We start from the raw sequence: 48099 nt of genomic DNA on the forward strand, positions 1-48099 counted from the left end.
TTTTCCCAAGTTATCAAATATATAATGTTTTATCCCCCCTATAAAATATTCTTCTACAGAGTAATCGTTTTTTTCATAAGATGTAAACGAATCACTATATCTATTATAAAAAATTGAAATCATTCTCTCCCCATTTAAATAATATGCGCGTATCTCAATTCTTTCAGGTTCTTGAAGTTTATTTACCATAATGCCATCTAAAATAAACCCCTCTGGTATCCAACTTGGTACAATATTAGCTGTTATTCCATACTCCTTTAATGCTTCCTCAAGATTTTCATATTCGCAGCTTTCAGGAAGTGTATATTCATTTTTAAATGTATTAGCATTATCCTTCATCAAAAATATGTCGTCCGACCAGGAACTAATCATCTGAAACACATTCTCGAAACCAAGCGCAGGGGGCAATGCGATACACACCACCACAGCCGCTACTATGACAACGCGTCGAAAAAAGTGGCGTTTTGGCCTTCTTTGGGGCCGGTACTCTGTCTGAGAGGGGGCTGGTTCTGATGGGGCTGTTCCGGGGTTCTCTGCGGGGTAGAGGGACAGGTCCTCCCCCTCCGGGGTATTATAGTACTGCTGAAACTCCTCCCATGCCTGCTCGGGGTCGGGGAGAAGCCCTGTCGGATGTCTCTCTTCTCTCTCTAAGACCACCTCCACAATTGCGTCTATATAAGCTTTGTCCTCGGGCGTTTCTGCGGGCGCCGGCGCAGCGGCCAGCAGCTCCATCAGCTTTTGGGTGCTCAGGCGGCTTAGATAGGCGTAGTTCTGATTTTTGCTCGGGCTTGCCATTCGATTGCGCCCCCTTCAATAATTTATATGTAGACAGCATCCTGTTTTTGGACAGGTCTCAAAAAAATCGCTCCGGGTGCTCCTCTATGGCGCGGCGGAGCTTTTTCTGCGTCCGCTCCACGCGCTTGTAACAGGCCCATAGGGAAATGCCAGCCGCCTTCGCCGCATCCACATAGGTCCAACCATCCAGGGTCACTCTTCGGAACAGGGTAAAATCCTCCTCGGAGACGACATCCAGACACAACTGCACCAATTCGCGGTCGCTGTCGTCCCATTCTGACGGTTCGCTCTCCGGCAGAAGCACTTCCAGCGGAAGAAAGGTCCGTTTCTGGCGGGCCTGCTCCCGCAGCATGTTCTTCGCCACCAGCCCCGCCGTTTTCCGCAGCCATCCGGCGGGATTTGGGCTGCTCATCATCTCCTCCGGCTTTTGGCACGCAATCCGCGCCGCTTCCTGAATGGCAACCTGTGCCGAGGGCATGTCCTTTAATATGGGGTAGAGCTCGAGGAGCATCCGCTTAAAATTCGCGTGGTAGAGTTCCTCCAGGAATTTCCCCTGTTCCTCATTCATGTATCATTCCCCCCTCGCCTGTTCTCTCTCTTTATTTTATCACAGGTGCTCCGGCTTTTCTTCCCTGCATTTTACCGGCTGTCTGGCAGGCCCTGAAAAAACTCCTCATAAGAAACGCCGTAAATCTGCTTCAAAGCGATCAGGACGCTGACCCGGATACTGTAGCGGCCCAGTTCCATCTGGGAGATGATTTCCCGGCTGACAGGGAGGCCCATGACCTGGAGCTTTACCGCGACCTGCTCCTGGGACAGTCCGGCCTGCTTGCGCAGGCGATGCAGGTTTTTGCCAATTGAGATATCCTGCTTAATTTTCTCTGACATGAAGACCTCCTTAAAATCAAGCCTGGAACCTATGGATTCCGTTTGATTTTACCTTGGTATTTGCGCCAGATACGGAATGTATTCATTCCAAACGGCTGTCAAAGAAAAAAAGTATCCTATTCCGTGGATATTGTCGACTTCCTTGGAAATTAACCCCACAAAAAAGCAGATTCCTCTCCCATCTTTCAATCATTTGTCCAATTTTCCTCTTTTGCGTACATATAGTTTTTGGAAAGCCTATCGGAGGTCAAGCAGCGGATGCGCTCCATCCACCAGAGGGTCGCTTGCGGCTCGGTCCACACCAGTCATGGACGCTCCCTTACATCTACTTTTTGAAAAAAGGAGTCTGTCCTATGACAAATTTCACCCTGTCACCTACTTTTGACGCGGCAAATGCCTCTCAAAAGGCAGAGCTGCTCCTGCGCCGGCTGGGCGTGCGCAGAAACCTGGTCGGATTTGACTACACCGTATACATGTCTGTGCAGGTGGCGGCCAATCCCAGCTCCCTCCAGTTGATCACCAAGCGTCTCTACCGGGAAACCGCCAAGCAGTTCCATACCACCTCAATCGCGGTGGAGCGCGCTGTCCGCACCGTAATCGGGGACTGCTGGAAACTTGAGGACCACAGCCTTCTGAATACCCTGGCCGGACGGCACCTGACCCGCAGTCCCTCCAACAGCGTATTCATTGACCTGGTGGCCGGATACCTCCGGTATCCGCTGAGCTGACTGTACCACTGGTGTTGATGTCGGCCGCACGTCCGGCACTCCGGGCCTCCCTCCGAGAAGCTGGCTTTTCCCGCTCTGACACCGCAGTGAGGGTGGCGTCTCCGTCCGGGCCGTCCCGGCCCCCGGAGACATCCCCCTCCGCGCTTGCAATAGCCGCGGCGCGATACATAGGAGCGGGAGATGCCGCACTGGGCCGCGATCTCCCGCTGGGTCAGGGGCGGGCGGGCATTCAGGCCATACCGGAGGGTGATGATCATGGCCTCCCGCTCGTCCAGGCATCGCTTGACGCACCGGCGCACCTTGGCGCAGGAGTCACGGGCATCCAGCTCCTCCAGCATATTGTCGTCCACGCTGATGGTGTCCATCAGCGACAGGGAGTTGCCGTCCCCATCCCCGTCAATGGAATCCGACAGGGAGACCTCCCCCTGCAGCTTCCGCTGGGCGCGGAAGTGCATCAGGATCTCGTTTTCGATACAGCGGGAGGCATAGGTGGCCAAGCGCACGTTCTTGTCCGGCTTGAAGGTACTGATCCCCTTGATCAGTCCGATGGTGCCGATGGAGATCAGATCGTCCTGATCCCCGTTGGGTGTATAGTACTTTTTCATGATGTGCGCCACCAGGCGCAGGTTGTGCTCGATGAGGATGTTCCGGGCCTCCAGATCACCCTGCGCCATCCGCTCCAGGTACATCCGCTCCTCCTCCGCTTTCAGCGGACGGGGGAAGGAGCCGCTTCCCCCGCCGGAGAGGCGCAGGGTGAAGAACAGGCTGTTGAGCATCAGCAAAATCCACGCAGTGAACATTTGTCACACCTCCATAGTTCCACTCTATTCCGCCCGCGTCTGTCCCTATGTCAACGATCCTGTTCCATGCGGGCTTCCCCTGCGGAACGTGAACGAAATTGACGGTTTTTCCCCCATTGCTTTTAGTGAAACTGCTAAATTTTTAAAAATCGCTCCCTCTATATTTACGAACCGCTGCCAGAAGGCTATAATTTATCGTGGTCGGAAATGAGCAAAATTTTTCGAAAATTTGACCGCGGAGTCAGATTTGGGGGAGCATTTTGGATATTGCGAATATAGTCGCCATGTTTGGCGCCATCGCCACGTTCCTGTTTGGTATGTCCACCATGACGGACGGCCTGGAGAAGCTCTCCAGCGGCCGGCTGGAGCATATCCTGGAGCGTCTTACCAGCAACGTATTCAAGGGGGTCCTTCTGGGGGCCGTCGTCACCGGGCTGATCCAGAGCTCCGCCGCCACCACCGTCATGTGCGTCGGTTTCGTCAACGCGGGCATCATGAAGCTGGAGCAGACGGTGGGCATCATCATGGGCGCCAATATCGGCACCACCGTCACCGCGCAGTTGCTGCGCCTGGGTGATATCGACGCGGACAACATCGTGATGATGTTCCTGCAGCCCTCCTTCCTGGGGCCCATTCTGGCGGTTGTGGGCATCATCTTCTACATGTTCATCAAGGGCGGGCACAAGCGCATTGTGGGCCAGATCGTGCTGGGCCTGGGCCTGCTGTTCATCGGCATGAACACCATGTCCTCCGCCGTGGAGCCGCTGAAGAATCTTCCGGAGTTCCAGTCGGTGTTTACCGCCTTCTCCAATCCCCTTCTGGGCGTAGCCGTGGGAGCGGCGGTCACCGCCCTGCTCCAGAGCTCCTCCGCCTCTATGGGCATACTCCAGGCCATCAGCACCACCGGCGTGGTTTCCTTCAACATCGCCATGCCGCTGATTATGGGCCAGAACATCGGCACCTGCATCACCGCGCTCATCTCGTCGGTGGGCGCTTCCAAAAATGCCAAGCGGACCGCCATGATTCACCTCTTTTTCAACATCATCGGCTCGGTCTTTTTTCTGGTGGTTCTGTACGCGGGCAACGCCCTGTTTCGCTTTCCGTTCTGGGAAAACACCATGGACATGGGCTCTATCGCCAACCTCCACCTGGCGTTCAACATCGCCTGTACTGCCCTGCTTCTTCCCTTCCACCGCCAGCTCGTCAAGCTGGTCAAGGCGGTGGTGCCCGGCGACGCGGAGGAGCGGGAGCTGTCCGTGCTGGACGACCGTTTCCTGTCCTCCCCCTCCCTGGCGCTGGAGCGGGCCCACGATGCGGTGGTGCAGATGAGCGAGTTCGCCCGGGACAACTACCGGCTGGCTGTGGAGCTCATCTGGAAATTTGACGCCAAGAAGCTGGAGCGGCTCAACGAAACCGAGGTGGCGCTGGACAAGCTGGAGGGTCTGCTGGACAACTATCTGGTCAAGCTCACCGACCGGGCGCTGACCGCCGAGGAGAGCACCCGGGTGTCCGAGCTGCTGCACACCCTGTCCGACTTTGAGCGCATCGGCGATTACGCTGTCAACGTCTCGGAGAGCGCGGTCGTCCTCCACGACCGGAACATTACCTTCTCCCCCCAGGCCCGGGCCGAGCTTGAGAGGCTCACCGCGGCGGTGGGAGAGACGCTGGACAAGACGGTAGCCTGCTACCAGAGCCGCCAGCGCACCCTGGCTGTCCAGGTGGAGCCGCTGGAGGAGGTTGTAGATCTGATCGCCGCCACCCTGAAAAACCGCCATGTGGAGCGCCTTAAGGCCGGTGAGTGCACCATCGAGCTGGGCACCCAGTTCCTGGAGCTGCTGATCAATCTGGAGCGCATGTCCGACCACTGTTCCAACGTGGCTCTGCACATCCTGCGCCAGACCTCCTCGCCCGACGACAAGGTGCGCATCGACTCCCACGCCTATATGCACGAGCTACATCACGGCGGTTTCAACCAGGAGTTTGACGACCTCTTTCAGGAGTACCGGACAAAATACTTCCAGCCCATTGCCGGGGACCCGGAGCGCGTTTGATAAAAAAGTACCCCCTGCCGCATGCGGCAGGGGGTACTTTTTGCTATTCATAAGCATAGCAAAGTTGGCCATGCGCCGCTTACCGCGGCACGGCCATGCGATTACGGGACGGCCCGCATGCGCAAACACTTCATGCACCTGAGCTTTTGCATTTTTTCGTGGTGCGCCCTGTTGGAGTGTTATACGCCTTCACCGGTCACGTCGCAGAACTCCGGCTCCTCCCCCAGCGCGAACTGGAGGGGGCGGTCTCCCTTCAGCAGGCGTGAGAGCTCCACATAGCGCACCCGGCTGTTCCGGTAAGTGAGCCAGTAGAAGCGCATGGACTCGGCGCAGAGAACGGAGGAATACACCGTGTAGTCATAGGGCACCACGCCCCGGTCGTGGGGGGTGATCTCCCCCGGCCCGGTGAGCTCCACCGCACCCAAAGGAAAGGCGGCGCTGTGGAGCAGGCGGAACAGAAGGGACACCCCCTCCGCTTCGTCCCCGCCCTTGACCGCGTGCTCCCGGAGGAAGGCCAGCCGCACGAAGCGGGAGGGGGACGACCAGTCCCCGGGCAGGCCGGCCGCCCCGCTGCCGGAAAAGCAGGGCTCCAGCCGTTCCCCGCCCCAGGCCAGCTCTCCGTAATCCAGGGGCCGGAGCTGGGGATAGTTCAACAGATTGGTACGGTGCCACGGGTAGCCGGGGCTGTTGGTCATCACCCCAACCGTGTTCCGGTAGATGTGCAGCCCGTCCCGGTCGGACTCCACCACGATGCTCTCCCCGGTGCGGTCGGAAAACATCCAGTGGATGGGCGGCACGGTCCCCAGCATGGGGATGGCCACCAGCGACACCCGCTCCTCCAGTGCGCGGGCCACCTCCTCCACCGAGGCGCAGGTGGCCAGGCACCAGGTCACCAGGAAGGGCGGCTGGAGGGGCAGGGTGCCGGGCCGCGCCTCCGGGGCAAAGTGGGCAAACGTGCGGTAGTAGAGCTGGCCGCCCATCAGTCCCTTCTCGTTGAGGCCCTCATACAGGGCCGGGGTGGAACGCAGCACCAGGGAGCCGATGCCCACCGCAGCGTAGGCCGCCGTACAGCGGGTGGACGGCTCCAGATTGCCCTCCAGCTCGGTACCGCAGGCGTAGAACACCTGTCCCCGTGGTACAAAGGTCACCTTGCTGTCCGCCGCAATGCGGTTGAAATCGAAGTTACGCCCCCACAGGTGCCCGCCGTCCGCCGTCTCCCACGCCACCGCGCTGCACCCGGCGGACAGGTCGCCCAACAGCGCCCGCGCCCGGCTCTCGTTAGAATCCATCTGTTACGCCTCCTTCTGGAACCTATGTGCTTATGGTATACGGTCTGTCACTGATTATACACCTTTTTCCCCTTTCCCGCCACCAGCAAAAGGAGCACCCCGGCAGCCAGAAGCAGCCCTTGGACGGCCCAGGCCGCCGCCGGGAGGGAGAAAGCCGGGTCCAGCATCCCCAGAGTCAGGGGATAGGACGTGCACAGGCCGCCGTTCCACAGCCCCAGGGCCTCCGGCAGAGGCAGGGCCGCCAGGGCAAAGGGGAGGAGCATCCACACATAGAGCAGCCAGGGCCGCAGGCGGCCCAGCAGCCAGCCGCTGCCCAGGGCGAACACCAGAGGGGGCGCCAGGATCACCAGGGCGGGCAGGGCCAGGGAGCCCCAGTCCGTCCAGCCGAACAGGCGGGCATAGAGCAGGGCGGCCAGGGCCAGCGCCGCCAGGCAGAGCAGAGCCACCCCCACCAGGGCGGCAGCGCAGCGGGCCAGGGCGTACCGCCGGGGGTCGGCGGGGGTGGGGGGGGGGGGTGAGCACCGCCGCCCGCCGCTCCCGGGCCGACGTGAAAAAGGTGAGGAAAAACAGGGCCCCCACCCACACAAGGGGCAGCAGCCGCCCCAGGTAGGCCCCGAAGCTCCAGGGCGAAAAAGGGGCCGTATGGGCCACGCCGGGGAGGGCTACGGCGTAGAACACCTGTCCGGCATAGAACAGCAGCACCGCCAGCAGGCCGATGAAAAACTTGTTGCACAGCAGCCGCCGGCACTCGCAGCGAAATATCTTAATCAAGGGTCAAGTCCTCCTCCGTCAGCCCGCAGGCGTCCAAAAATTCCTGGTAGGTCAGATAGGGGTACATGGGATCCAGCTCCCGGTTGAAGAGGCCGTGCAGGATCTCATCCATGGCCGCCTCGCCCCCCACCAGCTCCTCCGCTTTCAAAATCTTCAGCGGCATCTCGCTGTACCGGCGCATGCCGGACAGGGAGTTGGAGATGGCCAGCCGCTCCGCCTCGGGCAGGGCCTCCAGGTACTCCGGGTGGCGGACGTAGAAGTTGAGGTAGTAGTCCTCCACCTCCGCACGCCACTGGTTCACATAGTGCTCCCTGGCGTAGTCCTCGCCGTAGAGCTCCTTCGCGATGCGGTAGGTGGTGTAGCACGTCAGGCCCTCCGCCGACCAGGGGTCGGCGGTGTCAAACATGTTGCCCAAGCCCCACCACTGGTGGACCAGCTCGTGGATCATCACCTCGGCGGCCCCGCCGCCCTTGTCTGCGTCGCCCAGGTTGTGGGCGGTGAAGTCGGCCTCGTCCAGCAGGCTGGCCCCGTCCCCGGCGTAGCCGCCGCCGGCCACCCGGCTCTGGATCAGCTTGAGGCGCTCCCCATCCCCGAAGGCAAGAGAACCGTAGTGCCCGGCGCAGTAGTCCATCACCGCCAGGACGGCCTCCGCCGCGCCGGCGGCCTCCATGACGGCCTGGTGCTTGCGGCCGTAGTAGAAGTCGATGGTGAGCCCCCTGGCCTGGATCTCCTCACGAACGTAGTCGCCGGCGTAGAGGATGCCGCCGGCGCTGTTGGTCTCATAGCGCCAGGTTTTGGTGCCGTCCCCATGTTCGGCCACCACCTCCGCCTCGCTGGCGCCGAAGGGGATGGCCATCATGGCGGCGGGCAGGGTGATCTCAATTGTGGCGGGATAGCCGTCTTCGCCTGGCATCACGTTCATCAGGCGGGGAGAGAGGGCCGCGTTCTCCAGACAGAGGTATTCGCCGCTGAGCTCCTTGCTCCCTTGCATGGTGGGCATGCTCTCCTGGGGGAAGCCGCCGTACTCCAGGGTCAGCTCCACCTGCTCCTCGGCCGGGATGGCGACCTCCAGTTTGGCCTCGTTGTACTCCTGGTAATCGCTCACCGAGAAGGGGACCTCCACCCCGTTGGCCCGGACGTTGGAGATGGTGTAGCCGGGGGTGACGCCGAGGGCCACCGTCTGCTCCTGCCCCGTGGTATTCTGGAGCTGGTAGGAGGCCGTACCCTCCACCGTGCCCCGCCTTGTGTCCGGCGTGACCTGGACGGAGCGGCGCAGGCAGGCCACCCCCTCCAGCGGTTCCATCGTCAGGAAGGTCATGGCGCTGAGATCCGGGTTGCTGTGGTCGATGAAGGGCTGAGCGGCACAGCTCCAGCCGCAGCAGAGCAGCAGGGCCGCGGCCAGCAGGGGGCGGTATACCCGCCGGGCCGTGCGGGCCAGAGAGCCCAGGGGGCCCCGGCCGTACCGCCGGATGCACAGGTAGGACAGGGCCCACAGCCCCGCCAGGCCCAGCAGCCAGGTCAGGCGCATGTAGGCGGCGGAGCGGAGGATGCGGAAGTTGGAGAAATCGTCGGACAGGGCCCAGACGCAGGGGTTGAGCCAGCAGAGCTGCCAGTTGTCCCGCCAGATGGTGAGGCTCAGGGCCGCCAGAGCGGCCACCAGCACCAGGGACAGGTCAAAGCGGCGGGTGAACTGCCACGCTGCCCCGGCCAGCAGGATACACAGGGGGAGTGCCAGGCCCATGAGAATGAGGTAGGCCAGCAGATAATCCCCGCCGTCAAAGACGGCGCCCACGGTATGGGCCGTCCAGGGCAGCCAGGTCAGAAGGGTGAGGGCCAGGGTCAGCGCCGCCGTCCCTAGCAGGGCCATCAGCCTTGCCAGGGCAGCGGTCAGGGGAGACACCGCCGCGTCGCAGAGCACCTCCACCCGGCAGCGGGAGGTACGGGCGCAGTCGCAGAGGGTGAGCAGGGCAAAGAACAGCCCGCCCAGCACGCCCCCGGCCAGGGCGGGATTGGCCACATAGAGGGACTGCATCGTGTCGGCCGAGGCGGACCGGTACACCGTCAGCCCCGCCAGGGGGGACAGGACGGTGAGGGCGGCGGCCAGCCAGGTGAGCCGGCCCCGCAGCAGCCGCGCCAGCTCCCGCACCGAGAGAATCCAGACGTTCATGCCTCGCCCTCCCCGGAGATGAGATAGAGGTAGGCGTCCTCCAGGGTGGGCTCGGCGGGCCGGACATAGGGGGGCAGCGTCTCCGCCACCGCCCGGCAGGCCACGCCCCGGGCGGTGTTCACCCGGGCGGTGATGTGCAGGCCGTCCTCCCGGCCCCCCGCCCGCGCCTCAAAGGTGCCCACGTGGCCCTCTGCCGCCCGGATAAGCTCCTCCGGCGTGCCGTCGAAGCGCAGCCGCCCCTGGTGGAGCACCAGCAGGCGGGAGCACACCGACTGCACATCCTCGATGATGTGGGTGGACAGGAGCACCAGCCGGTCCTGGGCCAGCCGGGAAAACAGGTTGCGGAAGTGAATGCGCTCCTCCGGGTCCAGGCCCACCGTGGGCTCGTCAAAGATCAAAAACGCCGGGTCGCCCAGCAGGGCCTGGGCAATGCCCACCCGCTGGCGCTGGCCGCCGGAGAGGGTGCGGATTCTGGCCCGCCGCTTCTCCCCCAGATGGACAGCCTCGATCACCGCCCGAATGCTCTCCCGGCCGCTCCGCAGCCCCTTCAGCGCCCCCATGTAGTCCAGAAACTGCTCCACCGTCAGCTCGTCAAACAGACCGAAGTCCTGGGGCAGATAGCCCAGGCGGGCCTTGTAGGCCCGCTCGCATTTGGTCAGAGGCTCGCCGTCCGCCCGTATGGCGCCGCCGGTGGGCAGCAGGCCCGCCACCAGCAGCTTCATCAGGGTGGATTTGCCCGCGCCGTTGGGGCCCAGCAGGCCGATCAGGCTGGGGCTGTCCAGGGAGGCGCTCACCCCCTGGAGGGCCTTCTTGCCGTTGGGATAGGTCATGTTCAGTTCTTGCAGGGTAATTTGCATGGCTCGGCATCCTTTCTTGTTTGGGTTCGTCCCAAGGATACCGGTCCCCTGTGGAGGAGGAAGGGAGAATTTATGTGTTTTCTGTGGAGAGGCGCGGAAGGAGGGCGGTGAAGCACACCCCGTCGGCGCTGTTCTCGATGCGGCACGTCCCGCCGTGGCGCTCCACGATCATGCGCACCAGATAGAGCCCCAGGCCGCTGCCGCCGGTGGCCCGGCTGCGGGAGGGCTCGGCCCGGTAAAAGGCCTCAAACAGGTGGGGCAGGGCCTCGGCCGGGATGCGGGCCCCGGTGTTTTCCACCGTCAGCACCACCTGAGCCCCCCGGCCCGCCGCAGTCACCCGGATCTCCGCCCCCTCCGGCGAGTAGAGGGCGGCGTTGGAGAGCAGGTTTTCCACCGCACGGCCCAGCAGGGCGCGCTCCCCCTCCACCAGAAGTCCCGGCTCCAGCGCCTCCATCGCGGTCATCCCCCGCTGCTCCAGCAGCTCGGCGTCCTGGGCCAGCTTCTCCGCCGTCAGGGCGGACAGCTCCACCACCTCCCGGCGGGAGGCGCCGTCCGACTCCATGCGGGACACGGCCAGCAGCTCCCCCACCAGCGCCTCCATCCGCCCCGCCACCTGGAGGGAGCGGGCCAGATACTTCTCCCGGTCCCGGTACACCCCCACGCCGTCCAGCATGCCGCTCAGTTGCCCCTTCAGGATGGTGACGGGGGTCTTCAGCTCGTGGGAGGCGGCGGAGAAGAAGGCCAGCCGCTGGCGCTCCAGCTCCCTGGCCCGCTCCATGTCGCCCCGCAGGGCCGCGTTGGCCTCCTCCAGCTCGGCCAGGGCGGCGGAGAGGCGCTCCGCCATCTCATCCAGGCTGCGGCCTAGAGCGCCGATCTCGTCCCGCCGGGTCTCGCCGCACTTCCACTGGAAGTCCAGCTCCGCCATCCGCCCCGCGATGGAGCTGATGCGGACGATGGGCCTGGCCAGATAGCGGGAGTACCCTACCGCGCACAGCAGGGAAAAGGCCAACAGGGCCAAGGCCAGGCAGGGCGCCGCCCGGTTGAGGGCCTCCACCGCCTGGTTGGCCAGGCGCATGGGAGGGACAACCAGCAGTTGATAGGTTTCCGCCCGGTCGGCAAAGGTCACCTCCGCGATCAGGGCGTCGCTGAGGGCCGTGGTCACATAGTGCCCGGCCCGTTCCCTCTGTGCCGGGCCGCCATCGGCGCCATAGGTATAGGTGGACACCGAATCAGACTCCTGCACGGCCGTGGTGACGGACACATAGAGGGAGCCCGTGTCCACACTCTCCCCGTCGGGGCTCGCCAGGGATACCGCCGCTCCGCTCTCCCGGACAAATACATCCAGGATGGGCCCGGCGTCGGCCAGCTTAGTTAGGGCCAGCCGGTCGGTGAGCTCGCTCACCTGCACCTGGAGCCGGTCGCCGACCACGGACACATAGGTGATGGGGGTGGCCCAGGCGATCAGTCCGAAGGTGAGTCCCCCCGCCCCCAGCAGCAGCAGCAGGGTGAGCAGGAAGATACGGGCCGTCAGGCTCTCACGGATGTTCCTTCGGCACACGGTAGCCCACCCCCCTCACAGTCTCAATGTAGTCCACCCCCAGCTTTTTGCGGAGGTTCTTGATGTGGCTGTCCACCACCCGCTCGTCCCCGAAAAAGTCGTAGCCCCACAGCTTGGCCAGCAGAATTTCCCGGGTAAACACCCGCCCGGGGCTGGACAGGAGCTCCCGCAGCAGCTCAAACTCCCGGGCGGTGAGCTGCTCCAGCACCCGGCCGTCCAGGCGCACCTCCACCGCGTCGGGGTCCAGGGTCAGCCCCCGGTAGCGCAGGCAGCGTCCGGGCGCGCCGCCCCCCGCCCGCCGCAGCACCGCCGCCAGCTTCCGCAGCAGGATGGGCATGGAGAAGGGCTTGGTGATGTAGTCGTCGATCTCCAGATCAAAGCCCCGGAGCTGCTCGGCCTCTCCGTCCAGGGCGGTGAGCAGGACAATGGGCACCCGGGACTGGCGGCGGATGAGCTCGCACACCCCGAAGCCGTCCAGCTTGGGCAGCATCACGTCCAGCAGGACCAGGTCGAACGCCTCCTGCTGAAAGCGGCTCACCGCCTCAATGCCGTCCCCCGCCGTTGCCGTCTCATAGCCCGCGTCGCCCAGGTAGGCCTCCAGCAGCTCCTGGATGTCCTGCTCGTCCTCCACAATCAAAATGCGTTTCACTGCGAATCACTCCCGAAACGGATGATAGCACATAATTGTGAATTTTATGTGGAGAAGGTCTCCCGTGCAGCCGCCAGAAAATACCGCCGTCCCCCTTTTCTTTTCAGGGGAATGATACGGCCCCTTCCTGCTTTTCAAGCATAGCGCAGAAAGGCCCTGGTTCCGCACGTAAGCAGATGCCCCCCCGGCAGTCCAGGCTGCCGGGGGGGCCCTCTCCCCTATTGTTTGGAAATACTTACGGCCGTTGGCGTGGAGTCCTCCTTGCCCAGCTCTCCGGTATAGGTGACGGATACGCAGTCTCCCTCCTCCAGTGCGCCTGTGTCCACTCCCGCTCCGAATTCAAAGGCCTGGTACTCCCCCTCGTCCGTCAGGAGCGCCAAAAAGTCGCCGTTCCGGTTCACAACTCCCTCCACCGTGCCGCCCGCAGCGCCCTCCCTGTCCGTGCCGCAGGCCGTCAGTATGGCCAGCAGGAGCAGCACCGATATCAGTCTCAGGTATCTCTGTCTCATGTTCCTCCGCCTTTCTCATTGGAATTTTTCGGGCAGCGTCTGTCCCGCCATAGCATAGCAGGCCGCAATCCGCTCCCAGTCCAGCCCCGCTTCATTCCCGTCCAGAAAGCCCGTCAGGCCCCGGAGCATGGTGTCCTGTACCTCGGCGGACGCGCCGGCCAGGTGTTCCTCCAGGAAAGCAAGGATAGTCTCCACCTCCACAGTAGTTTGAAGAAGATCATTGTACCCGTCCAGCAGAACCGCACTCTGGTAAGCCTCCTCCGTCTCATAGCAGACCGGCACGTTGTTGCCGGTGCGCCGCTCCACGATCAGGCCCGCCGCCCCCCGGTCACCGGCGGCCCGCTCGGCCTTCTCCCGGGTGTCATACTGGCCCAGCTCCACAAAAAGCCGACCTGCGTCGTCCCGCAGCAGGCGCGCCCCCTCCTCCGGCGCGGCCATGGCCCTGAGGGCCTCCGGGCTGTCCGCCGACAGGGTACGCAGTGAGTAGATGGTGTCCAGCCGGTTCTCTGCGGGAGTCAGGCGGATCACAATACTGCCCGGCTCCTGGTACTCCCGGAGCTGCACATCTGCGTCGCTCTCCAGCTCCAGTTGGACCACGGCGGCGCTGTCCACCCACCCCTCGGCGGTGTAAACAGACTTGATGTACTGGCTGGTGTCCTGGGCGCGGGAGAGCTCCGACAGGATCTCCACCCGCTCCGTCCCGGGCAGGGTCAGCGTGACCGTCTTGGGAAAAGAGGCGAATTCGGCGTGGTAGCGCCCGGCGCTGGACTGCTCGTAGCGGAGGGTCAGCCACTCCGTATCGCCCTCCCGCTCCATGGTCAGGGCCGCCCGGCCACCTGCGGCAGTCTGTCCGCCGTCCACGCTGGGCGCATTGACCCGGAACACCTGCACCAGCCTGCCCAGAATCGGCAGCTCCTCCATGGCGGCCGCGAAGGCCGGCGAGGCGTTCACCCCTCCGGCAAACAGGCCCAGCACCAGTGCCAGGCACAGGGCCGACCGGACGGCCCCCCGCCGCACCCGCGCCCGCCGGGCCACCGTGCGCCGCCCACGCTCCAGGCCGGTGTGAATGGCGGTATCCAGCCCCTGCGGCAGGTTTCCTTCGGATGTCTGTATCATATCTGTGTCGTCCTTTCCTTCAATTGATTCATCCCCCGGTAGTAATCGGATTTCACGGTACTCTCCGGCTTGCGGAGCACCTGGGCGATCTCCCGGAAGGTCATATCCTCGTAAAATTTCAGGAGAATGACGGTTCGGCTTCGGTCATCCAGCCGCCCCAGCTCCTCCCTCAGCCAGAGGGAGTCTGCCCACCGCTCCTCACCGTCCTCAGCCGGGAGCGCGTCCCACGCCTCCCGCACAGCCCCCTGCGGCGGCCGCCGGCGGAGGAAGGACAGCGCCGTATTGGTCAGTATTCGGTAAAACCAGGGGTAAAAGCGTTCGGGGTCCCGAAGCCTCCACTTGGCGGTGTACGCCTTGCAGACGGCCTCCTGAACCACCTCCAGGGCGTCGTCCTCATTTCGTGTATACCCAAAGGCCACCCGGTAAAAGGATGCCTTTTTCTGCTCAATCCGTTCCACAAATTCCGAGTCGGAGATGGAAGGATGCGAGAATTGCAGCTGCACGTGTTTTGCTCACTCCTTTCTGCCTAATAAGACGCGGAAAGCCAGCCCTTAGTCGGCCCCACAGGAAATTTTCTCTAAAATTTTATCGTCCCTGGCCCCTCTATGTAAAGAGCCTGCCCCCTGTTTGAAAAGGGGGCAGGCTCTGTTTGATCACCGGAATATTGGGATGCTTCGTCCAGGAACTGGCCTAACTGCGTCACAGGCTCCTGACCGACCTTACGGATGGATATTGGGGTAGCGTGGAGACATCGTTCCCCCGGATGGATGATACGCCGGAACTTCATGTTGAAAACCGGCCGCCTGTTATAAAATTTGAGAAACAAAAACGGGAGGCCAGCCCCTGCGGGCCGGTCCCCCGTTCTGTTCTGCTCAGTATCCCTCGGCGTGCTCGCCCTTCACCAGCTTGACGATCCGGGACGTGCCCAGGCGGTCCGCGCCCAGGGCCATGAAGTCCTCGGCGTCCTGGAGGCTGGAGATGCCGCCCGCGGCCTTGATCTTCACGCCGGGGCCGATGTGGGCCTTGAACAGGGCCACATCCTCCCGGGTGGCGCCGCCGGTAGAGAAGCCGGTGGAGGTCTTGATGTAGTCCGCGCCGGACTCGGTCACCAGCTCGCACAGCTTGATCTTCTCCGCCTCGGTGAGCAGGCAGGTTTCCACGATCACCTTGAGGATGCGGCCCTGGCAGGAGGCTTTGATGGCCTTGATCTCGGCCAGCACCTCATCCCACCGCTGATCCTTCACCCAGCCGATGTTGATCACCATGTCGATCTCGTCGGCGCCGTTGCGGATGGCGTCCTCGGTCTCAAAGACCTTGACGGCGGTGGTAGAGTAGCCGTTGGGGAAACCGATGACAGTGCAGATCTTGAGCTCGTTGCCCACGTAGTCCGCCGCCTGCTTCACAAAGGAGGCGGGAATGCACACGGAGGCGCAGCCGTACTTCAGCCCGTCGTCGCAGACCTCCTTGATCTGGGCCCAGGTAGACTCCTGTTTGAGCAGAGTGTGGTCGCAGTGGGCCAGGATGTTCTTCACGTCCATTAGATTACTCCCTTTCTACGCGTTGTGCAGTTATTTTACCTCCACCAGCTCGTAGGAGCGGGTGCCGATGCCGATTTTCTCACAGTGGGCCAGGCACACCCGCCAGTCGGTGTCCGGCATACTGTTGATGAAGTGGTCGTGCTTGTCGCAGAAGCCCTCCCTGTGCATCTGCTCGTCCAGGTGGGAGCCAGGGATGGGGGGCTGTTTCCCGCAGGCGTCGGCGCAGGCCTGGTCCAGCGCCACCGGGTCAAAGGAGGCGAACATGCCCACGTCGGGCACGATGGGCAGGTCGTTCTCCCCGTGGCAGTCGCAGTAGGGGGACACGTCGATGACAAGGCTGATATGAAACTGGGGACGGCCGTCCACTACCGCCTTGGCGTACTCCGCCATGCGGCAGCCCAGCTCCTCCATGGCCGCGTCGTTGCCAGGGCGGATGGCGTCGGTGTTGCACACCGCAATACAGCGGCCGCAGCCCACGCACTTGTCCCAGTCGATGGACGCCTTGCGATCCTCCCCAAAGGTGATGGCGCCGTGGGCGCACTGGGTGGCGCACCGGCGGCAGCCCACACAGCGGCGGGGCGCCACCATCGGCTTGCCCTGGGCGTGCTGCTCCATCTTGCCCCGGCGGGAGCCGCAGCCCATACCCAAGTTCTTGATGGCGCCGCCAAAGCCGGTCTGCTCATGCCCCTTGAAGTGGGACAGGGAGATGATCACATCGGCCTCCATGATGGCCTTTCCGATCTTGGCCGTCTGGATGTACTCCGCCCCCTCCACGGGCACCTCCACGTCGTCGTTGCCCCGCAGGCCGTCGCCGATGATCACCTGGCAGCCGGTGGACAGCGGGGAGAAGCCGTTCTCATAGGCTGCGTCCAGGTGCTCCAGGGCGTTTTTCCGGCGGCCGGGATAGAGGGTGTTGCAGTCGGTGAGGAAGGGGACGCCCCCCAGGCTCTTCACCACATCGGCCACCACCTTGGCGTAATTGGGCCGCAGGAATGCCAAGTTTCCCGGCTCGCCAAAGTGCATCTTGATGGCCACCAGCTTACGCTCAAAGTTGATCTCCCCGATGCCCGCCGTGCGCATCAGCTTCTCCAGCTTGTTCAGCAGGCTGACCCCCGGCCTGCACCGGAGGTCCGTCATGTAAACCTTGGACCGCTCTCCCATATTTCTGTGTGCCTCCCATTTTGGTTCAAATTGTTAAGTGGTTCTTATTTTATACCCCTTTGCCCGTTCTCGCAAGGGGTTTGCGCTGAAACATAAGCAAAAAGGCCGCCAAAAGGAGCACACAGGCCCCCAACACCGCCCTCTGCCCCCACCGGCCGCTGCACCAGGCCCCCAGTGCCGCTCCGACGATGAAAAACACGATAATGCCGTAGTACTGGGCCGCCCGGTGTCCGTGGTCCCGCTCGCCGGTCTTCCCCCATAGGTACAGCCGCTCCGTGCCGCTGCGCAGGTTTCCGGTGCACATAGTGGTGGCAAAGGCATTGCCGTTGACCTTGCGGAAGCTCTCCACCTGGACCGCGCAGACAAAGGCCACCAACACATTGGCCGCGTTGTCCAGCGCCGCAGGCAGGAAGGCCACCGCCGCCAGCAGGAGCAGCTCCGCCGCCACGGTGATCTGCCGCCAGTGGAGGGCCTGGGCCCCCCGGAACCGTCCGCGGATCAGCTCTGCCGCCAGTACCCCCGCGGCAAAGGCCAGAATGGGTACCAGATAGTGGCCTGCGCCGCCCCAGTCCCCCTCCATCAGCCGTACCCCCAGCAGCACGATATTTCCGGTCTGGGCGTTGGCGAACACTCCACCCCGGATAAGGTAGGTATACGCATCCAGAAAGCCTCCGGTCAGGGCCAGCACCGCCCCCAGCCGAAAGCTCTCCGACATCTGCCTGTGTGTCGTCTGTTCCACGCGCTGTCCCCCTCTCAGGACCAAAGGTCCGCTACCAGCTTGTCGAAAAGGTGTTTCGACAAGCTGGCGGGCTTTCTAAAATTAACATAAAATAATAAAAAGTCGTTTGATCCAACGCGAAAGGGAACCCTGACGGTTCCCTTTCACACTATCTTTCCCCTCCAAATCCTTCGGCAGGAGGGTTTATCGGCAGTCTTAGGGGCGGGCCTTTGGCCCGTCCCCCTGTGTCCGGCTCAGAACGGCAGGCCGAGCCCTCCGGTGAGCTGCTGCATGGTGGAGGCGGAGTCGCTCTCTGCCGCCCGCAAAGCCTCGTTCACCGCAGCCACGATCATGTCCTGAAGCATCTCCACATCCTCCGGATCCACCGCCTCGGGGTCAATGACGACCTCCTTCAGCTCCCGCTTGCCGGTCACTGTGGCGGAGACCACGCCGCCGCCCGCGGCGGCCGTGTAGGTCTTGGTCTCCAGCTCCTGCTGCATTTTCATCATGTCCTGCTGCATCTTCTGAACCTGCTTCATCATGTTCATATTCATGCCGCCGCCAAAGCCGCCCATTCCGCGGCTGTTGAATCCCTTTGCCATCGGTCGCAACTCCTTTTATTCCTGAATGATGATGTTGTCAAACTGCCGGCTGAACGCCAGCAGATCGTCCAGTTTGTCGTGCTCCGCCGCCTGGGCGGGTGCCGCTGCGGCCGGGGCAGCGGGCGCCTTCCCCACCTTGACCGCGCAGCGCGCCGGGACGCCGTTCTGAGCCGAGGCCAGCCGCCCCAGCTCCTCCAGAATGGAGGCTCCGCCCACCATGCTCTTGGTAAACTCGTCCTTCACCCACAGCGTGAGCACCCCGTCCTCCAGCCGCCCCTGCACCATGGCCGGGTTGCTCAGGAAGGGGTAGACCGCAGGAAATTTTCCCCGCACCGCCGCCACCAGGCCAGGCCAGAGGTCGGCCGCGGCGCTCCGGCCGGCTTCTCCGCCGGTGGGCGCCTCTCCGGCCACCAGGCGGTCCTCAGGAGCTGCAGACGGCTCCGGCGTCTCGTCTACGTCTACCCGCTCCCCCGGCTCATCAGGCAGTGGGGGCCGCTCCTCCTCCCACGGGGGGCGCTCTGCCGGGACTGGCTCCACCCTTGGGGCGGACGGCTCCCGCTTCGCCGGTGCGGACTGCTTCATGGGCTGCCCCGGTACCGCGCAGGCCGCCGGAATCCCCCCCGCCAGCAGCTCCTCCACCCGGGCCAGCCGGGCATTCAGCGCCGCGGTGCTCTCGTCCAGGCCCGGGTCGCAAAGGCGGATGAGGCACAGCTCCGTGTCCGTCCGGCGGTTGCCGCTGCGGGACAGATCTGCGATGGTGGTCTGAAGCAGGCCCAGCATCTGTACCAGCCGGGCCGTCTGGAACTGGTTGGACAGGCGGCGCATCGTATTTTCGTCATAGCCGCCGGTGAGCAGGGCCGCGCCCCCCTGGGGGGCCGTCTTTCGGATGAGCAGATCCCGGGTCAGGGCGGACAGCTCGCCCAGCAGAGAGCCCACGTCCTTCCCCGCGCCGTACAGCCGGGCCAGGGTCTCCAGGGCCCCGGCGGTGTCTCCCCCGCCGAGCTGCTCCATGAGCCGCGCCGTCTCCAGGTTGCCCGCCAGCCCCAGGGCGTCCAGCACCTCCTGCTCCCCGATGGGGCCGGATGGACCGGCGCACTGGTCCAGCAGGGACAGTGCGTCCCGCAGACCGCCGTCGGCCAGCCTGGCCAGCAGGCTGGCCCCCTCCCCCCGCAGCTCAATGCCCTCCTCCCGGGCCACATAGGCCAGCCGGGCAGCGATGTCGCCGGGGAGAATCCGCTTGAAGGAGAACTGCTGGCACCGGGACTTGATGGTGGCCGGCACCTTGTGCAGCTCCGTGGTGGCCAAAATGAACATGAGGTGCTCCGGCGGCTCCTCCAAAATCTTCAGCAGCGCGTTGAAGGCCGCAGTGGAGAGCATGTGCACCTCATCCACAATATACACCCGCTTGCGCACTGCCGCCGGGGTGTATACCGCCTCGTCCCGCAGGGCGCGCACCTGGTCCACGCCGTTATTGGAGGCGGCGTCCAGCTCCAGCACATCCAGGATGGAGCCGCTCTCAATGCCCAGGCAGGACGGACACTGGTTGCAGGGATTGCCGTCCACCGGGTGTTCACAGTTCACCGCCCGGGCCAGGATCTTGGCGCAGGTGGTCTTGCCCGTTCCCCGGGTGCCGGTAAACAGGTAGGCGTGGCTCAGCCGGCCGGTGGCCACCTGGCGCTTGAGCGTGTCGGTGATATGGGACTGGCCCACCACATCGTCAAAGGTGCGGGGCCGCCATTTGCGGTACAGGGCCTGATACAAGGGCGGTCACCTCAAATCAAATCAAAAAGGAGAGGGGCGGAGGATGCGGAAAGCCGCGTCGCTTCGCCCCTCTCCCGCCGCGTCCGGCGCGTGGCAAGACCGCACACCGGCCTTTGGAGACTGCGCTATACCCGTTACCCAGGCAGCCGGCTCAGGAGCGGGACCCCCGCGGCACAGGTCGCGGTCCGCTTAGTGCTGCTCGGTTCCCCGCCTGACACGGTTCACGGTGCGGCCTTGCGCGGGACCGATCCATCATCGCTGCTTACCTGGGGCAGACAGCACAACGCAGTTCCGGGGGCCGGGATTCATCCCTGCTGTAGCGGGTTGCAGGTACAGGGCACCGCTAACTCCCCGACTAGTGCGGCCTTGCCGCGGGCCGGACGCCTCTGCGCCGTCCGTCGGAAGGCTGTATTTGATATCATACATCATTTCCCGCCATTTATCAATATCACTTTTCACTTTTTTCAAAAAAGGTCTTTACAACCGGATAAATTATGCTATAATATCTGAGTGTCCACGACAAGGATCTTTCATTTTGCTGAGAGCACTCTGTATGGGCCTATAGCTCAGCTGGGAGAGCGTACGGTTCGCATCCGTAAGGTCGTCGGTTCGATCCCGATTAGGTCCACCATTCATAGAAAACGCCGCAGTGAAAACTGCGGCGTTTTCTCGTTTGACCACAGAAATACCACAGACGGATTTCTGCTTTAACTACTTGACGGGTACCCCCTTTCAGGAGTGCCCGTCTTTTTTGTTTGTGCCAATACTGTTTAGCGCCTCCCAACTAATCTCGTTGGAAGTTGCCGCTATCTCTCAAACAGTCGCATTTTCAGCATAAATCTTCTCTTATATTTTCTGAGAATATTTCTTGACCACAAATTTGCCCATAGACAGAAAAAATCAGCCCGCCGGATGGGCACCTTCCATCGGCGGGCCGGTTTTGCAACATTTCAGCTTGCTTTGCGACTCCATCGTTTCCTTGCTTGGAAGTTTGTCATGGAATGTTCTCTCCGCTCTTCTGGTTGTTTGACCTCTGCTTTCGCGGTATCACGGTCAATCTTTTCCGCCGCCAATTGCTGCATCTCGTCGGTTATGTGGGAATATGTGTTCAGGGTAGTAGCGCTGGATACATAACACAAAATTGTCGGCAGGGTCTTGATGTCCATTCCGTAGGCCTAGGCGTTGGTTGCAAAAGTATGGCACGGACCATGAAATCTCACCCGTTCACATCCCGCATAATCCAAAATTCTGTGCAGGCGCTTATGGGGCGAGGATGGACGCATGGGCAAGTCTTCTTTCTTTGGGGATGGAAACATCCATCGTGAATCCACCTTGGTCTTATACTCTGCCAGCACTCGCCTGACGGATGGCGGCAGGATCATGGTACGAACCGCCGCTTTTGTTTTGGGTTCACAGATGACTACCTCTGATCCGACAATGCTATCTTGCTTGTCGATCCGCAGCTCTCCAGTCGTTAAGTTCAAATCGTCCCACTGAAGGGCGGCCAGTTCCCTCAGTCGCAGGCCAGTGGCAAACTCCAGAGGGAAGAGTTCATAGTAATTTTCCTCTTTGGCCTGGATGAGTACTCTCTGCATAGTTTCCCCTGAGGGAATTTTCATCTCTTCTCGTTTTGCAGGCGGACACTTGCATCCAATGGCCGGGTTGCAGAGGATCAAATGCTCCTCAACTGCTTTCTCCAGTGCCTGCCGGCATAGACTGCGGCAACATCGAATCTGGCTGTCAGCAATACCTTTTCCATTGGCATGCTCATCTGGCTTCATCCACACACAAATTTGCTGCTTATCATTTTCTGTTAGTTTGTTCAGTGGAATATCGCCTAGCCTTGGTTTGATGTATAGCCGGAGATACCCTTCGTAGGTTCGATGGGTTCTGGGCCGGATTTATGGTTTGCTGTAGGTTTCGTACCAATAGTTCAGACACTCCCCAAATGGCATATCTGCCCGAACCTTGGACGGATTTGCAGGTGCAATGGTGTCTTTCAGTGTTTTCAATTTATCCACGCACTCACCTTTGGTCTTGGCCAGCACATTTTTCGTCTTGGGAAGGCCGTCCTTTCTCAGCTGGGCGGTGCCTTCGCCGTTTTTTGGCTTTCTTCCCATGGCTTCAACTCCTCTTCAAAGATATTTTTAAGAAATTCCTCTACGATCTCAGCCGCCCGCTTTTGTATATCCGTAGTGGTGTGGGTAGGTGTCTTGGGCGAACGCCGACCTGGTATGTCCCAGGATTCCAGACAGAGTCTTTACATCTACACCAGATGCCAACGCATGGGTGGCAAAAGTGTGGTGCAGACCATGAAACCGGATATCAGGCAGCTCCGCCCGTTTTAACAGGGCTTTCAGCCGATCATAGGCAGTACTCGGGTGGGTAGGCTGTTCTGGTTTCCACGGATGGGGGAAGATCCATTCCGTCAGAGCGGACTTTTTCCTCTCCCGGAGCAATTCTACAGTACTGGGCGGCAGGGTGATCGTTCTGGCACCAGCTGATGTCTTGGTATCCCAAGTAGTCAGTTTTCCGCCACGCTCCTCATGTACAGCGCGGCAAATCTTGAGCCTTCCATCATCTGCATCAAAGTCCCTCCACTGGAGGCCGCAGATCTCACCTCGCCGCAGTCCGGTTGTCAGTTCTGTATAGAAGAAGTCATACCAGACGGCATCCTCCCGTATAATCTCCACAAATCGTTCCAACTGCTCATCCGTTAAAATTTGTTTTGCCTCCCCCAGTGCTTCATGGAGCATGGAGTGAATCCCACGGACAGTACTGCTGGCAAGCACTCTCCTGTGGTTCGGTTTCCCTGACGAGCCAGCGTATCATATAACTTTTTAATGTCTTTTCCGGTTATCTGAGTGATTGGCTTGTCTCCCATAAAGGGAACAATGTGGTTCCGCACGGTACCTTCATATCGTCTCAAGGTAGAGGGGCGAATGTTAGGAGCTATGTTTTTCAACCATTGCTCCAGCCACTGGCCCAGTGCCATCCGACTCTCCTCAGTCAGCTCGACACTCTGATACACCTCAATACTCTGCCGGAGCTTAACTGTCAGTTCCTTCTGGGTATCAGTATAGATGTAGCGGAAGATGGACTCACCGTTCTCTTTGTGGCCCACTACGGGATGCGCCTTGAAATTAGGGACGACTGGTTCACACACGTAGTCCCTCGGACACCGTTCGGCGCACATCGGCCCGGCTGTGGCTGAGCCCCCCCGGATCAAAGGCAGGGCAGTCTTATAACAGATGGCCTTGCAGCGGAGCTCACCGGCCATGTCCAAAGTCTCCTGTATCTTTCAGCTTTCGTGGCCGTTGACCGTCTCTTTAAAAAGTATCTACGCACCGTGCTCTGACTGCGCCGCATAAGCCAGCAGAAAAACCAACCTCCTGGATCTAATTTAAAAGTTATCCGACAAAAAGTGATTCCCGCACAAAAAAACACGCCCCATGCCGTCCGAAAATGGAATGGCATGGGGCGCAGCTTTATTTTATACCGGCCGAGCATAGGCGGAACTATGGTCGGCCCCGGCCCTTGCCGCCGGTGGCTGGATGCGGAGGACAGCACGTCCTCCCCTCTACAGACTCATATGGCTGGTTTTCCATCTCACCACAAATATCAAAAAACTGTGAGGATAAAGATAACTGGAATGCAATATGTACTCAGCGCTCCCTTTGTTCCGGGAGAGGAATCACCGAGTTGTTTGCCAACTCAATCCGAAACGCATATTTATCGCCGCGGACAATGGATTTTGTATATTCAATCAGGACATTGCCCTCATAGCTGTATCGCTCCAAAAGAGTACACGGAACATTGGATGAGATATGCAACAGCGTCCTTTCTTCTGAGCGCGGCATAACGGGCCGGAATTTTTCCGTGGCCCGATCTGCATGGAAGTTATACTGTTCTCGCAAAAACTCATATAGAGAGCCGCAGGAGAGCGCCTCCGTGTCCAGCGTCAAGAAACGGCTTTGGGGGAGAAAGGTGGTTTCCAGCATCAGAGGATACGTCCTGGCCGAGCGGAGCCGGAGCAGTTTATGGAACACCGTTCCCTCCTGATACCCGGTTTCAATCGCCAAAGACTTATCGGCTTTGACCAGATCATAGTGAATGACAGAATTCTGAATTAGAATATTGCTGCTTTTAAGCGTATCAGTAAACGAGTAGAAATCAGATAGGGGCTGGGTAAATACGAACGGCTTAATATAGGTTCCATTACCCTGGACCGAGTAAAGTACACCGGTTTCTTTCAGCATGTTGAGTGCACGCCGGAGAGTGCTACGGCTTGCGTTATACTTCCGGCACAACTTTTCTTCGGGGGGGAACAGTGAATTTTCCGGATAGAGCCCCGTCTGTATATCACGAAGCATCTCCGTGTAAACGTCTATATAGACCGGCCTTTGAGCCATACCGCACCCCCCGCTTGCCGCTGCTTCACGTCACTTCAGATAGCCAATCAACCCATAGATCCTTACAAGTATTTTTAGAGACTATTACTATTTTGCCAATTATTTTATCATATGGGGAGTGAATTTACAAGGAAATATTTCCCTGTTAAAAAAAGAGATACAACTCAGGTCAGTTGTATCGATTCAAAATGCATACAACTGAGGGTAGTTGGCCTATTTTACCCAAAACCATAGACAAAATTAGCAAAAAACTATACAGTATATACAGAAGCAGCCGATCCGCACGCGTTATTACAGTTAAAAGTACCACATGGAGGAGCCAATATGAAGCAATGGTATGTCGGGGTAGACGGCGGAGGCACAAAAACCGCCGTCGCGATCTCCACCTCTGACAGTGTTCCGATCCAAACCATGACCTACCCGACCTGTTCCTATCAGTCCATCGGTATTCCGGAATCCGTTGCCCTGATCACGAAGGTGGTACGGGAGGCCCTCTCCGGGGGCGGGGTAAGCCCACAGGATTGTGCCGGGTGTTGCGTGGGTATGCCCTGTTATGGCGAAAACCCAGCAAATGACCGGGAGATCGTTCGCCTGCTGACGGATGCTCTGACCCCAGTCCCAGTGTATGTTGTGAATGACGGTGAAGTTGGCTGGGCTGGATCCCTCGCCTGTGGGGAGGGAATCCATATTGTTTCCGGCACAGGTTCTATCGCATTTGGACGCGGGTGTGACAAAGAATTTGCCCGCTGTGGGGGGTGGGTGGAGTTTTTTGGGGATGAGGGCTCCTGCTACTGGATTGGTCGGCAGGGAATGAGTCTGTTTTCCAAAGAGGCCGATGGCCGGTTGCCGAGGGGTCCGCTCTATGATCTAGTCCACGGGGAGTTTGGCCTGACGGAGGACTACCAGTTTATTGATCGGGTTGTCCGGGAATTTGCCCCCTATCGGGAAAAAGTCGCGGGGTTCCAGCGGTACGTCCTACAGGCCGCCCGGGCTGGCGACACAGCCGCTGCCGCGCTGTATGAAACGGCTGCGCTTGAGTTGGCGCTCATGATTCGCACGCTCAAGGCAAAACTTCGTTTCTCCGCCGAGCCCATCAGCGTTTCCTACTCCGGCGGTATCTTCCATGCCGGAGAATTCATCCTGGCCCCTCTCCGTAAAAAGGCCGAAGAGCTGAACTGCATACTTTGTGAACCCAAATACTCCGCGACCGAGGGCGCGCTCATGTTGGCCATGGAACGGTTCCCTTTATCACCCAGTTAAATGTCCGAAGGAGAATGATGTTATGTTTTTGACCGAAGCTGAGATTCTGGATACCCCGCTGTCCCTGAACTACACCTGCCAATACTTTGAGAAGAACAAAAAAAATCTGGAGCAGTTCTTCCAGGAAAACCAGCAAAAGAAGTTTACCATTTTGGGCTGCGGCTCCAGCTATATGCTGGCGAAGAGCACAGCATCTCTGTTTGCGTCGCTCCCGGGAACCAGCGCAAATGCGATCGCCGCCGGCGACTACATTGTGGACCCTCTGTTCTGGTATGAGACGGTGAAGGGCAGCATCGTGCTCCTGCTTTCACGGTCCGGAAAGACCTCTGAAATGGTATGGGCCCTGAAGCACATCAAAGAGGCTCACGGATGTCCAGCGGTGTCCATCACAACGGAGGATGGGAATGATCTGATGCCCTTGTGCGACCTGAACCTGACGCTGAACTGGTGCCATGATGACAGTGTCTGCCAGACCCGAACTGTCACGAACCTGTATGCCTCCACACTGCTTCTGGCGGCGGAATACGCAAGGGATGACCGCCTCCGAGAGAGTGTCCTGGCAGCCATGCGGGAGAGCACCTCGTTTCAGCTGAAGTACCGGCCGGTGCTGGCCGAGATCGCAAACCTTGATTGGGACAATGTGGTGGTGCTGGCGGACGGCCCCATTTGCGGCATCGCGGAGGAGGGCGCCCTCGCCTTTACGGAGATCTCCATGCTGACAGGCCGCTATTTCCATCTGCTGGATTACCGTCACGGGCCTATCGTGGTCAGTGGAAAACGGACTCTGACTCTCGCGTTGCTGCGGCCCGGTGAAGAAAAGCTCCAAAGCGCTATGATGAAAGATGTGATTCAGCGCGGCGGCCCTGTGGTCACGATTTCCCACTGCACAGAAAATAGGTACGACGCGGCAGCCCATATTCAGATTCCGGAAGTCGGCGAGTTCGCCGCATGGGGCATTCTGTTCATCTATGTCGCGCAAATGACAGCTCTGCTGAAAGCAATTGCCCTAGGCGGAAACCCCGACCAGCCCAAGGGCCTGGACGCCTACATATCCCTGTAAATTTTTCTTACAAGGATCGTTTGCCTTGTCTGAGAGAAACGATTTGAAAACAGAGGGGAGAGGATAGCTCCAAATATGAAACTGCCGGATCAGGCGTCGTTAACAGGATAAGGACGGACTACAAAGGAGGAATAGAAGGGATATGAGAAATCGAAGGAAAGCTGTTTCGCTTCTAACGGGCCTACTCGTGACGGCCCAGTTATTTCCAACCGCGGCGCTTGCGGCAGACTCCAGCGAGTCCGCATTGAACAAGGCCCCCGGATATCAGGATTTTCCCGCCTATTACAGCGACAGTGCGCATGCCGATGACCAGGTGACTCACCCGGACGTAGTTGTCCTGGAAGAACCGTGGAACGGCTATCGCTATTGGGCCGTTTATACGCCCAACGTGATGCGGATCTCCATCTACGAAAACCCGTCCATCGTTGCCTCCAGCGACGGAGTGCATTGGGTAGAACCGGAGGGGCTTTCCAATCCCATTGAGCCGCAGCCGCCCAGCACCCGCTACCACAACTGCGACGCTGATATGGTCTATAACGCGGAATACGATGCCATGATGGCCTATTGGAACTGGGCGGATGACCAGGGCGGAGGCGTTGGGGCCGAAGTCCGGCTGCGGATTTCCTATGACGGCGTACATTGGGGCGTCCCCGTGACTTATGATGAGATGACCCGCGTATGGTCGAAGCCCACCTCCGACGCGGAGCGTCAGGTTGCGGATGGAGAGGATGACTTCATTACCGCCATTGCTTCTCCAGACCGCTACGATATGCTCTCTCCCACTATTGTCTACGATGACTTCCGGGATGTGTTCATCCTGTGGGCCAACAATACCGGCGACGTGGGGTATCAGAATGGTCAGGCGAACTTCGTGGAAATGCGTTATTCGGACGACGGGATCACCTGGGGTGAGCCAGTCCGCGTCAACGGCTTCCTGGGGCTTGACGAGAATGGGCAGCAGTTGGCCCCCTGGCATCAGGATGTCCAGTATGTTCCAGATTTGAAGGAGTTTGTTTGTATTTCCCAGTGCTTTGCCGGCCGAAATCCGGATGGCTCTGTCCTGCACCTGACCACATCAAAGGATGGAGTCAACTGGGAGCAGGTGGGCACCAAGCCCCTGCTGTCCCCCGGGCCAGACGGCAGTTGGGATGATTTCCAGATCTATCGCTCCAGTTTTTACTATGAGCCAGGCAGTTCCGCCGGAGATGGTACCATGCGCGTCTGGTACAGTGCCCTGCAGAAGGACACCAATAACAAGATGGTCGCGGATTCCTCCGGGAATCTGACCATTCAGGCCAAAAGTGAGGATGACCGCATCTGGAGGATCGGCTATGCGGAAAACAGTTTTGTTGAGATGATGCGCGTGCTGCTGGATGACCCCGGCTACACGACGCCCGCCCTGGTTTCCGGCAATTCCCTTATGCTGAGTGCTGAGACCACTTCCCTTCCCACAGGGGATGTCATGAAGCTGGAAACCAGTTTCGCGCCTGTGGACACCTCTGATCAGGTCGTGAAATATACCTCCAGTGATCCGGATGTGGCGACGGTGGATGAGTTTGGAACCATTACAGGCGTTTCTGTCGGTTCAGCGCGCATCATGGCGGAGACCCGGGAGGGCCTGTCCGACGACCTTGAAATTGCAGTGGTGGAGAATCCGTACACGCTGATTCCCCAGTCCAATATGACGGCAACCGCCACCAGCGTCTACGGCGGGACGACGGAGGGCCCCGCCTCCAATGTCCTCGATGGAAACGTCCGCACAATATGGCATACCAACTATGCTCCCAAAGATGAACTGCCGCAGAGTATCACCGTTTCCTTTGACCAGCCCTATACCGTCGGCCGCTTCGTCTATACCCCACGTCAAAACGGGACAAATGGCATAATTTCGGAGTATGAGCTATACGCCATCCACCAGGACGGCAGCAAGGACCTAGTCGCCTCCGGCTCAGACTGGGCGCTCGATGCCAAGGATAAAACCGTGAGCTTTGCACCGGTAGAAGCCGTCGGCCTGGAGCTCAAGGCGATTGCCGGCGCAGGTGGGTTCGGTACTGCCGCCGAACTCAATGTGTATGCGTATGGTCCAATCGAGCCTGCGCCCGTATATGTCCCGGTGGATGACCGGGATGCTTCCCTGGTGTTTACGGGTGCATGGAATAGCGACAGCAACGGAAGCTTTTATGAAGGGACGGCCCGTTATACCAACGAGATCGGCGCGTCCGTGGAGTTCACATTTGTGGGGACGGCCATTCGGTGGTATGGTCAAAATGATGTAAATTTCGGCGCTGCGGAGGTATACGTGGACGGCGTTCTGGCAGGGGAGGTAAATGTGTATGGGCCGGCGGCGGCTCAGCAGCTTCTATTTGAGGCGGACGGTCTGGCCTATGGGAAGCATACCATCCGCATCGTCTGTGTGTCTCCGGTGGTTGACTTCGACTATTTTTCGTATGTGGGAGAATAAAGCGATTCTAGCAGGCGACTTTCAACACAAAGGATTATAGAGAAGGAGGACTCGGAAATGCGTGGTAAAAAGTTCATATCACTCACGCTCAGTACGATGCTGTGTCTGCAGCTCTTGCCCACCGCTTCTTTTGCGGCGGCGCCTGCAACGGACACCGGCAACGCAGGACTGATTGCAGAAGGTGATTATGCCATTGCCGGCAATGGCGTGCGCGTCACTTATGACGCGGACGGGCAGACAATCACTCTGTACCGCACAGAGGGGTCTGGGCTTATCCAGATGAGCAAGCCTTCTCCATTGGGAGGGCCAGTGGTTGGAGGGCAGGAGGTTCAGGACTTCAGCCATATTTCATGTGATGTGGAGCAGAGCACCAGCGGAGTGATGGGCAGCGGTCAGAGAATGACCATTACCTCTCAGAGCATGAGCACGGGCCTAATTCGTACCTATGTGCTGGAGACCTCTGATATCGAGGAGGGTGTGGTATATACTGCAACATCCTATGAGGCAGGAGCTTCTGATGTGGAAGTGTCTTGGTTCATTGGCAGTGTGTATGAGCTTTATGGTGCGGAAGATCGTATCTGGAGCTATAACGGCGGCGGTGAGGGGCCGATGCACTACTATGATACGCTTCAAAAGATTGACCTGACCGACTCTGGCAAGTTCAGTAGGGAGAATAAACAGGATGACACGGCTGCAAGTATTCCTGTGTCAGATATTTACATTGCTGATGGAGGGATTACCGTTGGCGATGCTTCTGCAACCAGAAGGGAGGTACATACTCCGGTTCAGGAAACCAGTGATTCAGCTCAAGTTTCTATCGGGTGGCCAGGCAAAGTCATTGCCGCCGGAAGCGTGATCGAAATTGGTGAGAGCTTTGCTGTAGTCCATCCGGGTGACTATTATAACGGCTTGAGAGGTTACAAAAATGCAATGGATCACTTGGGCGTGATTATGCCTGCACCTGGGGATATTCCTGATAGCAGCTATGATCTCCGATGGGAAAGCTGGGGCTGGGGGTTTAACTGGACGATCGACTTAATAATCGGCAAATTGGATGAACTTCAGGCAGCCGGAGTCAAGCAGATCACTTTGGATGATGGTTGGTATACCAATGCAGGAGACTGGGCCTTAAATCCAGAAAAGTTTCCAAATGGAGCCTCCGATGCGTTGCGGCTGACAGATGCAATTCATGAGCATGGTATGACTGCACTCCTTTGGTGGAGACCTTGTGACGGCGGGATCGATAGTATACTCTATCAGCAACACCCTGAATATTTCGTTATGGATGCAGATGGAAGACCTGCAAGGCTTCCTACTCCTGGTGGTGGGACCAATCCCAGCTTGGGATATGCACTTTGCCCTATGGCGGATGGTGCGATTGCAAGCCAAGTTGACTTTGTAAACCGTGCAATGAATGATTGGGGGTTCGATGGCTTCAAGGGAGATTATGTGTGGAGTATGCCTGAATGCTACAATCCTGCACATAACCACGCCTCGCCAGAAGAATCCACTGAAAAGCAATCCGAGATATACCGCGTCTCTTATGAGGCTATGGTGGCCAACGACCCCAATGTGTTCAATTTGTTGTGCAACTGCGGTACGCCCCAGGACTACTATAGTTTACCATATATGACACAGATTGCTACAGCTGACCCCACTTCTGTGGATCAAACAAGGAGACGCGTGAAAGCCTACAAGGCACTGATGGGAGATTATTTCCCTGTTACAGCCGACCACAATAACATCTGGTATCCAAGTGCCGTCGGTACGGGCTCTGTTCTCATTGAAAAACGTGACCTTAGCGGTACTGCCAAGGAAGAATATGAAAAATGGCTTGGGATTGCGGATACAGTTCAGTTGCAGAAAGGCCGGTTTATTGGCGATCTTTACAGTTATGGTTTTGACCCTTACGAAACCTATGTGGTGGAGAAAGACGGGGTTATGTACTATGCCTTCTACAAAGATGGGAGCAAATATAGCCCCACTGGCTATCCAGATATTGAGTTGAAGGGGCTAGATCCAAATAAAATGTATAGGATTGTTGACTATGTCAATGATCGTGTCGTGGCAACAAACCTGATGGGTGATAACGCTGTATTCAATACACGTTTTTCCGACTATCTACTGGTTAAAGCGGTGGAAATTTCGGAACCGGATCCAGAACCTGTTGACCCTGATTATGGTTTCACCTCTGTTGATGACAGAGACGAGGCTCTTATTTACACAGGGACATGGCATGATGACAACAACGCATCTTTCAGCGAAGGGACTGCACGTTATACCAACAGTACGGATGCTTCGGTTGTATTCTCCTTTACTGGAACTTCCATTCGCTGGTATGGCCAGAGGGATACCAATTTTGGCACGGCAGAAGTTTATTTGGACGATGAACTGAAAACAACAGTTGATGCGAATGGGGCCGCAGAAGCAGGCGTATGTCTTTTTGAAGCGCTTGATCTTCCGGCTGCCGAGCATACCATTAAAATTGTGTGCAAGAGCGGAGTGATTGATATTGACCGCTTTGCATATGAAGCTGCTACCCTTGAACCCATCTATGAAAAGGTCGATGCGCTCTCGGATCGGATCACTTATGTTGGGAATTGGGAAGAGTATCACAACAGCGAGTTCTACATGGGAAACGCAATGCGCACAGACGAAGCCGGCGCTTATGCTGAACTGACTTTCCGTGGTACAGCCGTACGCCTGTATGCAGAGATGAGCTTCAATTTTGGCACTGCAGATGTCTATTTAGACGGAGAGTTAGTGGAAAACATAATCCTATACGGCCAGGAAGCAACTGGGCAGCTAATGTTTGAGCGTACGGGACTGGAGGAAGGAGAACATACCATTCGCCTTGTACAAAACGCCTGGAACATCAATTTGGACTATATTTCTTATCTACCAGAGCAAGATCAACCAACGCCGCCGGAGACGACGGTTACTGTTGATGCAATGGACGCCCAACTGGTGTATACAGGCGTATGGAATGATGACTATCATGACGTCTTTCAGGAAGGAACCGCCCGTTATGCCATTAGTGCCGGCGCCTCGGTCGAGTTCGAATTTACTGGAAGCGAAATCCGTTGGTATGGACAAAATGATTCCAACTTCGGTGTTGCCAGCGTTTATATCGATAATGAGTTTGTGCAGCAGGTAAATGTTAACGGAGCTGCGGCTGTGGGAAAGCTTTTGTTTCAAAAGGCTGATCTACCAGCCGGTTCGCACACGATCCGCATTGTGTGCGATACTCCGGTTATTGATTTGGACTATTTGACTTATACCACTAACGCATAATGTTTCATTCCAAATAAAATAGGAGGTTACTCATTTGGATAAAATTACATTTCTTGGCGCAGGCAGTACCGTCTTTGCAAAAAATGTCTTAGGCGACTGCATTACGACGGATGCTATGCGCGAGTTTGAGTATGCGCTCTATGACATTGACCATCAGCGGTTGGAAGAGTCCTATATGATGCTTTCTAATATTAACCGGAACTCTAACGACGGAAAGGCTAAGGTCGTCAAATATGCAGACCGGCTGGATGCTTTACGTGGAGCAAAATACGTCATTAACTGCATTCAAGTGGGAGGATATGACCCCTGTACGATTACAGACTTTGAAATTCCCAAAAAATATGGACTGCGCCAGACGATCGGAGATACGCACGGCATCGGTGGAATGTTCCGGGCACTGCGCACCATCCCTGTAATGTTGGACTTTGCGAAAGACATGGAGAAGGTCTGTCCTGATGCACTCTTCATCAATTATACAAACCCCATGTCCATGCTATGCTTGGCGATGTTCCGAGCCAGTTCTGTCAATACAGTTGGTCTGTGCCACTCCCACCAGGCCTGTGTACCTGAACTCCTCGCCGAGCTTGGCATGCCCTGGGACGGCGTTTCTTACAAGATTTCGGGCATCAACCACATGGCCTGGCTATTAGAGATTAGCCGCAACGGCGAGGATCTCTATCCCATCATCCGCAAGCGTGCCCAGGAGGGACCAATTTACGCCCCCACGCTTGCATTGCGTGAGTTACATCCTGAGTATGCGGACAGAATTCCGTCAGTGGCCGAGCAGTTTACTCCTGATAATCATCATGATATGGTTCGCTTCGAAATCATGAAGCAGTTCGGCTACTTCGTCACAGAATCCAGCGAGCACAGCAGCGAATATTACCCCTGGTTCATCAAAAAGGACCATCCTGAGCTTATCGACCGCTTTCACATCCCGCTGGATGAGTACCCCCGCCGTTGCCGCGATCAGATTGCGCGGTGGAAGCAGCAGGCCGAGCATCTGGTCCACAATGAGAACCTGACCCACACAAGGAGCAGCGAGTACGCCGCCGGCATCATCGAGGCACTGGAGACCGGCAGAACCTTTGGATTTGCTGGTAACGTTCTCAATACTGGGCTTATTGACAACCTGCCCTTCGATGCCTGTGTGGAAGTCTCCTGTATGGTAAACGAGGGTCATCTCTCCCCCTGCCACATGGGGCCGCTTCCCAATCAGCTCGCCGCGCTGAATCGGCGGCAGATCGAGGTGCACCAGCTCACCGTAGATGCCGCTCTCACCAGGAAGAAGGAGTACATCTATCAGGCCGCCATGCTGGACCCCCATGCCGGGAGCGAACTGACCATCGATGAGATCCGCAGCCTTGTGGACGACCTCATACAGGCCCACGGCGACTGGTTGCCGGAGTATCATTAAATAAATGCAAGAGCCACAGGGACCCATGCCAAGGTTATTCGCGCTTGCCCCGCAACTCGTTGAGGAAGAAACAAGGAGGGAAATTTTGTGTCTACCGAAGTCGTTAAGGAAGCTAAATTAGAGGAAGAACCAAGGCAATGTACCAAGAAGGAAAAGCTCGGCCACGCAATTGGTGTACTCGGGCATGATTCTATGTATACCTTGTGGTCTACCTGGACTACTCCGTTTTTAACGGATATTCTAAAGCTGCCCGCCGGCTTCCTAGCGTTCCTTTTTGGTGGGGCTCGATTCTTTGACGCCTTTACCGATATCTCTATGGGTATCATTGCAGACCGTACTAGGAGTAAGTGGGGCCGGTTTCGCCCGTGGCTTCTCCGCTCAGGTCCTCTTATGGGGATCTGTTTAGCACTCTCTTTCTTTAAGCCCGATATCGGCACCATCGGACTGTGCATTTTTGCAGGTATTATGTATATCATCACAGGCAGTATTGTGTTTACCTCTGTGGATATACCATTCTGGAGCTTGCCTGCGGCAATGACCAGCAATACGAAAGAGCGCTCGGAAATTGTTGGCTTCACTACCACCGCGTCCAATACCATTACTGGAATTATTGGATTAGTGATGCCAATGGCACTGGCCTTCTTTGGCGAATTTAACTGGTATGTTTACTTTTTCCTTGCACTTGCTGTTGCCGTCTGGGGTGTGACCATGTACCTGATTTCCTTCAAGTTGGTACGGGAGCATGTGGTACCAGACGACAGTGAGAAGTTTGAGCTCAAACTGGCACTAAAAAATATTTTTCAAAACAAGCCCTTGCTCCTGATCCAAATCTCAAATATCTTTTGCCTGCTAGGTATGATGCTGAAAGGCTATCTCAATTATTATTATTGTGTATATAACTGGGGCAGCCTGGGTTATATGACTGTGCTGAACTTGATTAATCTGGTTGGTATGGTTGTAGGCGCATTGATCTTCACCTTTCTCTCTCAGCATATTGGGAAAAAGAATTGCATGTTTCTCTTTGCCGGACTCATGACAATATCCAGCCTCGTTCTCTACTTTGCCGGGTATCATAACGCTATTGTACTTTTTGCCACATCTTCTGTCTCAACTGTATGCGTTGGAGCTGTCATGGTCTGTGTCAACGCGATGATGATGGATACAATTGAGTATGGCGAATGGAAAACCGGCCAGCGCAATGAAGCTATGATTACCTCTACCCGTTGCTTCGTGACCAAGTGTGTCATGGCAGTCGCAGGTATCGCTGTTGCCGCTGTAATCGGTCTGACTGGCTACATTCCCCAAGAGACCGTACAGCCGGTGAACGTATTAAATTCTTTCCACTTTGTATATACGCTAGTCAGTGCTGGAATTATAATCCTTGCAGTTGTCCCCATGCTGTTCTATAAGCTGACCGAGAAGCGCCACGCTGAGATCATGGAGGAGTTGGCCGCCCGCAAAGCCAGCAAGACCCAATGAAGAAGTTCTTAAATTTTATCGTCTGAAAACAGAACGTGCCAATGGGGCACCCGGCGGCTATCGCCGGGTGCCCTCTGTGCAAAAGGAAAGGGGAAGCTATGACCAATCTACAAATTCAAAATCCGCTTTCTGAACTCTTGCAAAAGCGCGGACAGAATCGTGAAATGGGCCTCTATTCCTGCTGCAGTGCCAACGAGTATGTAATTCGGGCGGCCCTTCGCCGGGCCAAGGACCGTGATACGGTGGTGCTGGTAGAGGCGACTGCAAATCAAGTGAACCAGAACGGCGGCTATACCGGCATGACCCCGGTAGCGTTCCGGGCGTTTCTGAACCGTTTAGCTGAAGAGGAAAATTTCCCGATTGACAAACTGCTCTGCGGCGGCGACCACCTGGGTCCGCTGACCTGGACCCATTTTCCCGAGGCTGAGGCAATGAAAAACGCAGGCGAACTGATCCGCTCCTATGTACTGGCTGGCTTTTCCAAAATACATATTGATACCAGCATGCGCCTGGCGGACGACGCGCCCAATGAGCGGTTATCGGATGTTGTGATCGCCCACCGCGGCGCCCAACTCTGCCGTATCGCCGAGGAAGCTTTTGCCCAATACAGTGCGTGGCACCCGGAAGCCCCTGCGCCGGTCTATATCATCGGCAGTGAGGTGCCCATCCCAGGCGGCGCCCAGGAAAATGAGGACAGCGTAACCGTAACCGCGCCGGAGGACTGCGAAGCCACGCTGTCCACGTTCCGGGCGGCGTTCTGCTCCAATCATTTGGAGGCGGCATGGGAGCGTGTGGTTGCCATTGTGGTGCAGCCCGGGGTGGAATTTGCCGACGAAAGCGTGATCGAATATGACCGGACAGCCGCCCACAGCCTGACGGAGCATTTAAAGCGGCACCCCAACCTGGTCTTTGAAGGACATTCCACGGATTATCAGCCGCGGCAATGCCTTCGAAAGATGGTAGAGGACGGGATCGCCATTCTCAAGGTCGGACCAGCTCTGACCTTCGCCCTCCGGGAAGGACTGTTTGCCCTGGAGCAGATCGAACGGGAATTGTATGGGATGATGGATTTCCCGTGTTCCCATTTTCGTGAGATCCTGGAGCAGGTCATGCTGGAGGACCAGGGCCAGTGGACCAAATATTATCATGGCTCTATGCCGGAGAAGCGGTACGCCCGGGCTTTCAGCTACTCAGACCGGGCCCGGTATTACCTGACCAACAGCAAGGTACAGGGTGCGCTCCGCCTCCTGCTGGATAATTTGAACACAGCAGGCATCCCAATGGCCCTGATCAGCCAGTATATGCCAGTCCAATACGCCAGAGTCCATGCGGGTATATTGCCTCCCAAGGCTGAAGACCTCCTGATGGACCGTGTGGGGGACTGCATCGACGACTATCTCTATGCGGTACTCAGGGACTGAAGCAAATCTGGAGAAAGCAAAGCCTTGAATACGGAAAGGGTGGAAATATTATATGGCACTGGTAAACAGCAGAGGACTTTTGAGGGATGCCCGTGCAAACGGTTATGCGGTAGGCGCGTTCAATGTAGAAAATATGGAGATGATGCAGGCTGTCATCGCGGCGGCGGAGGCCGAGCACGCGCCGGTCATACTTCAGACGACGCCATCCACATTAAAATACGCGGAGCCAGCAGTCTTCGCGGCCATGGCCCGTGCTATGGCCGGTAAGGCGTCTGTGCCAGTGGCTATGCACCTGGATCACGGAGACCGGTTTGGACTATGTCAGCAGGCCGCGTCAGACGGTTATACCTCCCTGATGATCGACGGCTCTAAACTGCCGCTGGACGAAAATATCGCCCTGGCCCGCAGAGTGGTGGAGATGGCAAGCGGGATGTCTTCCCGGCCTTGTGTGGAAGCGGAGCTGGGGAAACTGGGCGGTAAGGAGGATGATCTGGAGGTCAAGCCAGGTGAGGATCTTTACACAGATCCAGGCGAGGCGGCCCGTTTCGTCCGGGAAACGGGAATCGACTCTTTAGCCGTAGCCATTGGGACCGCACATGGTTTCTACAAGGGCAAGCCCAGGCTGGCCTTTGAGCGGCTGACTCAGATCCGGGAAGCGGTAGATATCCCCCTGGTGCTCCATGGCTCCTCCGGTGTCCCGGACGAAGATGTGCAGCGTGCGGTATCCATGGGTGTGTGTAAGGTCAACTTCGCCACGGAGCTTCGGGCCGCCTATACCCAGGCGGTACGGGACTGTCTGGCTCATGACGCCGCGCTCTACGATCCCAAAAAATATGGGGGCCCCGCGCGGGAGGCCGTCATCTCTCTAGTGCGGCATCGTATAAAAATTTGCGCTGGTAAGGTCGGCTTGATTGCTCCCTTGTAAGTATATATGACTTTTCTTTCCTAATGCATATCGTATTCTTTTGGTGGTAAAGGTATTTCAATCTGCCGCCTGTATCATGCAAAACGAGCAGAGCCCGCATAGCTTTTCTAAATTGCGGAAAGCTAAACACAACCAATCGGAAGGGGTGATATGCTTGTTCAAGCACGAAAAACAACTGTTTCATCCAGTAGAAGTGGAGCAGCCCAATCCTCAGTATGCCGCACTATTGCAGGAGCAGCTCGGCGGCGGCAACGGCGAGCTAAAAGCTGCCATGCAATATATGTCCCAGAGTTTCCGCATCAGAAACCCCAAGATCAAGGATCTGTTTATGGATATCGCGGCGGAGGAGCTGAGCCACATGGAAATGGTAGCTCAGACCATCAATCTGCTCAACGGTCATGACGTGGAAGCAGGCAAGGTCCAGGCAGGCGAGATCGAAACACATGTTCTGCTTGGCTTGAATCCCGGTCTCATCAACGCCTCCGGCTATTCCTGGACAGCAGACTATGTCACTGTCACTGGAGATCTCTGCGCGGATCTGCTGAGCAATATTGCCTCCGAGCAGCGGGCCAAGGTAGTATACGAGTACCTCTACCGCCAGATTGAGGACAAAAAGGTACGGGAAACCATCGACTTCCTGCTCAACCGTGAGGAGGCGCACAACCAAATGTTCCGGGATGCCTTTAATGAGGTGCAGGACAGCGGCTCCAATCAGGACTTCGGTACAACCAAGGCGGCAAAGATGTATTTCTCCCTGTCCAACCCCGGCCCCAATGCATTCGCGGGAAATGAAGTATCCGCGCCCAAGTTTGCAAAATAAAAAGCGGCAGGGGCCGTGTGGTCAAGAGTTCTTCTGCTTTATAAACCATCCTTTCCCTCAAGCCCTTGCTCCGCAGGGTCTTAAGGGGTGCATTCTTATCATAGGCCAAAACGAGAGCCGACTTGTCAAACAAGTCGGCTCTCGTTTTATATCCTGCGCCCGTTTGTCATTCCGCCTCCCGCAGGCGCTCCACCACGGTGTGCCGGGCGATGGAGCGGTAGGTCAGCAGGGGGATCACCAACCCCAGGACCACGAAGATGGGGAAAATAAGCAGGATGGGCGCCAGGGTGAAACGGTAGGTGAAGAACCAAAACAGGCTGTTCACGGCGGTACCCAGCAGCGGCCCCATGACCACTGTGAGGAGCAGGGAGGCCAGCACGGCCGCCAGGGTGTAGAGGAGGCCCTCCAGCACCAGCATCTTCTTGAGCTGCCCGCCGGTCATACCGATGGACTGGAGCACGGCGAACTCCCGCCGGCGGGTGATGATGCCGGTGAGCACGGCGTTGAAGAAGTTGAGCACGCCCACCAGGCCCACGATGAAGCTCAGCGCCCCGCCCAGCATCAGGAACATCCCCCGGAAGCCCTCAAACTCTGCGGCGTAGGTGGCCTTGCTCTCGTAATCGAGCTGGGGGTTGACGTTCTCCGTGTAGTCCCGGAGAAAGCCCTCCATATCCGCCGTCGCGCCGTCGTCCACGTCAAAGGCGTAGTACATGATATCCGCCGTGCCGGTGTCCTGGAGGAAGGTCTGGTCGTTGAGGATAAACTCGTCGGCCCCGTAATAGCGGTAGCTCAGGGCGGTGGGGACGCTGACCAGGGCTGCCACCTCATACTCGAGGTCCCGGTACTTCACCGCCCGGGCGGCAAAGGGCGCGCCCTCCGGAATGTCCTCCTCTCCGCCGTACACCTCGCCAGTGTTGGGGTTGTAGTACTCGTACTCCTCCACGTGCCGCAGTGTAATTTTATCCCCAAGGCGGGCCCAGTGGCTGTCCATCCGCGGGCTGCCGTAGTCGTCCTCGGAGTACACAGCGGCCACGTACCGCCCGCCCGGCTCGTAGAGCTTGGAAATATCCCCCTCCAGCACGGTCAGGCGGTCCAGGGCAAACCGCTCCATACCGTAGAGCTGGGCCCGGTCGGCCAGCAGGCCGTCCTCCGTGCGGTCCATGCCGGACACCATCTGATCCAGGGTTTCCGCGTCGTTCCACCGGCCCCACACCGAGCGGTAGTACTCCTCGGTGATGAACTCCTCCACCGGGGAGGTGCAGCCGTAGGTGCGGCCGCCGGCCGTGATGCCGCCCCGGGCCTCCACCTCTTCCACCGCGTCCTCCGGCAGGGCCATGTCCGGGTTGAATACCTCCCCGCCGGTCTGGAAGTGTCCGGCATCGGCCAGGATGAAGTCGCTGGCCGTAAAGGCGGCGATATACTTATCCATGTCGAAGCCCTTGGCGAAGGTGACCGTCATGGTGAGCAGCACCACCGCCAAGCACAGAGAGAGCACGGTAACCACCGTCTTGCCCCGGTTCCGGCCCAGGTTGGCCCAGGCCATGGAGAGCAGGGAGACCCCCTTCCCCGCCCGCTTTCCGGCCTTCCTGCGGGTTTTGCTCCCTTCGGTGTAGCGCACCGCCTCAACAGGGGACACCTTTGCCGCCATCCGGCCCGGCTTTCGGCAGGACAGGAGCACCGTCACCAGGGCGAACAGGGCGGAGGCCGCAAAGAGGACGGGGTTGACGGACACAACATTGGTCACGCCGTTCAGCCGGCCGATCACCGCCGGGGTGAGCCCCGCCCCCACCAGCCAGCCCAGCAGCAGCCCCACCGGGATCCCCGCCAGGGAGAGGGCCAGGGCCTGGTAGCGGATGATGCGCCGGAGCTGGCGGCCGGTGGTGCCGATGGTCTTGAGCAGGCCGTAGAAGCGGATGTCGTTGGTGACGGAGATCTGGAACACGTTGTAGATGATCAGATAGCCGGTAAAGAGGATGAGCAGCAGCACGGCGGCAATGGCGGCCACCACCTGGACGTCCAATCCGCTGGCGAGCTGGGCGCCGGTGTAGCCCCAGTTGACGCCGGAGCGAATATAGTCCTCCCCGGCGGCGTCCTCGCTCTGGAACCCGTGGCCGGCCAGAATCTGCTCCATGTCCCGCTCGATGTGGGCCGAGCCGCTCTTGAGCATCACGTCCAGGTTCCAGGCGCCGGTCATGCCGTCCTCCGGGGCGTTGGGGTTCACCCCCGCCTCGTCCAGCAGGGCGTCCACCCGGCTCTCCGGGAGGAGCACGTGGTTGGCTACGATGGCCTCGTCGTACTCCCACCAGCCGGAGAGGGTGAAGGTCTGAGTGGTCTCATGCCCGTCCACATCAAAGGTGAGGGTGAACCGGGCCCCCAGCTCCGGCTCCACGCCCAGCAGCTCCAGCACGTGGGTGTCGGTGGCCGCCTCGTCGGTACCCTCCTGGGGCAGGCGGCCCTCCGCCGGGTCGCAGTACATCCAGTGGGCGTCGTTGGCGTCGGCGTAGCTCACCTCCACGTGGGCTTTGTTGAAAGGGTCCTGAGTCGGCATACCCACGAACCGCCGCAGGCCGGCCTGCCCGATCAGGGGGTCGTCCTTCAGCGCCTCATACTGCGCTTCGGTCAGGTATTTGAAGCCGCCGTGGGAGTAGCCGCCCACCTGCCGGAAGTTGTTCTGCTGGAATCCGTCGTTGATGGACAGGGCGATGGTGAACAGGGAGGTAAAGAGCACCGTGGTCAGCGCAATAGCCAGCACCGCGATGAGGTTGCGGGTGCGGCTGGCCCGCAGGCTCCGCCGTGCCAGGGTGCGCACACACTTGCGGTTGGAGACGTTCATACCCTCGCCCCCTTACCGCGTGACGATGCGCCCGTCCTCGATGCGGACGATGCGGTCGGCCAACTGGGCGATCTCCTCGTTGTGGGTGATCATCACCATGGTCTGGGCGAACTTCTGCCCGGTGACCTTCATCAGTCCCAGCACATCCTGGCTGGTGCGGGAGTCCAGGTTGCCGGTGGGCTCGTCGGCCAGGAGGATGGCGGGCTTGGCAGCCAGGGCCCGTGCGATGGCCACCCGCTGCTGCTGGCCGCCGGAGAGCTGCCCGGGCAGGCTGTCCAGCTTCTTCTCCAGCCCCAGGACGGCGATCACCTCCCTGACGTAGCTCTCGTCCACCGCGCCGCCGTCCAGCTGAATGGGGAGGACGATGTTCTCATATACGCTGAGCACCGGCACCAGATTATAGGCCTGGAACACGAAGCCGATCTTCCGCCGCCGGAAGATGGTCAGCTCCTCGTCCTTCAGGGTGGACAGCTCCCGGCCGTCCACCGTCACCGTGCCGGAGGTGGGCCGGTCCAACCCGCCCAGCATGTGCAGCAGGGTGGACTTGCCCGACCCCGACGTGCCGATGATAGCCACGAACTCGCCGTTCTCCACGCTCAGCTCCACCCCGTCCAGGGCTTTCACCAGGGTGTCCCCCGCGCCATAATATTTCTTCAGTTCCCTGGTCTGCAAAATCGCCATTTGGAATCTCCTCCTGTGGAAAAAATGGGTACTGCCTTCTGACAGTACCCATTGTAGTGGATCAATCTTTCCACACTCTTTCTCAAATCTTACAGTTTGGAAAGATCCGCCCTATTCCCGGGGCAGGTAGAGGGAAAAGGTGGTTCCCTGGCCGGGGCGGGAGGCCACCTTGACATAGCCCCCCTGCCGCCGCAGGATCTCCCGGACCAGGTAGAGACCGATGCCCACCCCCTCCTCCGCCCGCACAGCGCCGCCCCGGTAGAAGCGGCCGAAGATCCGCCCCTGCTCCTCCTCTGGGATGCCGATGCCGGTGTCGGACACGTCCACCCGGCAGAACTGCCCCAGGGGGACGGCGGAGAGGGTCACCCGTCCCCCCGCCGGGGTGTACTTTACCGCGTTGTCCACCACATTAAAGAGGGCCTCCGCCGTCCACTTCCGGTCAAAGCGGGCGGCCGCCCCGCAGGGCTCCGCCGCCAGGGTAAGCCCCTTGGCCTCCGCCTGAGGACGGGCCTGGGCCAGCGCCCCCTCCAGCAGCGGCCCCACCGGCTGGGGCTCCGGCGCGGTGGTAATGATCCCCGTCTCCAGCCGGGAGGCTTTCACCAGGGCCTGGATCAGAAAGGACAGCTTCTCCGCCTGCCGGGACAGGGTGGCCGCCTGGGCGGCCTGCTCCGGGGACAGCTCCCCCTCCGCCAGCAGGGAGGCGTACAGCAGGATGTTGGCGATGGGGGTCTTGGTCTGGTGGGAGATGTCGGAGATCAGGGTCTGTATAGCGGCCCGCTTCCCCTCCAGCTCCCGGGCCGAGGCGGCGCTGCCGTTGAGAAACCGGGCCAGCCGGCCCTCCAGGGCGGAGAGGCGGGACTCGTCAAAGCGGCTCTCCCGAAAGCTGCCGTCCACCGCACCGGCGAGCATCCGGTCCAGCCGGGCCAGCAGCCGCCGGGTGTAGAGCCACTGGACCAGCCCGAAGCCCGCCCCCAGCGCCGCCAGGGCCAGGGCCCCGCACACCGCCGGGGTCACCGTTTTTCCTCCCAGGTGTAGCCCAGGCCGTACACCGTCTTGATGGGGGCGTCCGTCAGCTTGTCCCGCAGCCGTTTCACCGCCACCGACAGGGCGTTGGCGTCCACAAACTCGCCCCCGTCCCACACCCGGTCCAGGAGCTGCTCCCGGGTCAGGGTCTGCCCCCGGTGCTCCACCAGCAGGCGCAGCAGCCGCTGCTCCGTCTTGGACAGCTCCACCTCCGTCCCGTTCCGCATAAAGCGCAGGCGCTCAAAGTCGAAGGAGAAGGGCCCCAGCTCCAGCGTGGCCGCCGGGGCGCTCCCCCGCCGCAGCAGGCGGTTCACCCGGGCCCGCAGCACCGCCAGGGAGAAGGGCTTGGTCACGTAGTCGTCCGCCCCCAGCTCCAGGCCCGCCACCTGGTCACTCTCCAGGTCGTTGGCGGTGAGAATCAGCACCGGCACCCCGCTGGTTCGCCGCAGCGCAGTGAGAAAATCCAGTCCATTTCCGTCGGGCAGGTTGAGATCCAGCAGCACCAGCGCGTATTCCCCTTCGCTCAGGGCCGCCCAGCCCTGGGCCAGGGTGGCCGCCACCCTGATTTCCCGGCCCTCCCCGGCCAGCGCCAGGGCGGTCCCCCGCCCCAGCGCCTGATCATCTTCTATCAGCAGAATCCGCTCCATGCTCCGCCCTCCCCTGTTTCGCGCCTCTTATCATAACACACTCCGGTCCCTCCGGCAACCGCCGCCTTGTCCGCATAGTGCCGCCCGTTCCGCCATATCCTAGCGTTGTTCCCTTTGAACAGGAGACCGAATATAATTTCAAAAATTATATTTAAAGTTTCTATTGATTATATTGTGCGGCATGTGTTATACTAAAGGTAAGGAAAGGTGATCCATATGAATCAGGAAAACGCACTCCCCCGCCGCAAGGCCATGCTCTATTATCCTTCCCAGGCAAAGCCGCGCCCGGCCAGGCTGCGGGAAAAGGACCGGGACCCTTATGACGGGCTGCGTCCCTGGTCCGCCATTACCCACGGCATTGGGGCCGCCCTGGCCCTGCTGGGCACCGTGCTGCTCCTGCTGCGCTGCGCCGCCCTCTCCCTCAGCCCCTGGCACGTGGTTTCCTTCCTTATCTATGGTGTGAGCATGGTGGGTCTATATACGGCCAGCACTCTCTATCACTGCCGCAACGTCAGCGTCAAGGGCCGCATCGCCCTGCGCAAGTACGACCACGCCTCTATCTACTTCCTCATCGCCGGTACCTATACCCCTATCTGCCTGGTGGTGCTCCGCACCGACGGTGCCTGGGGCTGGGCCCTGTTCGGTGTCATCTGGGCCTTGGCCCTGGCCGGGCTGGTGCTCACCCTGGCCTGGATCACCGCCCCCCGCTGGCTCACCGCCGGCATCTATATCTTCATGGGCTGGCTGGCTGTGGTGGCCCTCGTCCCCCTGCTGCGCCTGCTCCCCCCTGCCGGCTTTTTCTGGGTGCTGGGCGGCGGCATTCTCTACACCGTGGGCGGCGTGCTCTACGCCGTCAAGTGGCCTGGCCGCGATAATCCCCGCTTTGGCTGTCACGAGATTTTTCACCTGTTCATCCTTATGGGCTCGGTGTTTCACTTCATGCTCATGTACCGGGTGGTCGCGTTTCTCTGAGCACAAGTAAAGGAGCTTCCGCCATACAGCGGAAGCTCCTTTTTGCGCGGTCATTCCTCTGCTGGAGGCTCCGGCACTTCGGGCAGCGGGCCCATGGTACCCACACAGCGGTTGATCGGGGTCCCCAGGTTGTGGAACTTCTCCTCGTAGTCGGTCATTACACCGTGGATGCCGTCGGCGTGCAGGTCGCGGGTGACCTCAGACACCCCAAAGCCCACCCTGGGGAACTGGAACAGGGACCACTCGAATAGATCCCGGTTGTCTGTCTTGAAGTGGATCTCCCCCGCCTCTGCCAGCACCTGCCGGTAACGCAGCAGGAAGTCCGGGTGGGTCAGCCGCCGCTTGGCGTGGCGGTTGCTGGGCCAGGGATCGCAGAAGTTGATGTAGATGCGGTCTACCTCACCCGGAGCAAAGAACAGCGGAAGCTGCGCCACGTCCCCATCCACAAAAAAGACGTTGTGCAGCTCCTGAGCACAGACCCGCTCCATGGCGATCACCATGGCGTCCGGCACCCGCTCCACCGCAATATAGAGCGCCTGTGGATTCTGCGCCGCAGTCTCCGCCGTAAAGCGGCCCTTGCCGCAGCCCAGCTCCAGAAAGACCTCCTTCGCCTCGGGCATCAGCTCCCGCCACTTTCCCTTCCGCTCCTCCGGGTCGGAAATCAGCACCCGGGTACAGCGTTCCATCCGCACTCCCAGGTTCGGTTTTTTTCTCATTCGCATAGCCTATCTCACCTCGTATGGGCTATCATATCATATCAAAATGCCCTCTTGCAATCCTTCTGTCTATATATTATAATAGAAAAGCTGACTGAGCAACAAAGTGGAACACTCCAACAAAATATCCGGGTGTAGCGCAGTTGGTAGCGCACGTGATTTGGATGCACCGTCCTAGCTATCCACGATGGCAACAGCCGAAGCCAGGAAAGCCTTGAAACGCGGGCGTTTGCTGGATTTCGCCGGGTCACGAAATTGGGTCGAAAAACGGCTTTGACCACAGCATTGCCCACAGACACGAAAAACTTGCTTTTCCCTTCTCTGCATGGTATCATGCAAAAAAATTAAATATCCGGGTGTAGCCTATCGGTCAGGCACTTGCTTTGGGAGGATAGACGACCTATCCATTCCCCTAAAAGCGAGATCCCGGAAGTCCTTGGGACAGTAGCCTGCGGCGGAAATTCCCTGGATGAAAAACTCCCGCAAAACCGGGCTTGACCACAGCGCCGCCCACAGACACGGGAAACTTGCTTTTTCCTTCCTCGCGTGGTATCATGCAAAAAAACTGAATATCCGGGTGTAGCGCAGTTGGTAGCGCACGTGATTTGGGTTCACGGGGCCGAGCGTTCGAATCGCTCCACTCGGACCAAGAAGCCCTCTGGAGTGAAAACTCCAGAGGGCTTTTGCATTGTCAACGGCCATGCAATTTTTGAGATTATTTCAGCCCTATCTTGCATCGTGTTTAATCGGCCATAAAACGGAAAGCCAACTTGATGCTGGGTCGATAGGTTCATCTCTCTTTTTCAGATTGTAACACAAATATGTCCATAATCCCATTGGTAGAACTTTCTATCTATTATTTTGCATTTTCTATCAAATATGGTATAATACAATAAATTCATTTGACGAGGAGGGCTTTCCTGTGACCGACTACCCTTATATGCTATCTAACAATAAAATTTTACCTATTATTCAAAGTTTGCAGTCTGCAGCAAAGCCCAATAAGTTTACAACTGAATTTCTCAAAAACATGGGATTTAATAGTTCAAATGACAGAGCAATATTAAATTTGTTTAAGCGGCTGGGCTTTTTAACAGCAGATGGAGTCCCTACCGGATATTACGATCAGTTGCGTGATAAGGTGTTATATAAGAAAGTTCTTGCATCTCGCATCAAAGAATTATATTCTGAGTTATTTACCATCAATACCGAGATTTATAAAGAAACAGAAGCTAACATAAAAGGTGCTATTTCCAGGGTAACAGGAGGAGATGAAAAGTCGGTTTCTCGATGCTACAATACATTTAAAACATTATGTGGAATTGCGGACTTCGAACCGTTAAATGTCGTTGAGCAGGGGACACAGACAGAAGAGCAAGATGAGCATACAGAAGTGCCGTCCCAGCCCCATCAAGTGGTGCAACCGCAGTCTAATTTGGGCTTTCACTATAATATCCAAATCCATTTGCCCGCTACTACCGATATATCAGTTTATAATGCCATTTTTAAGAGTTTGAAAGACAATCTGCTGATTTGAATGGTAATAGATATGAGTGAACAACGATTAAGAGAGTTTGTTTTTAATGCACTCCTCGCTCAAGATTCTTTCCGGGCTTTAGAGAATGAGGGAATTAATATATTGAACGCAGACGATTATGCTACAATTAGTCGTGTAGTTGAGGCTGATTTTAGTCCTCGTATCTGGCATGATGCTCTAAAGATGTCCTCTGTCTACACCGCAATATATTGTATCGAGAACACAATCCGAAATTTTATCGTTGAAAGAATGTCAGAGCGATATGGAATTTCATGGTGGGATGATAAAGTGCCGCAAAAAATAAAAACTGCGGTCGCTTCATTAAAAAAGCAGGAAGAGAAAAATAAATACCATTCGAATCGCTCTTCCAATGAAATAGGATATACTATGCTCGGAAATTTGGGACAAATTATTATTGCTAATTGGGATGATTTTTCAATATAGTCCCTAACCAAGCATGGCTCATGTCTCGCATGGACGATTTAGAGATGTCTCGTAATATAATTATGCATACAGGAGTTCTTCCTGCGGATGAAATTGACCGGATTGAAAGTATTGTCAGAGATTTGTTGAGGCAGATTGGATAATATCCTGAACTATTAATTACTGATTACTCGAAACTGTTTTATATTTCTAATTTCGTAGGAACCTATAGTTACACTTGAACCAAAAGCCCTCTGATGTGAACTCCAGAGGGCTTTTGACTTGTTATCTGCAACGCAATTCTTCCGCTTATATTAGGCCAATCTCCATCCGAATTTCCTCATAATATCGTTTCACCGTGTTTTTATCTACCTGCACCGCCTTAGCGATGGCGCTCTTGCTGATGACCTCCGGGTGCTCCCGCATATAGGCGGCGATGGCTTTCTTCTTCTCACTGATCCCGTCCGGGATGGCATTCAGGTTTCCGCTTTCCTTGATAGCCTTGATCTCCGCCTTCATCTGCTCGATCAGCCCAGGCAGGAGTGCCTCACACTCCTCCCGCGTTTTGGCGTACACATTGCGGGAGTGTTTCTTGCCATCCGGCCACATGGGGGAGTAGCGGCCCTCCCAGCAGTTCTCGCTGATCTGGGTGATACACCCGGTGCCGGGCTTCCGTTTCCTTCCTGCATAGGGCTGGAATGTGGTCATGGTCCGTTTCTCTTGCGGCTCCGCAGGTGATTCCTGCGGAGCCGCTTTTGCG

At 58.2% G+C, this 48099-nt stretch carries 41 protein-coding genes, 2 tRNA genes, 1 other RNA gene and 3 pseudogenes; 16 read left to right on the forward strand and 31 right to left on the reverse strand.

Going from position 1 to position 48099, the window contains the following annotated elements; genetic code table 11:
• From ACESY8_RS05705 to ACESY8_RS05715, 3 genes are all read right to left on the reverse strand, one after another.
• The coding region (locus ACESY8_RS05705) for a DUF4367 domain-containing protein (protein WP_498794661.1) at positions 1 to 795 on the reverse strand (795 nt) is incomplete at its 3' end.
• Positions 796 to 853: 58 nt separating this feature from the next.
• Positions 854 to 1363 carry an RNA polymerase sigma factor gene (locus ACESY8_RS05710; RefSeq protein WP_024724467.1) on the reverse strand — a complete coding sequence of 170 codons (510 nt, stop codon included), beginning with the start codon at positions 1361 to 1363 and terminating at the stop codon, positions 854 to 856.
• 71 nt (positions 1364 to 1434) lie between these two features.
• Positions 1435 to 1683 (reverse strand): helix-turn-helix domain-containing protein, encoded by a 249-nt coding sequence (locus tag ACESY8_RS05715; protein ID WP_007492336.1) that lies wholly within the window; start codon positions 1681 to 1683, stop codon positions 1435 to 1437.
• 473 nt (positions 1684 to 2156) lie between these two features.
• Between ACESY8_RS05715 and ACESY8_RS05720 the strand changes: the two genes are divergently transcribed.
• Positions 2157 to 2411 (forward strand): sporulation initiation factor Spo0A C-terminal domain-containing protein, encoded by a 255-nt coding sequence (locus ACESY8_RS05720; RefSeq protein ID WP_243427569.1) that lies wholly within the window; start codon positions 2157 to 2159, stop codon positions 2409 to 2411.
• A gap of 158 nt (positions 2412 to 2569) precedes the next feature.
• Here ACESY8_RS05720 and sigK read toward each other — a convergent pair.
• Positions 2570 to 3211 (reverse strand): annotated as a pseudogene (gene sigK / locus ACESY8_RS05725) (RNA polymerase sporulation sigma factor SigK); the annotation flags it as partial.
• 260 nt (positions 3212 to 3471) lie between these two features.
• Between sigK and ACESY8_RS05730 the strand changes: the two are divergent.
• Positions 3472 to 5262 (forward strand): Na/Pi cotransporter family protein, encoded by a 1791-nt coding sequence (locus ACESY8_RS05730; RefSeq protein ID WP_039997283.1) that lies wholly within the window; start codon positions 3472 to 3474, stop codon positions 5260 to 5262.
• A gap of 179 nt (positions 5263 to 5441) precedes the next feature.
• On the opposite strand, the gene ACESY8_RS05735 is transcribed toward ACESY8_RS05730, so the two are convergent.
• From ACESY8_RS05735 to ffs, 15 genes are all read right to left on the reverse strand, one after another.
• Positions 5442 to 6551 carry a linear amide C-N hydrolase gene (locus ACESY8_RS05735; RefSeq protein WP_009260903.1) on the reverse strand — a complete coding sequence of 370 codons (1110 nt, stop codon included), beginning with the start codon at positions 6549 to 6551 and terminating at the stop codon, positions 5442 to 5444.
• Between the two features lie 47 nt (positions 6552 to 6598).
• Complete coding sequence (locus ACESY8_RS05740; RefSeq protein ID WP_238047565.1) at positions 6599 to 6997, reverse strand: hypothetical protein; 399 nt, start codon at positions 6995 to 6997, stop codon at positions 6599 to 6601.
• A gap of 317 nt (positions 6998 to 7314) precedes the next feature.
• Positions 7315 to 9489 (reverse strand): M1 aminopeptidase family protein, encoded by a 2175-nt coding sequence (locus ACESY8_RS05745; protein ID WP_434307951.1) that lies wholly within the window; start codon positions 9487 to 9489, stop codon positions 7315 to 7317.
• The gene (locus ACESY8_RS05750) at positions 9486 to 10346 is read right to left on the reverse strand and encodes an ATP-binding cassette domain-containing protein (RefSeq protein ID WP_021630072.1); all 861 of its coding nucleotides are present in this window, start codon (positions 10344 to 10346) and stop codon (positions 9486 to 9488) included. Before ACESY8_RS05750 ends, ACESY8_RS05745 begins: the two co-directional genes overlap by 4 nt.
• A 70-nt stretch (positions 10347 to 10416) precedes the next feature.
• On the reverse strand, positions 10417 to 11904 hold the full coding sequence (locus ACESY8_RS05755; RefSeq protein ID WP_434307950.1) for a sensor histidine kinase: 1488 nt from the start codon (positions 11902 to 11904) through the stop codon (positions 10417 to 10419).
• Positions 11882 to 12553, reverse strand: a complete 672-nt coding sequence (locus ACESY8_RS05760; RefSeq protein WP_054338377.1) for a response regulator transcription factor — start codon at positions 12551 to 12553, stop codon at positions 11882 to 11884. The genes ACESY8_RS05755 and ACESY8_RS05760 overlap by 23 nt, the downstream gene beginning before the upstream one ends.
• Before the next feature lie 218 nt (positions 12554 to 12771).
• The gene (locus ACESY8_RS05765; protein ID WP_054338378.1) at positions 12772 to 13062 is read right to left on the reverse strand and encodes a hypothetical protein; all 291 of its coding nucleotides are present in this window, start codon (positions 13060 to 13062) and stop codon (positions 12772 to 12774) included.
• A 15-nt stretch (positions 13063 to 13077) separates the two neighbouring features.
• Positions 13078 to 14178 (reverse strand): hypothetical protein, encoded by a 1101-nt coding sequence (locus tag ACESY8_RS05770; RefSeq protein WP_054338379.1) that lies wholly within the window; start codon positions 14176 to 14178, stop codon positions 13078 to 13080.
• The gene (locus ACESY8_RS05775; RefSeq protein WP_044939524.1) at positions 14175 to 14681 is read right to left on the reverse strand and encodes a sigma-70 family RNA polymerase sigma factor; all 507 of its coding nucleotides are present in this window, start codon (positions 14679 to 14681) and stop codon (positions 14175 to 14177) included. Before ACESY8_RS05775 ends, ACESY8_RS05770 begins: the two co-directional genes overlap by 4 nt.
• A gap of 369 nt (positions 14682 to 15050) precedes the next feature.
• Positions 15051 to 15716, reverse strand: a complete 666-nt coding sequence (gene deoC, locus ACESY8_RS05780; protein ID WP_007492308.1) for a deoxyribose-phosphate aldolase — start codon at positions 15714 to 15716, stop codon at positions 15051 to 15053.
• A gap of 30 nt (positions 15717 to 15746) precedes the next feature.
• Positions 15747 to 16877 (reverse strand): DUF362 domain-containing protein, encoded by a 1131-nt coding sequence (locus ACESY8_RS05785; protein ID WP_007492306.1) that lies wholly within the window; start codon positions 16875 to 16877, stop codon positions 15747 to 15749.
• A 49-nt stretch (positions 16878 to 16926) separates the two neighbouring features.
• Positions 16927 to 17616 carry a YoaK family protein gene (locus ACESY8_RS05790; protein WP_009260912.1) on the reverse strand — a complete coding sequence of 230 codons (690 nt, stop codon included), beginning with the start codon at positions 17614 to 17616 and terminating at the stop codon, positions 16927 to 16929.
• A gap of 233 nt (positions 17617 to 17849) precedes the next feature.
• The gene (locus ACESY8_RS05795; RefSeq protein ID WP_007492302.1) at positions 17850 to 18197 is read right to left on the reverse strand and encodes a YbaB/EbfC family nucleoid-associated protein; all 348 of its coding nucleotides are present in this window, start codon (positions 18195 to 18197) and stop codon (positions 17850 to 17852) included.
• A 15-nt stretch (positions 18198 to 18212) separates the two neighbouring features.
• On the reverse strand, positions 18213 to 19958 hold the full coding sequence (dnaX, locus tag ACESY8_RS05800; RefSeq protein WP_195447348.1) for a DNA polymerase III subunit gamma/tau: 1746 nt from the start codon (positions 19956 to 19958) through the stop codon (positions 18213 to 18215).
• A 99-nt stretch (positions 19959 to 20057) separates the two neighbouring features.
• Positions 20058 to 20322: signal recognition particle sRNA large type (gene ffs, locus ACESY8_RS05805), an RNA gene on the reverse strand.
• Between the two features lie 191 nt (positions 20323 to 20513).
• Between ffs and ACESY8_RS05810 the strand changes: the two genes are divergently transcribed.
• Positions 20514 to 20589 (forward strand) — tRNA-Ala (locus ACESY8_RS05810).
• Positions 20590 to 21133: 544 nt separating this feature from the next.
• Here the strand turns inward: ACESY8_RS05810 and ACESY8_RS05815 are convergent.
• The 6 genes and pseudogenes from ACESY8_RS05815 to ACESY8_RS05840 all read right to left on the reverse strand — a co-directional run bounded on the left by ACESY8_RS05815 (position 21134) and on the right by ACESY8_RS05840 (position 24370).
• Positions 21134 to 21739 (reverse strand): tyrosine-type recombinase/integrase, encoded by a 606-nt coding sequence (locus ACESY8_RS05815; protein WP_434307944.1) that lies wholly within the window; start codon positions 21737 to 21739, stop codon positions 21134 to 21136.
• 24 nt (positions 21740 to 21763) lie between these two features.
• Positions 21764 to 21859, reverse strand: a pseudogene (locus ACESY8_RS05820) (tyrosine-type recombinase/integrase); the annotation flags it as partial.
• Complete coding sequence (locus tag ACESY8_RS05825) at positions 21860 to 22078, reverse strand: hypothetical protein (protein WP_007492291.1); 219 nt, start codon at positions 22076 to 22078, stop codon at positions 21860 to 21862. It lies immediately after the preceding pseudogene.
• A gap of 48 nt (positions 22079 to 22126) precedes the next feature.
• Entirely contained in the window at positions 22127 to 22714 is a 588-nt protein-coding gene (locus ACESY8_RS05830) for a site-specific integrase (RefSeq protein ID WP_080568035.1), read from the reverse strand.
• Positions 22675 to 23238 (reverse strand): N-terminal phage integrase SAM-like domain-containing protein, encoded by a 564-nt coding sequence (locus tag ACESY8_RS05835; RefSeq protein ID WP_054338391.1) that lies wholly within the window; start codon positions 23236 to 23238, stop codon positions 22675 to 22677. Before ACESY8_RS05835 ends, ACESY8_RS05830 begins: the two co-directional genes overlap by 40 nt.
• A gap of 385 nt (positions 23239 to 23623) precedes the next feature.
• A complete protein-coding gene (locus ACESY8_RS05840; protein WP_007492285.1) occupies positions 23624 to 24370 on the reverse strand; it encodes a GntR family transcriptional regulator in 747 nt (248 codons plus the stop codon).
• A gap of 324 nt (positions 24371 to 24694) precedes the next feature.
• On the opposite strand from ACESY8_RS05840, the gene ACESY8_RS05845 reads away from it, so the two are divergent.
• The 9 genes from ACESY8_RS05845 (at position 24695) to ACESY8_RS05885 (ending at position 38507) form a co-directional block, all read left to right on the forward strand.
• Positions 24695 to 25630 (forward strand): N-acetylglucosamine kinase, encoded by a 936-nt coding sequence (locus ACESY8_RS05845; RefSeq protein WP_054338392.1) that lies wholly within the window; start codon positions 24695 to 24697, stop codon positions 25628 to 25630.
• Positions 25631 to 25652: 22 nt separating this feature from the next.
• On the forward strand, positions 25653 to 26690 hold the full coding sequence (locus ACESY8_RS05850; protein WP_007492281.1) for an SIS domain-containing protein: 1038 nt from the start codon (positions 25653 to 25655) through the stop codon (positions 26688 to 26690).
• Positions 26691 to 26832: 142 nt separating this feature from the next.
• Positions 26833 to 29151 carry a type A blood N-acetyl-alpha-D-galactosamine deacetylase gene (locus ACESY8_RS05855; RefSeq protein WP_009260926.1) on the forward strand — a complete coding sequence of 773 codons (2319 nt, stop codon included), beginning with the start codon at positions 26833 to 26835 and terminating at the stop codon, positions 29149 to 29151.
• A 57-nt stretch (positions 29152 to 29208) separates the two neighbouring features.
• Positions 29209 to 32445, forward strand: a complete 3237-nt coding sequence (locus ACESY8_RS05860) for a type A blood alpha-D-galactosamine galactosaminidase (RefSeq protein ID WP_054338393.1) — start codon at positions 29209 to 29211, stop codon at positions 32443 to 32445.
• A 34-nt stretch (positions 32446 to 32479) separates the two neighbouring features.
• Positions 32480 to 33862 (forward strand): alpha-glucosidase/alpha-galactosidase, encoded by a 1383-nt coding sequence (locus tag ACESY8_RS05865; protein ID WP_024723251.1) that lies wholly within the window; start codon positions 32480 to 32482, stop codon positions 33860 to 33862.
• Between the two features lie 87 nt (positions 33863 to 33949).
• Positions 33950 to 35341, forward strand: a complete 1392-nt coding sequence (locus ACESY8_RS05870) for an MFS transporter (protein WP_024723252.1) — start codon at positions 33950 to 33952, stop codon at positions 35339 to 35341.
• Positions 35342 to 35439: 98 nt separating this feature from the next.
• Positions 35440 to 36762, forward strand: a complete 1323-nt coding sequence (locus ACESY8_RS05875) for a class II D-tagatose-bisphosphate aldolase non-catalytic subunit (protein WP_054338394.1) — start codon at positions 35440 to 35442, stop codon at positions 36760 to 36762.
• A gap of 52 nt (positions 36763 to 36814) precedes the next feature.
• Positions 36815 to 37687 (forward strand): class II fructose-bisphosphate aldolase, encoded by an 873-nt coding sequence (locus ACESY8_RS05880; protein WP_044942948.1) that lies wholly within the window; start codon positions 36815 to 36817, stop codon positions 37685 to 37687.
• Positions 37688 to 37841: 154 nt separating this feature from the next.
• A complete protein-coding gene (locus ACESY8_RS05885) occupies positions 37842 to 38507 on the forward strand; it encodes a manganese catalase family protein (RefSeq protein WP_054338395.1) in 666 nt (221 codons plus the stop codon).
• A gap of 166 nt (positions 38508 to 38673) precedes the next feature.
• Here the strand turns inward: ACESY8_RS05885 and ACESY8_RS05890 are convergent, their stop codons facing one another.
• From ACESY8_RS05890 to ACESY8_RS05905, 4 genes are all read right to left on the reverse strand, one after another.
• Positions 38674 to 41340 carry an ABC transporter permease gene (locus tag ACESY8_RS05890; RefSeq protein WP_434307943.1) on the reverse strand — a complete coding sequence of 889 codons (2667 nt, stop codon included), beginning with the start codon at positions 41338 to 41340 and terminating at the stop codon, positions 38674 to 38676.
• Between the two features lie 12 nt (positions 41341 to 41352).
• Positions 41353 to 42021: an ABC transporter ATP-binding protein gene (locus tag ACESY8_RS05895; protein WP_007492266.1), complete on the reverse strand. Its 669-nt coding sequence runs from the start codon at positions 42019 to 42021 to the stop codon at positions 41353 to 41355.
• A gap of 111 nt (positions 42022 to 42132) precedes the next feature.
• Complete coding sequence (locus tag ACESY8_RS05900; protein WP_009260935.1) at positions 42133 to 43035, reverse strand: sensor histidine kinase; 903 nt, start codon at positions 43033 to 43035, stop codon at positions 42133 to 42135.
• Positions 43032 to 43691, reverse strand: coding sequence for a response regulator transcription factor (locus ACESY8_RS05905; protein ID WP_154025148.1), 660 nt, complete (start codon positions 43689 to 43691; stop codon positions 43032 to 43034). The genes ACESY8_RS05900 and ACESY8_RS05905 overlap by 4 nt, the downstream gene beginning before the upstream one ends.
• 216 nt (positions 43692 to 43907) lie before the next feature.
• Here ACESY8_RS05905 and trhA point away from each other — a divergent pair, with 216 nt between their 5' ends.
• Positions 43908 to 44663 (forward strand): PAQR family membrane homeostasis protein TrhA, encoded by a 756-nt coding sequence (trhA, locus tag ACESY8_RS05910; protein ID WP_138308788.1) that lies wholly within the window; start codon positions 43908 to 43910, stop codon positions 44661 to 44663.
• Between the two features lie 50 nt (positions 44664 to 44713).
• On the opposite strand, the gene trmB is transcribed toward trhA, so the two are convergent.
• The gene (gene trmB, locus ACESY8_RS05915; RefSeq protein WP_070103446.1) at positions 44714 to 45385 is read right to left on the reverse strand and encodes a tRNA (guanosine(46)-N7)-methyltransferase TrmB; all 672 of its coding nucleotides are present in this window, start codon (positions 45383 to 45385) and stop codon (positions 44714 to 44716) included.
• Positions 45386 to 45952: 567 nt separating this feature from the next.
• Here trmB and ACESY8_RS05920 point away from each other — a divergent pair.
• The 3 genes from ACESY8_RS05920 (at position 45953) to ACESY8_RS05930 (ending at position 47360) form a co-directional block, all read left to right on the forward strand.
• Positions 45953 to 46028, forward strand: a tRNA-Pro gene (locus ACESY8_RS05920).
• Between the two features lie 273 nt (positions 46029 to 46301).
• A complete protein-coding gene (locus tag ACESY8_RS05925) occupies positions 46302 to 46916 on the forward strand; it encodes a DUF5343 domain-containing protein (protein WP_152970461.1) in 615 nt (204 codons plus the stop codon).
• Positions 46917 to 46928: 12 nt separating this feature from the next.
• Positions 46929 to 47360: a Swt1 family HEPN domain-containing protein gene (locus tag ACESY8_RS05930; protein WP_204681386.1), complete on the forward strand. Its 432-nt coding sequence runs from the start codon at positions 46929 to 46931 to the stop codon at positions 47358 to 47360.
• A gap of 288 nt (positions 47361 to 47648) precedes the next feature.
• Here ACESY8_RS05930 and ACESY8_RS05935 read toward each other — a convergent pair.
• Positions 47649 to 48099: pseudogene (locus ACESY8_RS05935) on the reverse strand (tyrosine-type recombinase/integrase); the annotation flags it as partial.

The sequence above is a fragment of the Clostridium sp. ATCC BAA-442 genome (genome assembly GCF_964239415.1).
GTDB lineage: Bacteria > Bacillota > Clostridia > Oscillospirales > Oscillospiraceae > Flavonifractor > Flavonifractor plautii.

Coding starts and splice junctions, on each gene's coding strand:
- ACESY8_RS05785 (WP_007492306.1), bottom strand. CDS start 16,877: ATGGGAGAGCGGTCCAAGGTTTACATGACGGACCTCCGGTGCAGGCCG.
- ACESY8_RS05855 (WP_009260926.1), top strand. CDS start 26,833: ATGAGAAATCGAAGGAAAGCTGTTTCGCTTCTAACGGGCCTACTCGTG.
- ACESY8_RS05815 (WP_434307944.1), bottom strand. CDS start 21,739: ATGAAGCCAGATGAGCATGCCAATGGAAAAGGTATTGCTGACAGCCAG.
- ACESY8_RS05830 (WP_080568035.1), bottom strand. CDS start 22,714: ATGCTCCATGAAGCACTGGGGGAGGCAAAACAAATTTTAACGGATGAG.
- ACESY8_RS05720 (WP_243427569.1), top strand. CDS start 2,157: ATGTCTGTGCAGGTGGCGGCCAATCCCAGCTCCCTCCAGTTGATCACC.
- ACESY8_RS05845 (WP_054338392.1), top strand. CDS start 24,695: ATGAAGCAATGGTATGTCGGGGTAGACGGCGGAGGCACAAAAACCGCC.
- ACESY8_RS05835 (WP_054338391.1), bottom strand. CDS start 23,238: ATGGCCGGTGAGCTCCGCTGCAAGGCCATCTGTTATAAGACTGCCCTG.
- trhA (WP_138308788.1), top strand. CDS start 43,908: ATGAATCAGGAAAACGCACTCCCCCGCCGCAAGGCCATGCTCTATTAT.
- ACESY8_RS05825 (WP_007492291.1), bottom strand. CDS start 22,078: ATGGGAAGAAAGCCAAAAAACGGCGAAGGCACCGCCCAGCTGAGAAAG.
- ACESY8_RS05715 (WP_007492336.1), bottom strand. CDS start 1,683: ATGTCAGAGAAAATTAAGCAGGATATCTCAATTGGCAAAAACCTGCAT.
- ACESY8_RS05860 (WP_054338393.1), top strand. CDS start 29,209: ATGCGTGGTAAAAAGTTCATATCACTCACGCTCAGTACGATGCTGTGT.
- ACESY8_RS05745 (WP_434307951.1), bottom strand. CDS start 9,489: ATGAACGTCTGGATTCTCTCGGTGCGGGAGCTGGCGCGGCTGCTGCGG.
- ACESY8_RS05765 (WP_054338378.1), bottom strand. CDS start 13,062: ATGAGACAGAGATACCTGAGACTGATATCGGTGCTGCTCCTGCTGGCC.
- ACESY8_RS05850 (WP_007492281.1), top strand. CDS start 25,653: ATGTTTTTGACCGAAGCTGAGATTCTGGATACCCCGCTGTCCCTGAAC.
- trmB (WP_070103446.1), bottom strand. CDS start 45,385: ATGCGAATGAGAAAAAAACCGAACCTGGGAGTGCGGATGGAACGCTGT.
- ACESY8_RS05890 (WP_434307943.1), bottom strand. CDS start 41,340: ATGAACGTCTCCAACCGCAAGTGTGTGCGCACCCTGGCACGGCGGAGC.
- ACESY8_RS05795 (WP_007492302.1), bottom strand. CDS start 18,197: ATGGCAAAGGGATTCAACAGCCGCGGAATGGGCGGCTTTGGCGGCGGC.
- ACESY8_RS05735 (WP_009260903.1), bottom strand. CDS start 6,551: ATGGATTCTAACGAGAGCCGGGCGCGGGCGCTGTTGGGCGACCTGTCC.
- ACESY8_RS05880 (WP_044942948.1), top strand. CDS start 36,815: ATGGCACTGGTAAACAGCAGAGGACTTTTGAGGGATGCCCGTGCAAAC.
- ACESY8_RS05770 (WP_054338379.1), bottom strand. CDS start 14,178: ATGATACAGACATCCGAAGGAAACCTGCCGCAGGGGCTGGATACCGCC.
- ACESY8_RS05930 (WP_204681386.1), top strand. CDS start 46,929: ATGAGTGAACAACGATTAAGAGAGTTTGTTTTTAATGCACTCCTCGCT.
- ACESY8_RS05895 (WP_007492266.1), bottom strand. CDS start 42,021: ATGGCGATTTTGCAGACCAGGGAACTGAAGAAATATTATGGCGCGGGG.
- ACESY8_RS05905 (WP_154025148.1), bottom strand. CDS start 43,691: ATGGAGCGGATTCTGCTGATAGAAGATGATCAGGCGCTGGGGCGGGGG.
- ACESY8_RS05840 (WP_007492285.1), bottom strand. CDS start 24,370: ATGGCTCAAAGGCCGGTCTATATAGACGTTTACACGGAGATGCTTCGT.
- deoC (WP_007492308.1), bottom strand. CDS start 15,716: ATGGACGTGAAGAACATCCTGGCCCACTGCGACCACACTCTGCTCAAA.
- ACESY8_RS05875 (WP_054338394.1), top strand. CDS start 35,440: ATGACCAATCTACAAATTCAAAATCCGCTTTCTGAACTCTTGCAAAAG.
- ACESY8_RS05750 (WP_021630072.1), bottom strand. CDS start 10,346: ATGCAAATTACCCTGCAAGAACTGAACATGACCTATCCCAACGGCAAG.
- ACESY8_RS05710 (WP_024724467.1), bottom strand. CDS start 1,363: ATGAATGAGGAACAGGGGAAATTCCTGGAGGAACTCTACCACGCGAAT.